The organism is Acinetobacter sp. Res13-Abat-PEC15-P4-01 (assembly GCF_015676285.1).
Classification (GTDB): domain Bacteria; phylum Pseudomonadota; class Gammaproteobacteria; order Pseudomonadales; family Moraxellaceae; genus Acinetobacter; species Acinetobacter nematophilus.
On sequence record NZ_JADAIN010000015.1, the window covers coordinates 1 to 57,671 of the forward strand.

Genomic DNA, 57,671 nt, shown 5'->3' on the forward strand with positions numbered 1-57,671 from the left:
ATGATTTTAAGGGGAGTTTCAATAATAACAAAAATTGTAACAGAGTTTATTTTTAGTCAGTGACATTCATATTTTACAGCATTAAAATAGTCCAAATCTCCGCACAATGGAACATAGGATATGCTCACTGCTCAAGAAGCTTTAGAACGATTAAAACAAGGTAATGAACGTTTTGCACATGGTGAAACCAATCTGACTAAATTTTTGACGCATCAGCAACGATCTGAAATGATGGACAGTCAGGAACCTTTTGCCATTATTCTGGGTTGTTCAGACTCACGTGTTCCAGCCGAAATGGTATTTGACCAAGGATTCGGTGATTTATTTGTGATCCGTGTGGCAGGGAATATTGTTGCACCTTCACAAGTCGGCAGTGTTGAATTTGCCGCAGACAGCTTTGGTTGTCCTTTAGTTGTGGTTTTGGGACATAGTCATTGTGGAGCAATACATTCCACCATTGAGGCGCTCAAAAATCCAAATACGCCGCCATCTGCAAATCTCATGTCGATTGTCAATCGTGTACGCCCTTCCGTTGAGATTCTGATGCAGACAGAATTAAAAGATGATTTAGAAAAATTATCTATGCATGCTGTGAAATCCAATGTATTCGCATCTGTAAATCAATTACGCCATGGTTCAGCAGTTTTAGAGAACTTAATTGCGCAAGGTAAACTCAAAGTTGTCGGTGCTGAATATTCTTTAGAAACAGGTGAAGTTTCGTTTTATGATTTTTAATCATATTACTTTATAGAACACATAAAAAAAATCCCACACTCGGTGGGATTTTTTATGACTATAGATTGATTAGAAGCGATAACCCATTTTTAAACCATAGGCGATTGCATTGTTGTCTTTAAACTCAGCAACGTAATCATTGCTACCTGCTTGAGCACCAGTTTGCGCCTTAGCATCGCCTAACCAGAAATATTTCACACCGCCAGCAATAAATGTTGAAGGAGTCGGGCTATATTGAACACCTAAGCCAAGGTTCCAGTAACCTTCAGTTGGACCTAGAGTTGTAACAGGATTACCTGCACCTGAATCCCAGCCAACGGATACATTTCCAGCCCATTGCTCATTCAGTTTACGACCAATACCTGCAGTGACTGTATATTGATCATCAGAGTATTCTACAAGGTTAAAGCCATTTGGTCGGTTAACTAAATTTCCTACAGCTTCAGAAACTTTACCAAACTTATATGGTTGGATCGAGAAATCCTTCCAGTTAACCCAACGCAAGTTTGCAAACGCGACAGTATTTGCCATGATTCCTGTTTGGAAATCTAAATTTACAGATTGTGGTGTGGTGATTGTTGTTTTACCGTTAGTATCCAAAGCTGCAATTTTATCGGCTGAAACACCTAGCCCAGCAATCACCTTATTGAAATCTTGAAAATCTGTGATCGAAAGATTTTCACGAATATCAGTTTTGTGATCAATTTCTGAACGGTAAGTTACAGATGCTTTTAATGCAATTTCTGGAATTTGATAAGCAGCGCCCGCTAACCAACCTACACCACCAGTTTCTTTAATTGTTGCGTCATAACCATTTAACAGGCTATATGCTTGACCACGTAGACTTACGCTACCTTTAACTGTTTGGTATACACCACCTGCATAAAGGTTAATATTTTTTGTTGGTTGGAAACCAAAAATCATAGAAAGATTTTGAGTATCAACAGAAACTTTGGTATTACCTGTACCTAGATAAGCTTTTGCTGCTTGTAAAGCGTTTTGTGTATTTTGTAAATTAGTTAAACCTTGACCAACGACAGCATTACCGCCTTTGGCAACTTGTTGTAATGCACCTAATATTTCAGTCTGAGTTGGATTTTTAGGATCTCCACCAGTTGCCGTTGTCACTGCGATCAGTGCTGGACCAAAAGCACTACCTGAAGCTTGAACTAATTTGCTAATTGAATCTGAAGCAATTTTTGTAAGAGCCGCTTGACCTAGAATAGAATCAGAACCAGGTTTTGATACAAAAATATTATCACCAGAATAGGCAGCATCAGCGCCAAATGGTTGATCGTAAATTAAACCGAAAGAAAATTTATCTGTTGGCTGTAGCTTGATTGCTGCAGAAGGGAAATAATAATCATCACCCATATCACTGATATGGCGTTGAGTTTCACTTGTTCCTGCTTCTTTTCCGCGAACTGTTGGATCTAAAACGGAAATTCCTGCTTCAAAATAATTATCTGGCTGTAAAAAAGCAGAAATAGATTGACCTGAACGATCTAAGGCTGCGGCAAAAACGCCAGTTGCTGGCAAAGTTGCAACAATCAATGCGACCGATAGATTTTTTAATTTCATTTTAATTTTTCCCTAATATAATAAAATGAATACTTTGAAGTACTTAAGTTTTGAGTGAGAAATAATTTTGATACCTAAATAACAACTCAAAGTTACTCCTAGTTACAAAATAACATATAAAAAATAAGAGTAAATACTCTAAGGCGCTAATTCTCGAAAAAAAAGTGAACTATAAAGTTTAATTTATAATCAATAAAACTGGGTTAAATCAAAAAATATTTATTTTTCAGTTGTATATATAAGTTTTTATCTTAACTTTTGTAAGTTTTTGATATTTTTTATATTGCTTAGTTGTGTGAAATTTAATCACACTTATAAAGTGAGATTTGGTTAAGATTCATTTTATATAAATAGTATTAGACGAGGAAAATGCTCATTTTTGTGTAGATGGTTATACTTTATGAGGTAAACCAAAAGTGCGCCCTGCGGGACTCGAACCCACGTCGGTCGCTTAGGAGGCAACTGCTCTATCCAGTTAAGCTAAGGGCGCAACAAGCGAATAATTTACCGTATATATCTATGAAAAAAAAGCTATTATCGAGATAATAGCTTTGTATTTGTTCTATTTTTCTTCTGGTTTTATTTCATTCGGATTCAAGATATCAAATAAAATTAACATCAACGTGATCCATACCGGAATCATCAATACTGATTCTTTAAAACCTTGATCCCACATGATATATAAAACCACACCAATAAAGATAATCACCACAAAATTGCTGATTGGTGCCCATAAAGCAGGGTATTTACTGGTTTGATTGGTCAAGCGAAGAGCGCGTTTAAATTTCAAATGGGTGAGTGTAATCATCAGCCAGTTGAGTACTAAAGCACCGACAACTACGTACATCAAATGACTTAAAGCATCTTCTGGTAAATAATAATTTAATGGTACACAACCCAAAATTAAAAACGCAGAAAGCAATACCGCTGGAATAGGTACACCATGTTTATTGGTTTTGGTAAAGATTTTAGGTGCATTTCCTTGTTTGGCTAAACCATACAGCATACGGCTATTGGCATACATACCACTGTTATACACAGAAAGTGCAGCGGTCAAGATAATGAAATTTACCAAATGAGCAGCCCATGCGATCCCAATCATACTGAAGACCATCACGAAAGGACTTTTATCTAAACCACCAAAATTTAACTGGTTCCAAGGCACCAAAGATAAGAGAATAATCATTGAACCCACATAAAAAATCAGAATACGTGGTACAACCTGATTGATTGCCTTAGGAATGGTTTTCTCTGGATCTTTTGCTTCAGCCGCAGCCATACCGACTAATTCAATTCCCCCGAATCCAAACATCAGAAAAGCCAACATGAAGAATAAGCCTTCAAATCCATTGGGGAAGAAACCACCATGTGACCATAGATTTGAGAATGCGATCCCTGAAGCTGCATCTGCTGTGAGCACCAGATAAATACCAAAAACAATCATCGCAATAATTGCTGTGACTTTGACAATGGATAGCCAGAATTCTGATTCGCCGTAGAATTTAACATTTCCTAAGTTGATGAGAGTAATCAGAACAAAGAAAAACAGTACCGAAATCCAATTGGGAATTTCAGGCCACCAATAGTTGATATATTTACCAACCGCCGTGAGTTCTGTCATTGCGACCAGAACATAAAGCATCCAGTAATTCCAGCCAGTCAAAAATCCTGGAAATTTTCCCCAGTATTTATTGGCAAAGTGGCTGAAAGAACCCGCAACAGGTTCATGAACAATCATTTCCCCCAGTTGTCGCATAATTAAAAAAACGATCAAACCGCCAATTGCATAACCCAAAATAATGGATGGCCCAGCTTTTTCGATGACATGTGCTGAACCCAAAAACAGTCCTGTTCCAATAGCGCCACCCATGGCAATCAATTGAATATGACGATTTTTAAGTCCACGTTGTAATTGTGTAGACTCGTTGCTCAATGTATACAGCTCTATTCATACGGATTTAAATATTGTAATAGATTGGTTACTTTTAGCCTAGTATCGGATTGATTTATAAAGGAGAACTGCAAAGTCAAAAAACAATATATTTAAGTTTTTGTTTAATTTTCAATGTAATAAGTTGTATTTCAGGCATTCGAATTTATATTTAAATTGGTGGATATTTACTCATTTTTCGTTTTTTTATTTCATACTTAAGTCAATCAATCCGTGTTTTTTTCAAAAAAAAGGGTAATATAAAACTGAACAGTGATTCATTATTTTAGACAACAACGATAATTGAAAGGAATGCGATAAAATGAGTTTTGCACCGCAAATCAAAATCCCTGCAACTTATATGCGTGGGGGGACCAGTAAAGGTGTGTTCTTTAAGTTGGAGGACTTGCCAGAACGCGCGCAAACAGCCGGACAGGCACGTGATCAATTATTACTTCGTGTGATCGGCAGTCCAGATCCTTATGGAAAGCAAATTGATGGGATGGGGGGTGCAACATCGAGTACCAGTAAAACGGTGATTTTGTCAAAGAGTGCTCAACCCGAGCATGATGTGGATTATCTTTTTGGGCAAGTTTCAATCGATAAGGCATTTGTGGATTGGAGTGGTAATTGTGGAAATCTGACGGCAGCAGTGGGTTCGTTTGCAATAAGCAATGGTTTGATTTCAGCGGATCGAATTCCTGAAAATGGAGTATGTACTGTTCGTATATGGCAGGTGAATATTCGCAAAACGATTATTGCACATGTTCCAGTAACTCAAGGTCAAGTTCAGGAAACCGGGGACTTTGAATTAGATGGCGTAACCTTTCCGGCAGCAGAAGTACAAATTGAATTTTTAGATCCTGCTGATGATGGTGAAGATGGCGGAGCAATGTTTCCCACAGGAAATGTGGTTGATACCCTAGATGTTCCAGAAATAGGTACATTCCAAGCCACTTTAATCAACGCTGGAATTCCAACAATTTTCTTGAATGCTGAAGATATTGGTTATACAGGCACTGAATTACAAGATGACATTAATGCTGATGGTGCTGCTTTAGCACGTTTTGAAAAGATACGTGCTTATGGTGCATTAAAAATGGGTTTAATTCAGGACGTTGCTGAAGCTGCAAATCGTCAACATACTCCGAAAGTAGCATTCGTGTCTAAACCTAAAAGTTATACTTCTTCAAGTGGTAAACAAGTGGCTCAATCAGATACAGATTTACTGGTACGTGCGCTATCAATGGGTAAATTGCATCATGCCATGATGGGAACAGCAGCCGTTGCAATTGGTACTGCTGCGGCGATTCCGGAAACTTTGGTCAACTTGGCTGCTGGAGGCGGTGAGCGCGAAGCAGTACGCTTTGGTCATCCGTCAGGAACACTTCGCGTTGGGGCACAAGCTTTAAATGCAAATGGTCAATGGGTCGTAAAAAAAGCCATCATGAGTCGTAGTGCACGAGTGCTTATGGAAGGTTGGGTGCGTATCCCGGAGGATAGTTTCTAATCTTTTTGAAGATTTAAAGTTTTATCCATTGATTCCAGCTATTTCGACAAAAAACCTTGCTTATGCAAGGTTTTGTTATTTTGTGACGTTTGTCGTCAATTGCATTATTTTTGAGTGGTGTATTGCATAATATTAATTATATTATATAGAAACTTATTTTATTGAATGCTTTTTCTACGTATTCAATCTTGTATTTAGAGGTGAATTCAACGCTGATTTCACTTTATTCAAAAATAAATCAGCGCTGAGGTGTGTATGGAACAAGAACTTATAAAACTACAAGCGAGCCTTGAAAGTTTGAAAGTTTTTGAATATTTACAAGATATAGATAAATTGCATTTGGTTTCGTTTATTTCGCAGATTCCTTTACCGATCGCTTTGCTTGACCAAGAAGCACGCTTTTTAGGAGTCAATCAAAAGTTTGCGGATATTTATGAAAGTGATGCACTGTATTTGTTTGATAAATTGTTAAATACATTTTCCACAGTGGTCTTTGCTCATTTTAATGAAGCAATGCGTCATTTTGCAAAAAATCAAAATGATTTTGAGCAGGAATTTTATGTTAAAGGAAAATTCTATCTTTCTTATTTTAAAGCAATTCGTAATCAAGACAATGAAATTGAAAGGGTTGTCGTGGTTTGTTCTGATATTACACGATTAAAACGACGTGAAAATGTTTTATTAAATAATAATCGAAAGTTACACAATCACCTTTATCTGGATTTGGTAACAGGTTTACAAAATGCGTTTGCTTTTGACCACTATTTAAGTGAAAAATGGCAAAAGAATCAGCAAACCACGATTTCGTTCATTAAAATTGATTTAGATGACTTTAAGCGTTTTAACCAGCTCAATAGTTATACCGCTGGAGATGATATTTTAATCCGTTTGGGGGCTGTACTCAGCGACGCGATCAGCCAAACTGAAGCACAGATTTTTCGTCTAAATTCAGCAAGTTTTGTGGTGGTGATTGAAGAGCTCACCGAGTGGGCAGTCATGACACTTGCTGAAAGATTTAGGTTTGCCATTACTGAAGAGAAAATCTTTTTTGGTAAAAATGATGAATATCTGACAGCTTCTATTGGGATTGTGCATTTAGAACCAGATCATCAAACTGCGGAAGTTGATGTTAAAAAAGAGCTCGATTTCGCAGTGCGTTATGCAAAGAAAAAAGGAAAGAATTCGTTATTTTTATTTAAAAATTTAGGTTTGGATTAAATAGTGCTGAGCCCTGTATTTCTTTTGGGTATGCCAATAAATGGGTGAGAATTATAATCACTCATAGTAGAATGTCTCTGACTCATCCAATATATCCATTTCTTTAAAACTTGATTTTTCAGTTTTAAAAATTTGTGCAAAACGAGGCAGATGTGACTTCAATTCCCCATGTAAATGCAGAAATTTTACAACAGGCACAAGTACAAATTCAGCAAGATTTACAAACAGCTTTAGATGCTTTTTCTTTGCCTGAACCATTAAAATCAGCTGTGCATCATACTGTGATGTTAGGGGGGAAACGGGTTAGACCAGCTTTGAGTTATGCAACATCTCAATTAAAAGCAGATAATCCAAATTTTGCTGCGGTACGCCGCGCTGCAGTAGCGATTGAATTTATACATTGTTATTCATTGGCACATGATGACTTACCTTGTATGGATAATGATTTGTTGCGTCGTGGACAACCAACATGTCATGTCGCATACGGTGAAGATACTGCGTTATTGGCAGGTGATATTTTGCAATCGATGGCATTCGAGGTTTTGGGAAGTCGGCTTTTTGATCAGGGACAAGCAGTAGATCAAGCCATTATTCTCAAACAAATGCAGATTTTGGCGACTGCCAGCTCGAAAATGGTGTGTGGACAGGTTTTAGATTTACAGGCTGAAGGACAACATGTTGATCAGGAACATCTGGAAAATATTCACCGTAATAAGACAGGCGCACTCATTCAAGCGGCAATTATGATGGCTGCTGTGACCATTTTTTCAGGAACGGATCAGGCGATCCCGCAGTTGCGCCAGTATGGTCAAGCGATTGGTCTAGCATTTCAAGTGCAAGACGATATCTTAGATGTTATTTCTGATACTGAATCTTTAGGAAAAACTGCGGGTAAAGATGAGCAAGTGGATAAATCCACATATCCTGCTTTAATGGGGTTGGAAAATGCTCAAATTTATGCGCAACAATTACATGATCAAGCATTTAAAGCGCTCGCTTATTTTGGAGATGATGCCCAAGAGCTCAACCAGATCTCGCAATTCCTGTTGGCTCGAAAAAGCTAACAGAATGATTTAAAGAGCAAGATACGTCAATATTACAGTCATGATAATTCAGCACATCTAAAGCTTGTAAATCATTAGACTTCTCTGGATTCCCCCTTCATGAAAAGGGGGCAACGGACTTAAACAGATTCTTTGTAAATTGCATCGGCTTTTTCAAAACGTTCAATCATATCTGATGATGGTGCTTTGCTGATCAAGCTGAATAGAATAATAGTGATAAAAGAACAGATAAAGCCTGGGATAATTTCATAAAGACCTGTTGTTGCAGATACTGGAATATTTTTCCAAAGAATCACGACAACTGCACCCACAATCATACCAGCAAGAGCGCCAGACAACGTCATTCGTTTCCAGAAAACAGAAAGAATAATCAATGGACCAAATGCAGCACCGAAACCAGCCCATGCATAAGCCACTAAGCCTAAAACCTTAGCTTCTGGATTACTTGCCAAGACAATTGCAAGAATTGCGATCAATAACACCATTAAACGACCCACCCAAACCAATTCTTTTTGTGATGCCGTTTTGCGGATGAATGCCTTATAAAAGTCTTCTGTTAAGGTGCTTGAGCAAACCAGTAATTGACAGCTTAGGGTACTCATCACAGCTGCAAAAATGGCCGCCAGAACGATACCTGCAATCCATGGATTAAATAAAATTTTGGTTAATTCCATAAATACCGTTTCAGGATTGGCATTGACCGTTGCCGCTAATTCCGGATGCATTTGAAAATATGCAATTCCAAAGAAGCCAGCCGCGACCGCACCGCCAAGACAAAGGGTCATCCATGTCATACCAATACGGCGGGCATTAGGAATGGATTTTACTGAATCTGCTGCCATAAAACGGACTAAAATATGAGGTTGCCCAAAATAACCTAAGCCCCAAGCCAACAGCGAGATGACTGCAATGCCTGTTAAACCACTCAATAAGCTATATGCTTGAGGACGTGCTGCGTCTAAGGCCGTATTCACTGTACTCATATCACCTAAACTGAGAATGGTGACGATTGGTGTAAGCAATAAAGCAAAAATCATCAGACCTGCTTGAATCGTATCAGTCCAACTGACAGCAAGAAATCCACCAATAAATACGTAGCTAATTGTTGCAATTGCACTGATCCAAAGTGCCGTACTGTAAGACATGTTGAACATGCTTTCGAATAGACGAGCACCTGCGACCATGCCAGAAGCACAGTAAATCGCAAAAAAGATCAGAATAATGACCGCAGATGCAACTCTTAAAATCTTTTTGTGATCATTAAAGCGATTTGAAAAATAATCAGGTAGGGTAAGTGAGTTGTTTTGAATCTCGGTATGGACACGTAAGCGACCTGCAACCAATAACCAGTTTAACCAAGCACCCGTGACTAAACCAATTGCAATCCACATTTCAGATAGACCGGATAAATAAATTGCACCGGGTAAACCCATCAGCAACCAGCCGCTCATATCAGATGCACCTGCAGACAGCGCAGTAACAAAACTGCCTAAACGACGTCCACCCAGAATATAATCATCAAAACTGCTTGTAGCACGGTAAGCGACTAAGCCAATGATGACCATTGCAACTATATAAAATAGAAAGGTAATTAACGTGGGGTTTAGGGAGCTCATACGATATCCATATACGTGGAAAAATTCAGATTCAAGGTGGAATCTAAAATAACGTGAAATTTAACCACAAATTACAAAAAAATGCTGATCATTTCTTAAACGTTAAAACAGTGCCCTAAATTTATCAGTTAAAAAAATAGGTAACCTTGAGTTACCTATTTTGACTTCTTCGGGATGTAAGCTTAATTGTTTCTGCCCATTACACCACGAATGGTATTCATGATGTCGGCTGGTAACACCACAGTTTTGGCATTATTGGATTTCGCCATATCTTGCATTGCTTTAACATATTGCTCGCCAAGTAGATAGGCAACGGGAACTTCTTTGTCTCCAACAGCAGAAGTTACCATTTCAATCGCACGTTGAGATGATTCAGCAAGAACGACTTGTGCTTCTGCATCACGACGAGATGCTTCTAAACGACCATCTGCCTCTAAAATGGCCGCTTGTTTTTCACCATCTGCTTTGGTCACTGTTGCTCGACGTTGACGCTCGGCAGCGGCTTGAGCCTCCATGGCAGCTTGCATGGTATGAGACGGTTGAATATCCTGAATTTCTACAGTTTTGAGAGTAATTCCCCAATCTGAAATATCATCAGAAATCGCTGCTTTTAATTTTGCTTTGATGTGGTCTCGCGAAGACAAAGCATCATCCAAATCCATTTCACCAACGATCGAACGGAGTGAAGTTTGTACTAGATTTTGAATCGCCCATGTATAGTTCTCAATACCATAGACTGCTTTTTCAGGTGTAGTAAGGTTGATATAGGCAACTGCATTCATCACCAAAACAGCATTATCACGTGTGATCACTTCTTGTGACGGGATATCTAAAACGATATCTTTGGTGGTCACTTTATAAGCAACTTCATCAACATAAGGGATGACGAAGTTTAAGCCAGGGCTTAAAGTAGAATGATATTTACCTAAACGTTGTACAATCCATTTGTAACCTTGAGGGACAATACGTACCCCCTTAAAAATGGTTACAGCGACAAATACAAATAAGACTAAAACAACAATAGAACCAAAACCCATTTAATTTTCCTCTTTATTCTTCATTATTGAGATGATGAATGTAGCTGTACGACTAAATCATTACCTAAAATATCTGTCACACGTACGCGGTCACCCACTTGAACAGGTGATAAGGTTCGGCAGTTCCATTCATCAGAACCTAAAACGGGCATCGGAAAGCGAACGCGAATCTGATCATGACTGAGTCCGGTTTGAATGACCATACCAGTTTGTCCGATCGTTGCTTCACGTGGAAGCCCAGCTTTGGTTTTATCTATAGAAAGTGGTTTGACGAATTTAAACCAAGCGACAGTACAGATGATGGATAAGATAATCCAGCACACCACTTGTAAGGCAAAGCTCATACCTGGAAACAGCCAAAACAAAATACTGACCACAACTGCAGCGATACCAAACCACAAGGCAGCAAATGCAGGTAGAATAAGTTCAGATAAGATCAGCAATATGCCAAGTACAAACCAATGCCACGGTTCAAAAATAAAGTCCATAATCTACCCTAGTGATTATCATTGGTATAGATGACGAATCATCTCTACCAATGTAGCAGATCATTTTAATACTGCATATAAAAACGTGTTTATTCTTATATTCAATTAGGGTGAAGTGACGTCGTTCATGATCCTGTTAAAACTTTGCTCGTGGAGCGGGTTTTAAAGCAGCAGGGGATTTTTTAAAGTTTGTGATCGCATTCTGAATCGCAATAATTTTACCTTGCGCAGCTTTTTCACCTTCTAAAATTGCCTGATTACTTGATTTAAGGTCAAGTGTCCCTAAATGCCCGACTTTAGGTTGTATCACAATATTGGCTTGAGCCAGTTCATTATTGATACTTTGTTGTCCCATAATATTGATGGTTTGATCTAATAATCCCCACATATTCATAGGTTGACTGCCACTTGGTCGAGCTGAAATATCAACAGCGATGACAATATCTGCCCCCATATCACGCGCAGTTTGTACCGGAATTGGGCTCACTAAGCCTCCATCAACATATTTGGTGTTTCCAATTGTTGCTGGCACAAATACATTGGGAATACTACAAGAAGCACGGACAGCTTGACCTGCATTACCTTTAATGAATTCTGCTTTCTTACCATTGTCTAAACGTGTTGCAACTGCTGCAAAACGAATCGGAAACTGTTCAATCGATTTATTGGCGACATTCCGATTAACATAATCTTGTAGTTTTTGACCAAGCACGATACCTTGGCTATTTAAAGTTAAATCACGTAGATCGGATTCTTTTAATTGTTGGGCAATTTGTTGCATTTGATAAGGGGTTTTACCACTGGCATAGATGCTACCCACAAAGCTACCTGCGCTGGTGCCTGTCACAATTTTGGGTTTAATTCCATGAGATTCTAAAACCTTGAGAACACCGATGTGGGCAAAACCTTTTGCACCACCGCCACCAAGTGCAATGGCAATCACCGGTTCTCGAGCTTTAATTGCTGTGGTTTGGGTTGGAGTTTTTGCCGTCTTGTCACAGCCAACGAGGGCTAGACCCAATAAGCCTATAAAACCAAGTTGTTTAACACGCATGGGAATTACTTTTGATCAAAAATATATGCTGCACATCTGAACAGATTGCATCTTATTTTTCTAGCCATTTTTCCATAGTTTTTGTAAAGGAAGCGACAATAAATGCGGGCGCTTAGGCGAAAAGTTTCCTTTAAAACGCGCTAAAATATCATCTAAATCTTTTTCATAGTCACCTGTAGGCTGTAGTGTACCTAAACAGTGAATACGTTTTTTTTCATAATCTAATGAAAAGATAGCAATTGGAATATCCGCACCCATGGCGATATGATAAAAACCGCTTTTAATCTTTTCTGCTCTTTTTCGGGTGCCCTCAGGTGCAATTGCAATCCAAATTTTTTCCTGTTGTTGAATCACTTTGATAATTTGTTGTGTCAGTCCATGCGGAGAGTCGCGATGCACGGGAATAACACCAATCCACTCAAAAAGTGATTTCAATGGTGTTTTAAATAGACTGTCTTTGCCGAAAATAGTAACTTTAACTCCAATTCCTAACATCGCAAGAAAGGCATATAAGCCATCATAGTTGGAGGTATGGGGGGCGATAAATACCACAGCTTTAGGTAAGTTCGGAAACTCACCTTCAAATCCCCAGCCTTGAACCAGATAAAGGTTTTTAAATATATTGCGGCTGGTGGTATTGCCACGTTGAGGCACTTGATCGGGTAGATTTGGAAAATTCTGTGACATCGTTTTTTATGTGACTGCTCTTGTAATGGTATTAATTTTTTGCTTAATACAACATAGATATCCATCCATTGGATATCCGCAAAATGTAAATATTACAAAATTTGCAAATTAAAGCAATATATTAAATTTAAAGTATTCAATCATTACAGGTAAATGAATGTTGATTATTCTTGAGTCAAGTTAGCATGCCATATCATTATTTATTGTTATTCTCTTTGTATTGGGCTCAAGGGTTACCTGTGGGATTTATGACCCACGCATTGCCGGTGATCTTACGGGCTCAAGGTGTTTCATTGGCTCATATTGGCGGTTTCGGACTGTTGATGGCACCATGGGCAATTAAAATTTTATGGGCACCCTTGGTGGATCGTTATGGACACCATCACGCAGGGCATTATCGCAGCTGGATTATTCCCACACAGTTTTTAACCATTGTCATTCTGGTTATTTTATCTTTCTTACCGATTCAATCTTTAAATGAACCACGATTTTTATTTCTGTTTTTTATTGCTTTGCTGTGTATGAATGGCATCGGTGCAACTCAAGATATTGCAACTGACGGTTTGGCAGTCAGTATATTGAAAGAAGAACAGCAACATTTCGGCAATATGTTTCAGGTCATTGGTTCCCGTCTAGGATTTATTGTAGGTGGGGGAGCAATTTTATGGGCAATGGATTGGCTCAGCTGGCAGACGACTTTTCTTGTTTTAGCCGCTATTGTTGCTGTCAATACACTTCCCATTTGGTTCTATCAGGAACCTAAACACCCGCGTATTGACCGCAGGCAGACACTCGATCAAGTAAATATAAGCCGCTTTGAATGGTTTAAAAATTATTTAACCTATTTTTTTGAAAATAAGGAATTAAAAGCATGGTTTTTTGTCCTCTGTACAATCAAAATTACAGATGGATTTGCGGGTCCGATCACTAAACCGTTATTGGTTGATTTAAAATTGAGCCTTTCTCAAATTGGTATTTACATTACGATGCTGGGCGCATTTTCTGCCTTATTCGGTGCTGGATTGGCAGGATGGCTATTAAAGAAAATAAAACGTCATCAAGCCTTGTTGTTATTTTCTGTCCTGAAATTAATCAGTTTAGCAGGTTTTGTTTGGTTGGCTGTCTTGTACGAGCAAGCTGTGCCTGTTAAACCGTGGATAATTTATGTGATCAATGCTTTGGAAGACATGTTTGCGGCAATGCTATTGGTGGTGATTTTAACCTTGGTGATGCAGTACAGTCGAAGTGAATATGCGGGAACTGATTTTACTTTTCAAGTTTCAATCATGGCAACCATCAGCGGTGTTTTATATACAATAAGTGGAATGATTGGAGACCAACTGGGCTATCTAAAATTCTTAAGTTTAATTTTACTTGTAGGTATGCTTTGTTTAATTCCCATTATATATTGGATAAGAAATATGTACAAAAAATGAATGTCATTGAGATAAAAAAGGATTATTCGTTATTAATATATTGATTATTTTTTTGAATTTTCTTATTTTGAAACAGGATTTAAATGTTAACTTAGAGAATAGCATTTTATTTATGATTTAAAGGTTATTATTTTACATTACATTTAGATAGGGCAAAAATTACTTTTTTGTCACTTTTTAAAGTATAGGAATTAATTGCTGTATGATTTTTTTATTGGCTCATTCTTTTGACACCGAAGAATGAGCCAATCCGAATTGAATGGGCAGAATTGATTATCTATAGGTTATAAAATAATACGTAACAACCATTATAAATATTTATTCTAGTTTTTATTTCTCAAATAATGAGAAATTTTAAAGGATTAAAATTTGAGATTAATAATACTACTAGGTACTCAAGGAATGCTTTTAAGTTCAATTTAAGCTTCATTTTTTAACTTAGGACCATTGAAGAGAGTATTGCAACAGTAATGTCTAATTTAATACAGCGTATCAAACAACGAGAAGTCTCAATTTCCCTTACTGCCTTTAATTTTATTGTTGCAGTGTGGCTAGGGTTATGTCTGAACCTTGGTTTTCTCAGCAAAGTTCAATCACTTACCCCTTATCAAGGCGTGAAAGCCCAGCTTTTTTTGATTGCTACGGCACTGGTATTGATTGCTTTATACAATCTATTGCTACAGATCTTGGATTGGAAATGGACCGCAAAATTCTTTGCGATCATTCTGGTGTTTATTGGCGGTTTTAGTGCTTATTTTGTCAATTCATTGGGTGTAGTGATTTCACCTGATCAAATTCAAAATGTAGCACAAACTGATCCAGGCGAAATTGCTGATTTACTTTCTTTTCAATTTTTTGCATGGACTTTTGGGTTGGTGATTTTGCCTATTCTTTTGATTTTATGGGTACGTATCAAACCAGAAAAAATAACCAGAGTTGTACTTTTTAAAGGGCTAAATATTGTCGGCTCTTTAGCAGTTATTGGTGGATTATTGTTTGTATTCTATGTGGATTATGCTGCTATTTTTCGTGAGCATCGTGACCTAAAAGGAATGATTTCACCTCAAAATACAGTGGCCTCAACACTTTCATACTTCCATAAAAAAGCACCTAAAAAGAATTTACCTTTAATTCGTTATGGTGAAGATGCACATATCGTCGAGGATGTTGGTTTACAACATAAACCCAAACTGATGGTTTTGGTGGTGGGTGAAACAGCTCGAGCGGAAAGTTTCTCGTTGAATGGTTATGCAAAAAATACCAATCCTGAACTTTCTAAACAGACAGGTATCATCAATTTTTCTCAAGTCAGCTCATGTGGTACTGCAACAGCTGTCTCTGTGCCTTGTATGTTTTCAGGTATGCCACGTTTAAATTATGATGAGCAACTTGCAAGTCACCGAGAAGGATTGCTGGATATTGCTCAACGTGCAGGTTATAAGGTGACTTGGATTGATAACAATTCTGGCTGTAAAGGCACCTGTGATCGTGTTGAAAAGTTTGTTATTCCTCAGGAATTAGAAAAAAAATGGTGTCAAAGTGGTGAGTGCCTAGATGGTATCTTGGTTGATAGTTTAAATGTATATCTCAAACAATTACCCAAAGATGACAAACAGCCCCATTTGATTGTTCTGCATCAAATGGGCAGTCATGGACCAGCTTATTATAAGCGTGCGCCAAATGAGTTTAAGAAATTTAAACCAACCTGTGAAACCAATGCAATTCAAGGCTGTTCTTCAACTGAATTAATTAATACATATGACAATTCGATTGTCTATACCGACCATATTTTGAATCAAGTGATTGAAAGCTTAAAGCAGCAAAACAACTATCGGACTGGTTTCTGGTATTTGTCTGATCATGGTGAGTCCACAGGTGAGCGTGGCATGTATTTACATGGTGCACCATATGCCATTGCGCCTACTCAACAGACCCATGTCCCTATGCTGATGTGGTTTTCAGAGAGTTGGAAAACTGGATCTGCAAAACAAATTGATTGTTTAACTCAACAAAAGGCAGCAAAATTGAGTCAAGATAATTTATTTCCGAGTCTTTTGAGTTTATTGAATATTCAAACTCAGGTGATTGATCAAAAGAACAATATGTTGCACCAATGTGCAGTGAACAGTTGATTGAAAGGACATAGAGCATGACCAAAATTTTAATGATAGAAGATGATTTTATGATTGCAGAATCATCGAAAACATTGTTGAAATACCAAGGCTTTGATGTTGAATGGGTCAATAATGGCTTGGACGGTTTAAAACTCATCTCAGAAAATCAATTTGATTTGGTTTTACTTGATTTAGGCTTGCCAATGATGGATGGAATGCAGGTTTTAAAGCAAATCCGCCAACGTTCAGGTTTACCTGTACTGATTATCTCAGCACGCGATCAATTGCAAAACCGGGTTGATGGTTTAAACCAGGGTGCAGATGATTACTTGATTAAACCATATGAATTTGATGAACTTGTAGCCCGTATACATGCATTATTACGCCGTTCCGGAGATGCTGCAAAAGAAGTGATGGGGCAATCATCAAATCTGTTAAAGAATGGTGAGATTGTTTTAGATGTTGAGCAACACATTGCAACATTGAAAGGCGAGCCGGTTGAGTTGTCTAATCGAGAATGGGCAATTTTGATTCCATTGATGACTCATCCCAACAAGATATTTTCTAAAGCAAATTTAGAAGATAAATTGTATGCTTTTGACAGTGAAATCAACAGCAATACAATTGAAGTTTATGTCCATCATATCCGTTCAAAATTAGGAAAGGATATTATTCGTACGATTCGTGGTTTAGGCTATCGTTTGGGGCAAGCACATAAAGCAGAATAATATGGGAACTGCATTTTCTTTAAGAAAGCGTTTAATTCGTTATACGTCTATCTTTAGTATTTTATTGGGCTGTGTGTTGGTTTTTTCGGCCTATAAGATTTCTTTAGAAGAAATTAATGAAATTCTAGATGCGCAAATGGTTTATTTGGCAGAGCGGGTTGAACTTAACCCTCGACCTATTCAAAGCCATTTTGACGAACATAAACGCTATCATGAAGAGGATCTATTTATTGATGTTTGGTCTTATACAAATCCTCAACAGGTCCCAAACACTCCTCATCATGTGATTATCCAACCTAAGCATAAAGCTGGATTTTATCGTCAAGATACCGCAAACGGGACATGGATTACCTATATTTTACCGACAGCAGACTTCCAGATTCAAATTAGCCAACAGGAAAAAGTCAGAGAGCATTTGGCCTTGGAACTTGCAGGGAGCATGTTTCTACCTTATTTGTTGATTATTCCATTTGCTTTATTGGGTTTGGTCTATATTATTCGCCGCAGCTTAAAGCCCCTAGAGGACTTTAAATCTGAATTGGCAAAGCGTGATTCTAACTCTTTGGTGGCGATTCAAAATGCGCATTACCCAGAAGAATTATTGCCCACAATTCAGGAAATGAACCATTTATTTGAGCGAATTTCTGAAGCACAGCAAGAGCAGCGACAATTCGTCGCAGATGCTGCACATGAACTCCGAACACCCATAACAGCATTGAATTTACAAACTAAAATTTTAATGAGTCAGTTTCCTGAAGAGGAAAATCTAAAAAATCTCAGTAAAGGTTTGGCGCGTATGCAGCATTTGGTGACGCAGTTGCTGGCTTTGGCAAAACAGGATGCTTCGCTGAATCATGAAGTGCAGGTCACGCAATTTAAACTTAATGATGTTGCACTCAATTGCGTCGAGCAACTGATGAATCTTGCCATGGAGAAAGATATTGATTTGGGTTTTGTACGTAATGAAACCGTTATTTTAAAAAGCGTCGAACACAGTCTTCACTCGATTATTTTTAATTTAATTGATAATGCAATTAAATATACGCCTGTTTCAGGAATGATCAATATTTCAGTTTTTGCAGATATTCACAATTTTGCGTATGTTTTAATAGAAGACAGTGGTCCAGGTATAGACACGGATATGTACGATAAAGTGTTAAAACGTTTTTATCGTGTACACCATCATCTGGAGGTGGGGAGTGGTTTAGGTTTATCTATCGTAGATAAAGCCATACAACATTTAGGTGGTGAATTATCACTATCACGTAGTGAAGAATTAGGTGGTTTAAGCGTTCTGGTTAAAGTGCCTGTTGAGCTCAATATCAAATCCATTGAATAAACTCAAATTACCCAAAGAATGAACCCTGTCCTTTTAAATCAAAGGCAGTGGTTCATTCTTTTTCATATATTGGAAAAATGTCAGACATTTATGCATTCTTCGCCCATCACTTCCCAATTTTTCTAAACTGAAATTTGCAACCCAGTTGAGTTTGTTTCCAATTCGGCAGATTTCATTGTATTTTGATTTATTTGGATAAATCTCTGCAATAAAAATCTCACATGCCTGTGCTATTTCATCATCATTGAAACGGAATGCTGTTGAAAAAATAAAACATAACCAATCGCGGATTTGGCAAGTTTCTAGATCCAACATTTCACCAGGATCAGTTTCAAAGTCGATAAATGTAAACTCTTTATGGCGATTGACTAAAATATTGCGTGCAAAAGCTTCGCTTAGATAGCTTCCTTTTTGATGGACTGATTGAATTGCCGCAATTGCTTCGCGAAAAAATTCTAATTTTTTTGCTGTATGGCCTTCCATTCGGATCAGTGCTTGGTCAAGTTGCATGACTTGATCACCAGCGTCTTCAATCAAGAGGCCTTGCGAGCAATTTGCTAAAATCTGCGGAGTTGGAATACCCAATGACTGTAATTCAGTTAGACGATGAACCTCACAGTAAATTGACTTACTTCCACCATAGTTAGGAATTGGAGTCAAAGCTTCAATATTAAGAATGCGTGCAACCCATTTTAATGGCATATAAATCCATGCAGAATGTCGCTCTGAAGCTTTTTTAAGCCACACTTTGCTGTCATCTAGCTGATAAGGCTGGATATTTGAATCTTGAGCTTTAAGAGTATTGCGGAGGAATTTAGAAAAATTACTCATATTTACACGCATAACATTACTAAATTGTTTTGAGTATAATCAAAATATAGAAAATTGTAAAAATTAAGATTACTTTAATAATTTAATATTCAAATTTTCTTCATTTTTTACAATATGTATTTCATAGACCTGAAATGAATCTATTTTTATAAATTAAACTTAAGTGTTTAGATAAAGAAATGGATGAAAGCTTTATTTATGATCATTTCATTGATTTTCTGATTCGATTTTTAAGGGGAAATGGGGGGGAGCGTCAAGCTGTTGGAAAAATCATACAGCAAAATATAATTTCACTTAATTAATAAAATCAATGCGATGAATTTATTGTTGGATAGTCGAGTACTTTGATTGCCATGCCTTATATCCAAAGTTTGAATAGATTTGCATAAGTGAAGTCTTACTCAATTTTCTGTTCATCAGGTTTGTGCGCTGCAAATAAAATTGTACTGCGTTTTTGCTCTTATCGCTCTTTTCAACATGGCTGTATCCATTCAGTTCACGATATACAGACCAAGGATGATTGAAAAGTGCAGAATATATGAATCACCGATAAACTTCCAAAAGTTTTCTATAAAAAACATAAAGTTCATAGGATATGAATGATTAAAGGCAAATCACTTTTATGAATAATCAGGCGGTTTAAGTATAGATTTCTTTTAAAAGTCGAGATGGGGAGTCTCATTCAACCCAAAAAATGCCCTTATATCAGGCTCCTCAAAGAAAGTAGACGTTTCACTAACAATACGACTTGGGCATATCTGAGCACCCATCAGAATTTTTTGAAGCATTGATCTCCAATACATAAAGATTCTGACTGATGATGATTTAATGCAGTCAAAGTGTTACCTTGCCATCTAGCCCCTCTGATGAGCTGCCCCTATTGAATAGCGGTTTTAAATTTATTAGAGAAAATACGATAGACTATTAAATTAAAAGTATAAATAATCCAACCTGTCCAAAGATTATGACTCAGGAAATGTGCTCCTCGCATCATTTGTCCCCAACCTGTAATAAAACCAAGAATAAGCCCTAAACATAGGAAAAAATAGGCGATTTTAGGATTCGATTTTCTAAAAACAAAGAATCCTGTGACCAGTGAAAAACCTGTACTGGCATGACCACCTGGAAAACAATGACCTTTGGTTGCAGAAAAGTCCCAGACATAACCTAAAGCTGTAGATTCGGTCATTGACCATGGACAAGCATGTGCTGAATGTGATTTTAATAGTCCAATCACAACAGTAGATAAAACACTGACCCAGAATAAATAACCTAACTGCCATCTATACGTTTTTAAATTTTCCAGTTTAAACGATAGAATCCACGTAACAAGTACCGTTACATAAAATACGATAACCAGATTTTTTAATAGTTTGTGATTGATTTCTACCAGAAACCAGTTGTTTTTTAAAGGAAAATTTCCGGTAGAATCTATCCAGGGGTGAATCAGTTGCATATCAATAGTGCCACCAATCGGGAACACAAACAATAATATTAAAAATAGTATTCCTAGTAATAAGCTGTTTTTTAAAAAGAATTTATTAGCTTCTGAAAAAGGCATGAAAAGGATCACTCAATTGAATCATTTTAATCGTTTGCTATTTAAAAAAAATAAACTTAAACCAGACTTAACTAATTAAATCATTCAATGAGCTGATGAGGGTAATTTCTAGTCCTAATAACAAATGATTCATCTTGACGCATTTATCATTTTATTTATTATTCCAGTAAAAAAAGTGTTTTAAAATAACAACTCATGATAATCAAATATTGATGATAAATCATGTACGGCACGATTAATTTATTGTCATTTTAAGAAAATATAGAAAAGCGGCTGTTAAAGCCGCTCAAAATGAAAGGCAAAATATGATTTTAACTATTAAAACATTGCATCCTCAGAGTTTGCAGAAATTTTATGTATTGATAAATCTGCCCCACGAAATTCATCTTCTTGGGATAGGCGAATACCCATAGTGACTTTGAGCATACCATACACAGCAAATCCGCCTGCCAGTGCAAGCAAAATGGCAAGCAGTGTACCAATGATTTGAGAGATCATAGATACTCCGCCCATTCCGCCCAGCCACTGTTGTCCAAATAAACCCACGGCGATACCGCCAAATGCACCGCATACACCATGCAAAGGCCATACACCTAACACATCATCTACTTTGAGTTTGTTTTGCGTATAAGTGAACAGTTTAACAAAGATAAAACCTGCACAAATACCAATGAATAAAGCACCGATTGGATGAACCACATCTGAACCGGCGCAGATTGCAACCAAGCCAGCCAGTGGACCATTATGTAAAAAGCCAGGATCTTCTTTGCCAAAAAAATTTGCAGAAAGTGTGCCGCCGACCATAGCCATGAGTGAATTAATCGCAACTAAACCTGAAATGGCATCAACACGTTGAGCACTCATCACGTTAAAGCCAAACCAACCAACAATTAAGATCCAAGAACCCAATGCAAGAAAAGGAATTGAAGAGGGTGGATGCGCACTGACACGCCCATCTTTTTTATAACGCCCATTGCGTGCACCGAGGAGTAAAATTGCTGCCAATGCAATCCATCCTCCCATTGCATGGACAACGACAGATCCTGCAAAATCATGGAATCCAGCACCAAATGTATCGGCTAACCATTTTTGTAATCCAAGGTTGCCATTCCAAGCAATGCCTTCAAAAAAAGGATAAACCAAAGCGACAATAAACAGCGTTGCAAGGGCTTGAGAACGCATTTTTGCACGCTCAGCAATACCCCCTGAAACAATTGCAGGAATTGCAGCTGCAAAGGTCAACAAGAAAAAACATCGCATCAAATTGTAGCCATGTTCAGCAGACAAAGTGGTACTTGTATGAAAAAAATGCTGTCCATAAGCAATATAATAGCCAATAAAAAAATAGGCGATTGCTGAGATTGAAAAGTCAGTAATGATTTTACTGAGTGCATTGACTTGGTTCTTATGACGAACTGTTCCCAATTCTAAAAAAGCAAATCCCGCATGCATAGCGAGTACAAGCACTGCGCCAAGCAGAAGAAAGAGAAGATCAACGTTTTGCATATACGATTCTTTTTGGTGCTATATGTCACAAATTGGTTCAAGTATAACCAACCAAATCTATTCGTGAAGCATCTGACCGTATGAAAAAATAGATCAAAAAATTCAAAATATTATGAAGACTCGATATAAAGCAAAAGCATGCACTAAATTGGAATTTTTGCACTAAGTTGATGCAATAAAATAATATGTCTTATTTTTAAGTTATTGATATTTAATTAAATAAAATTTTGTTTTAATATTGAATATCAAAAATCAATTTCTCCCTTAAAAAATAATCCGATCAGTTGTGGAAAGAACATTTAAAAAATGAGTATTATTTTCGCAATGTTGGACTAGCACATGTTTTGTTTCTGTATTCCTGGCGATCTTTTTCAAATTTTTGCCCATTCCATTTATAAACATTAAAACATTGCGATCCATCATTGATGGCAATATCTGGCCAACCATGTCTTCCTAGAGTTGAAAGAAATTCAGGTTGACCTTGACTATTAAAAATTCGAACCCATTTTTGATCGCTTTGTTGGGTCACCACATAAAATCCAATTCCTGTCTTTGCATAGCACCCAACACCGCCATCCACAACAATTGCATCAGGGCGACCATCTTTATTCAGATCACCATAATATGAAATATTGCCCAAGCTACAGCGACTTTCCCAGCCAAGATTGGTTTTTTTAAACTTTGCACTTTTAAAAATTTCAACTTGGATCTTCTCGGGTATTTGGGGAAGTTTGGCATGACTCATATGAGTCAACAATAAGCACAGAATTGCTGAAATAAAAATTATGATATTTTTCATCATTTTACCTAATTATATTGTGATTTGGTTATCATTATTTTTAAAGTATGTATTTTAATCAAGCTTTAATTATGTGATTGCACGCCTAAAAAAATCTCAACACTCAATTATTTTTTTATCATTAACAATTTCATGCATTTAGATGAGTTGTTTGATATTTTTAAGAGTTGTAAGTAAATATTTGATATAGAATTGAAAAGAGTCAATGATCGATATAAGAAGTATGATTTCTCATTTCTCCACTCGTTTTTTTAAAGTCATGATCTGTGTTTTTGTATCCAGCTCTTTGTCTGATTCACTATTAGCCCATACTATTGAATACAGGACTTATCGTTCTCAAGTGCTGAACTGTGGTGAAGCCACAATGCAAGTTGTTTCACAATGTGTTGCCTCAACCGATGGAGCAGAATCAGGGAGTGCAGGGCAGATACGGGACTCTTGTTCATCCAGTCAATTGCTGATGAATTGGAAAGGGCAACAGAAAGTTTTGAATTTTCCAATCGCCATGCCAGAACAGAAAAAATTATTGGAAAATCAAGGTTATCATTTAAAAGCGACTCTTCAATTCGGCGATTGGGCGCCACAGAGTTTGGCATGTGGTCAAGCACAGGGCATCACAGGTCATTTTGTGATTGTGAATCAAGCCACGACAAACGATATCAATCAAGAGTATCGAGGCAAAGGTTCATTGAGTGAAGCCCCTATTGTATTAAACCTGAATGGAAGCTTCACCAGTGATTCAATCAAACAAAAAATTTATATGTTGAGTGAACAAAATAAACTTAAAATTTCTAAAGTAGTTGGTGCAAATGCAATTTTTGCAGATGAAGAATAAAGTTAGCACAAATAAATTCGCTTGATTTTATTGTTGTCTAAGAAGAACACTGATGCCCCACAGGTTTCTTCAAGGACATTTACTTTTACACCATCACCTTTAAATTTTAGATAGTGTTGGGGATCAATTTGCTCATCAGCGATGATGTCTCCGTTTTCACCGAAGCGATATTTTTCATCAATATAGATACCTGTTTTTGGCGCAATTTCAAAGCGCCCAAAAATATCAAGATCTTCACCTTCTTCTTCACTTTTATAGAAATAAACCTTGTCGCTGTCGGAGATCCGAAATTCAAAAAGATATTTCATGCCTTTTTGATTTGGATTTTTTAAGACTTGGAAGCTATCTAGTTTCCCATCTCCATTAAGGTCAACTAATAATGGCTGTTTTAAATAAGTCGTGTCTACATGATAGCCTTGTGGCGATGCTACAGGATTATTGACCGGTCGCTGGGTGTGAGATTGCGGTGGCAATGATTGACCAGTATTCACAACAGCTTTAGCTTGCTGTGAATTTTTTTGTACTGCCGCTTGGGCAGTTGCTTTATCTTCTATTGACGTGGCAGGCTTTTCATGACAGCCAACAAGAAAAATGAGTAAAGTTCCAAGAAAAAAATGATGATTCATATAATTTAAGCGATTTATTTATTTTCGATGCCTCAGATTCTATCTTAAAAATTGCTTTTGTCAGGTCAAATGTCCTAAATTGAACATAGGTTGTATGATTGTAGATTCACATTTACTTAGCTTGATTGAACAGGTCGGTGGAGAATATCTTGAGTGTTTCAAATTCTGATCAAATTTTATCTGTTGTGATTACGGGTGGAACACGCGGAATTGGTTTAGGTTTAGCCGAGGCTTTCTTAAAGCTAGGTTGGTCCGTTATGATTTCAGCACGGAACAGTACACAACTCAATCAAGTGGTTGCTGATTTAGGGGCACGTTATTCAGCTCAACGAATTTATGGCATATGTTGTGATGTAGCTCAGTATGAAGACCTGCAAAAGTTATGGAATGAAACAATTTTAAAATTTGGTCAGGTCAATGTCTGGATCAATAATGCAGGAACCAGCAATGCAGCAAGGGGCTTTACGGACATCACTCATACCGATATAGAAAATGTGGTTAAAACCAATGTACTTGGTACGATGCTAGGTTCACAAGTGGCGTTAAAAGGCATGACTCAACAGGGTTTTGGACAGATTTTTAACATGGAAGGATGGGGCAGTCGTGGAGAATGGAGTGCAGGGATGACGCCTTATGCAACCAGTAAGCGAGCAGTTGCCTATCTAAATCATGCATTAAATAAAGAAGTCAGGCAAAGCAATATTCTGATCGGTACATTAAGCCCCGGAATGGTGGCAACAGATCTGTTGATTTCTTCTTGGCAGCAGGGTGATGTTAAAAACTGGCATAAAATGAAATGGTTATTTATGTTTGTGATTGACCCACCTGAGCAAGTGTGTGGTTATTTGGTAAAACGTATCAGTCAGAATCACAAGCGCAATGCCCGCATTGTCTGGATGACACCGTGGCGTTTGTTGCTTCGTTTTTTTCAACCTTATTACTGGAAAAGAAATCCTGTGCAGGGGACGGCTTTGGATCAACTGAAAGAGTAGTGTTTTGATTTAAATTTGAGGTTTATTAAAAAAATAACTTTGCAAAAGCTTCATTCAGTAAGCGATATTTTGTCGCGCTCTAGGATGTCACTATAATCAAACTATTGAAAACTCTTACAGTAAATATAATTTCCAGATCAATAAAATCAGGGTGATATAGATTGTTTAATGATCCAAAGCTTATACTGCTACGCTTTACATCTAAAGTTTAAATCAATTGACGTGGGTGATGCTTCTCTTTTCAGAGATGAAAAGATACAAATAAATCATGATTAAGGTGAACTCACTATAAAAACAGTACCAAAAAAAAAAGAAGACCGAAGACCACCTTTGTATTTCGTATGACCAATGTCATAGTTCAGCAATCATCATTTTTTAGTCAGCAATGAAGTGCTTTTTTAGAATTGAAAACAATGAGTAGCAAATAGAGTTGTTTGTAGCTGATATTAAAAAAAGACTTGAATTAGAATGATAATATTTCTTATTATCTAATAAGACTTGTTGGTAAAACTTAAAAAAATTACTTACCAAAGTCGTGTCAAGCTCTGTAGCTGAATTACTTTTCCTATCACTAGAGCATTTGTAAATAAAGCGTCTTACGCTAAAAATATTCGAATAATTAAGGGGTTTTTATGTTTTTAAAATATAGTTTTACAATAATGGGTTTATTTGTTTCAACAATACTGTGGGCTGGAGCAGATTGGGATTATAACAATTCCAGAGATTGGGCGAATACCAATCAAAAATATCAAGCATGTGCAGGCGTAAATCAATCTCCAATTGATATACGAGATACAGTAAGTGCTCATCTGCCACCATTGAAACTGAATTATCATACAACAGCGAAGTCCGTCCAAAATACGGGTCATACGATGCAGATTGACTTTAACAAAGGTGCTAGTCTGGAGTTAGATGGGCAGAATTTTTATCTGGAACAATTCCATATACATAGTCCGAGTGAAAACAATATTAATGGTCAAAGCTATCCGATGGAACTGCACTTAGTGCATGCTTCAGAGCAAGGTGAGTTGGCGGTTATTGCATTAATGTTTCAACAAGGATTAGAAAATGAAAAACTCAATCATATTTGGAGTGTATTGCCTACAAAGTTGGGTGAAAGTAATCAGCTTTATTCCAAAAACAATGCTGACAGTTATTTACCTCAAAAGTTAGATTATTATCGTTTTAATGGTTCTTTAACGACACCACCATGTACAGAAGGTGTCAGATGGGTGGTGCTTAAAGAAATTCAGCAAGCATCAAGTGACCAGATCGGGGCATTTACGCAATTAATGGGGCATCCGAATAATCGACCAATACAATCCATTGGTGCACGACTGATTTTAGAATAGTTTTAGGATAAAAAGTAGATTATAGGATCTACTTTTTAATTCTTGTAGTGATCTGTATTCAGAATACTGACTCTATATAAATCAAGAAATTATTCAATTCAGTTTTTATCGTTATGACAGGTGATCGCAATCATTTGTCATAATCATTGTGATAAACTCATTCAAAACAATGACAAACTTTATCGTGTATATTACAGATTTCATAATTGCCTAATTCATTGCCATATTCATCTAGTTTGACGGCATATGCAGTGATCCAAAGTAAGAATTCTGAAAATACAAAAACAATTTGCATAAGCAAATTTTTTAATGCCTTTTAATTCTTTTACAGGTCTACATTCAGCGAAAGAAAGAACGACCTTCATCACCGAAATTGGCTTACCTGTATCATTCAATAAAATATCGTTTAAAAATTTATGGAAGTTTAACCCCATATTTTTGTTCGAATTTTAATATTTCTAACAGTGTCGTCGGATGATTGAAAGATAAATTTTGATTGATGAAATTTTGTTTAGATTGGGGAATAAGCATAATTATTCTAATCAAAAAAGAAGGAAGCTTGATTAAGCTTCCTTCTTTGAATGGAAAATTACAAGCTCAAATTAAAGCGCTGCAATCTGTTCCATATTGGCTTTAATCTTCGCCAACTGATCAGCAAACTCAGCAAGCTTGGCTTTTTCACCTTCAACCACCGCAGCTGGTGCCTTTGCCACAAAACCTTCATTGGCAAGTTTAGTCGCAATCTGATCATGTTGCTTTTGCACTTTGTCCAAGTCTTTTTGCAAACGCCCCAGTTCAGCTTTAGGATCAATCAAGCCTTTCATTGGAACAAATACAGAAATACGACCCACAACAGAGGATGATGACAATGGCGGTTGCTCAGCATCGGTTAGGAACGTAATGCTTTCAACTTTAGCCAGTGCTTTAAACAACGGTTCAATACGTGCAATCTGCGCCTTTTCAGCATCTGTTGTGTTTTGCAGCAATACGGGTAACAGACGTGCATTACCTAAGCCCATTTCACCACGGATATTACGTACCGCACCAATCAAACCTTGCAAGCCAAGCATGTCTGCTTCAGCCTGTTCGTTGATACGTTCAGGGTTTGGCACAGGGTATTGCGCCAACATGATGGTTTCACCTTGAATACCAATCATTGGTGCAAGGGTTTGCCAAATTTCTTCAGTCAAAAATGGCATGATTGGATGCGCAAGACGTAAAGATGCTTCCATCACAGAAAGAAGAACACGGCGAACTTCTGCTTTACGTTCATTCGATACGTTTTCATCATTGAGTACAGGCTTGGTCAGTTCTACATACCAGTCACAGTATTCATTCCAGATGAACTCATAGATTGCCTGCGCAGCCAAATCCAAACGATAAGTCGCAAATGCCTGTTGGACAGCAGCTTCCGCTTTTTGTAAACGACTGACAATCCACTGTTCAGGAAGCTCCCACAGATCCTGACGGATTTCTTGACCAATTGGCTGTTGTTCACAGTTCATCATCACGAAACGAGTTGCATTCCAGATTTTGTTGGCAAAGTTACGGTAGCCTTCAACACGCTTCATGTCGAACTTGATGTCGCGACCGGTATTGGCTAAGGCGCAGAAAGTGAAACGGACTGCATCTGTACCATAGGCTTGAATACCTTCCGGGAATTCTTTACGTGTTGATTTCTCGATCTTGGCAGCTTGTTTAGGATTCATCAAACCTGTGGTACGTTTTTGTACTAAAGTTTCAAGATCTACACCATCGATCAAATCTAACGGATCAAGCACGTTCCCTTTAGATTTAGACATTTTTTGACCTTCACCGTCACGTACCAAACCATGAACATACACAGTTTTAAATGGAACTTGCGGTGTACCATCTTCATTTTTCATGAAGTGCATGGTCATCATGATCATTCGGGCAACCCAGAAGAAAATGATGTCAAAACCAGTGACCAAAACATCAGTAGGGTGGAAAGTATTTAAGAAATAGTTTTCTTTATCTTTTGCTTCATCGCCTGTCCAACCCAACGTTGAGAATGTCCAAAGACCTGAAGAGAACCATGTATCAAGTACATCTTCATCTTGGTTTAATTCAACATCAGCAGCGATATTGTTTTTCGTACGAACTTCTTCTTCTGAACGACCAACATAAATATTGCCTTCAGCATCATACCAAGCCGGAATACGGTGTCCCCACCAGAGCTGACGTGAAATACACCAATCTTGAATGTTGTTCATCCAAGCCATATACATGTTGCTGTATTGCTCTGGAACGAATTTGATTTCGCCATCTTTGACTGCTTGGATTGCAGGTTCGGCAAGCGGCGCAATTTTGACATACCATTGATCTGTCAGTAACGGTTCAATAATGACGCCAGAACGGTCACCACGAGGTGGCTTCAAGGTATAGGGTTGAATTTGTTCTAACCAACCTTCTGCTTCAGCTTGCTCAACTAACTTTTTACGCGCAGCAAAACGTTCTAAACCAACATAGTCTACTGGTGCAGGAATTGTTTTGGAAATCGCTTCACCGGCTTTGGCAATGTATTCAAACTCAGCCAGAATTTCGGCATTTTTGTTGAAAATATTGATGATTGCGAGTTCGCAACGCTTGCCTACTTCATAGTCATTAAAGTCATGAGCAGGGGTGATTTTTACACAGCCTGTACCGAATTCTTTATCTACATATTCATCTTTGACAATCGCAACCGCACGACCTGTGATTGGCAAAATGATATTTTTACCCACGAGATGTGCATAACGTTCATCATCTGGTGCAACAGCAACAGCAGTATCGCCAAGTAAAGTTTCTGGACGTGTTGTTGCAACGACGATATAGTTTTTACCGTCGTGAGTGCGTAATGATTGATCTTCAAAGAAATATTTGAAGTGCCACAATGAACCCTGTTCTTCTTTATCAGACTCAACTTCTAAATCAGAAAGCGCGGTTTGTAGTTTTGGATCCCAGTTAACAAGACGTTTCCCACGATAAATCAAGCCTTGCTCATGCAGTTTTACAAAGACTTCTTTAACTGCATTGGATAAACCCTCATCCATGGTAAAGCGTTCACGTGACCAGTCTACAGATGAACCAAGACGGCGAATTTGACGGGTAATCGTGCCGCCAGACTGTTCTTTCCATTCCCAGATTTTATCAATGAATTTCTCACGACCAAGGTCATGACGGCTGATGTCTTGCGCAGCCAGTTGACGTTCAACCACCATCTGCGTCGCAATGCCAGCATGGTCTGTACCTGGCTGCCACAAGGTATTTTTACCAGACATGCGGTTATAGCGTGTCAACGCATCCATGATGGCATTGTTAAAACCATGACCCATGTGCAAGCTACCTGTGACGTTAGGTGGCGGAATCATGATACAGAATGAATCGCCTTTACGAGAAGGCTGAAAATAACCTTTCTCTTCCCAAGTCTTGTACCATTTTTTTTCGATCTCGGTAGGATCGTAGGTCGTAGCAATGTTTTGCGCTGAATCAGTCATAGTAAAACAGATCAAAAGTAAGTAAAAAATTGCATTCATTGTAGCAAATATTCTTCAGGAATGTTGAATCCTGTTGTGGAGTATTTACGTGGAATAAATGAAATATGAATAATCTCAATTTTGACTGTATTTTTTGCTAGAAAATATGACAAATGTTGGAAAATAAAAGCTGTAACTCAGTCACATTTACAAATTGTTTTTTTAGCCATTTGATTTATTGGTATTATTTTATTGATTTATGACATTGCTGGCAGTAATTAAAGACAATGCAAGATTTTTGTGGTTTTGTTAAGATCAGATTTAGTCGGATAAAACAACAACAGGACATCGCGCAATGCAATATAAAATTGATTTATTGATCAAACAACACACTTATCAAGAGTTGAAGACTATTACTCAAAATTTAAATAATGGGGAAAAACGGGATTTGGCAAAACAATTGGGCAATGTATTTACGGATATGTCTTGCCAAGTATTAGATCAGGTTTTTGGCGCTTTACTCGAAGAGCAGCGTAATAACCCAACTTTAGATGCAACGGGTCAAAAAAAGCTGAAAGAGGCTGAACAGATTTTTTCTCAAATCGAAGGGGCTTTTAAAAAATATATGCCTTGGTCGATTTCATTTTTTAGTAATGATCGTTTAAAACCAGTTGCAAATCATATTCTTAAGAAGTTTGAGGATTCAGAGGCAAGTGAAGTGGTGATGTATTACCAATTGGATCGCCATCTTGGTGAAGAAGCAACGAGTAATATTCAGAAAGTGATTGCTGGTGACACGCATGCTTTACCTGCAACCTTAAAAAATCTAGTCAAAATCATTGATCTGGGCGTCTCTGAATTTATTCGAGATCCTAAAACATTGCTAAAATTTAATTTTGTCGTTGATAAGACCTTAAATGGTGTCATCAATATGATTACCAGTACGGGTTATAAACGTTTAGAAAAAGTAGGTGAGGAATATAATCCAAGCAACCCTGAAAAAGCTCAACATTATGCGAAGCATTTTAGTAAGTTTTTGGTTGAGGCTTAAAGGCGAAACAAAGATGTCTGATTGATTTGACCTGCCTCGTGGTCTAATATTTATTCATCATATTCAAGAGCATGATTACATGGAAAGTTTAGATGGAAAGGTGGTTTGGATTACAGGTGCATCATCAGGCATTGGTAAAGCTTTAGCTGCTGAATGTGCTTTACAGGGTGCGCAAGTGATTTTAAGCGCAAGACGTCCAGAAGAGCTGGAAAAAGTTCGTGTAAGTCTGCTTCATCCAGATCATCATATTTCAATAGCCATGGATATTACCGATGAAGCACAAGTTCGTCATGCTTATGAACAGGTTCTTGACCGAAAAGGGCGTATAGATTTGTTGATTAATAATGCGGGTTTAAGTCAAAGAGCATTGATTACAGAAACCAGTATGCAAACTGAACGTGCTATCATGGAAATAGATTATTTTTCCCAAGTGTTTTTGACCAAACTGGCATTGCCTACATTTATTGCTCAGAAATCGGGACGAATTGCCTATATCTCAAGTGTTGCAGGGCTGTTGGGGACACAATATCGTGCTACATACTCTGCAGCAAAGGCGGCTATCCATATGTGGGCAAACAGTCTACGAGCAGAAGTAGCACAGGATGGTGTAAAAGTGTCGGTGATTTTCCCTGGTTTTGTCAAAACCAATGTTTCTTTTAATGCTTTAAATGGGGCAGGTAAGCCACAAGCACATCAAGATCAAGCAATTGAAAATGGTTTGGAGGCTGATGATTTTGCAAAGCAAACTGTTGCAGCGCTTTTAAATGGTGAAGAGTATATCGTGGTTGGTGGAGCCAAAGAAAAGTTGGGGGTATGGGTATCACGCTTATCTCCTGCAACCTTATATAAAATGATCCGTAAGATGAAAGTGAAGTAGATCAATTCACTTTATTTGCATGGATGGGCTTGATGTTTGAGATTGTATCTTTTTGCAGGATGATAAACGAAGCTCCGCAAGGGTAAGCATTTTGAGCAGTAAAGCGCTGTTCATCACAGCACTCAATCATTTCCTTCAAAATATTCTAGTTATTGCAGATATTTTATAAATTAGAAGTCATCCTCCCTCTGACAAATATGGATGACATTTTCTTATATCTTGAGATACGATATGATTTTAGATTTGCTGCCTAACATCAGTGAGTAAAACATGCAAAAAACCATAAAAATTATATTTAAAACAAGTGGCTTATTTTTTGTTTTCAGTGGCGCTACTTATGCTGGTCTGTGTGATGATCATCAAGTCGTTACAAACATCTTGAAACAAGTCAAAATCACCAAGGTTGAACAGTCATTGATTGACTGTAAACTAGATCCTGTTGATGATTCAGTGATGATGATGGCTTATGCCCCATGGATCTCGGTGAAAGATCGTCCAGAAGAAGGTCAATATTCTTTAGATTTAATCAAGTTTAAGCCTCAAAATTTAAAGGTTGTTTATCATTACCCAGTTGCGGAACCCATGGTTTCTGATGCAATCAGTTTAGATTCAATCGCACTGGATACAGCGAATTATAAAGTCACTGAATCAAACCGTGCCTTAGGGTTAAGATTAAATTATTCAGGACATTCACAACCCAATCCATTTTCTATGCAACTTTTAAATTTGTACGATTTGAAAAATAAGAAACAAATTTTGGACAGTTTGATTGTGACCCGTGATCGTGCAGAAACAGATATGCATTGCAATGCAGACGCAGAAGAGCGTGCTTCTACACTCGTAATACAAAAAAATCAAACCAAAAAATATATGGATATTCTCGTCAACAGTAAAATTAAACGTTACCAGACGCAAGTGATCGCAGAGGAGTGCCAAGAGGTGAATCAGCGATTCAGCCAACAACATTTCACTTTAAAATTTGATGGCAATCAATATCAAATTCCTAAAAGTTTTAAAGATGAATATCAATATTAATACCGATTAATATTGTTTACTTAATATATACTCAAACTGTCTAATGATTCATACAAGTACTTTGATATCCAGTGAAATTTATGCTTTTTATAGGGTTTTGATGACTCATTTATTTTACACTTTTGAATCATAGATGGTTTAGCTATCGTGAGGTGACATGGATGTCGCCAAGTTGAGCGGGGATATATGAGCAAAAACAAAGCATTGCTTTGTTTGTAGCGCAAGAAACCTGTTAAACGAAAGATTTTTGTCACTTTTCATCTCTGAAAAGTGAGCCATTGCCTGCGCAAACCGATTTAAAGTTTAGATTTAAAGCGTGGCAGTGCAAGCTAAAAATCATTAAACAATACATTGATTACATTTACTTTAGTGATCAAGAGAAATGATATTTTACTATATGAGTGTTTCAACAGATTCACTATATATTATCTAAGTTTTCTTGAATGGCATAATAACCCAGTAGATCTTGGTTTATTGTCAGCAGTTTTGGCTATCCGTTAAGGTATTTTGTTTAAATATTGAGATAGCAATTCAGCATTTTTACCTCTTAACTGCCATGACATACAGCGAATGCCACCGCCCATATGGCAGACTTGTGCAGACTGAACAGGAATAACGGTACGTTTGGTCAGCTGACGGAGCTGTTGCAATGCAACAGCATCTTGCTTGATCCCGAATTGTGGAAAATAAATGCGTTCAGGGGTCACAAGCATATTGGTATATAAGCCACATGCTGAACCAAACTTTTCATCATAAATTTGGCTTCCATCATAAGGCGTTACAATTTCATGAATCTTGATCTTTGGTATCCCTCGTTTCAAATCAGCCTTGAGTTGTTTTGAATATTCTGGATCTTCTGGATAAGAATTGATGACAACCGTGTCTTTTTCAATAAAGCAGACTACTCCGTCAGCATGTTCTAAGCCGCCTTGTTCATCTGCTTCAATAAATGCAATATGTTTTGCGCCCGTCAGTTGCAATAGCTTTTTCCGTGCAGCAGTTTCGGATAACTGATTATCAGATAAAAATTTAGTACTGATCACCACATTACCATGACCATCTTCAACCCAATTACCGCCATCATTCAGTAAAGGCGTTTGGATAAATTGAAGTCCTGCTTTTTGACTATATGCTTTAAACTCAGACTGCACAGTATCGGAAATGGCTTTAGCTTTATTACCGCCCCCTTGACCTGCTGCTGTATAGCGGAAAAGAACTGGTTGAGCGGGATTGGCACTACTGAAATCACGCATCCAAATATCGTGCATCGGTGCAATCGCAACATGCTGTTTTCCCAAAGCTTTGACATAGTCTGCATAAAGTTGTTGATCGGTTAAAATCAAGACATGATCACCATGTTGAATAATTTTTTTCGCATATTCGACGTGAAAATCAAAAATATCATTGATGACTTTTGCATAATATTTATCATTGCTTTTTGGTGAGGCAAGTACAATGAATTCTGCTTGAATGCTCAATGGAAGCATGGTGATCAATCCTATGCTGATTTGGAATGCAAGATTTTTCATACAGCCAAGCCTATGTGAATCATCAAGAAATTATTATTTTAAAGTCCCATTTTGGATATCACAGCTGAATCAAGTATAGGATAATCATGATGTGGCTGGATGAAGAAAATCAAGATCATTCAGTTCATTACAGACTAAAATGAATGACTCTTGATTGGTTTCATACTGTATTTATGTTGCCGTACCATAAGCAAATACTTCAACCATGCCGCCTTGCATGCCAAGTTCGGTCGTGCTTAGGCGTAAACCCATGATATGTGTTGATCCGATATTTTCAGCTTCTTGTTTTAAACGCACAATGGCTTCACGCCGTGCACGGTCAACTACAGTTTCGTAGGTGGTTAAACGTCCACCAAAAAAATTCTGAATCTGTGCAATGATATATTTAAAATAATCATGAGAAATGACCACATTACTGCTGATCAACTGTCCATAACGTTCAGATGTTTGAAACTTGTTGGTGTCGATACGTATATGTGCAAGGCGCTGTTCTTTTTCAGCCAATTCTTTGAGATGCTTTTGTTCAATGAATCGACCGAAGCCCCATCCTATAAAAAACAGAACCAGCGTTAATCCGATTTTAAAAATTAAACCATCCATGTACGTTGCCTAATTTGAAAATGGGTCTGGAAGTTGTGCCTGGATCGGTTCCACTATTACCGCTGTACCATAGACAAAAAGTTCTGACGCCCCTTGTGCAATATTTGACGTTGAAAAGCGAATTCCCACAATCGCATTGGCACCCAGTGCTTGTGCTTTTTCAATCATTCGATTCATGGCTTCCTGGCGCGATTCTTCCAATAGCTCGGTATAGCCTTTCAGTTCACCACCTACAATATTCTTTAAGCCGGCCATCAAATCACGCCCGACATGTTTACTTCGAACAGTGCTCCCGTAAACCACATCAAGTTGTTGCTTAATACTGTGGGCAGGGACGGTTTCCAAGTTGCTTAATTTCATTTTTTTCAATATTCAACAAAGATGATCTGTTTCCAACATAGGAAATTCTGCTTCAAAATGCAATAAAAAAAGCCCACCGCAGTGAGCTTTTATGATCAATTTGATTTGACCTACTTTTTGTCGTTAGGATGATATTTCAATTCAGACGAAGAAGCAGGTTGTGCAATTTGATCTGAGGTATTGGCTTTCAGACCACCACCTAAGGTTTTATACACTTCAATTTGATTGTTTAAATTGGCTTGTTCTAAAAGCAATAAACCTTGTTCAGCAGAGTATGAAGTACGTTGTGCATCTAATACCGATAAGAAACTGTCAATACCTGCGCGGAAGCGGGCATTTGAAAGTTTGTAAGTAGTATTGGTTGCATCCACTAGACGTTTCTGCGCAGAGAGACGATCACCAATATTCTGACGTGTTGCTAAAGCATCATTCACTTCACGGAAAGCAGATTGAATTGATTTTTCATAGTCAGATAACGCAATTTGTTGATCTGTTTCTGAAATCTTAATGTTCGCTTTACGTGTACCCCAATCCCACAATGGAATATCAAGGCTAGGACCTAAAGACCAAACGAATGAGCCTGATTTAAACAAATCACTTAAATCCGTCGACGCATAACCCGCAGAACCCGTCAAGCTAATGGTGGGGAATAAACGTGCTTTAGCAGCACCAATATTCGCACCCGCAGCTGAGAGTTTATATTCAGCTGCTTTAACATCAGGACGGTTGTTCAACAAGTCGCTTGGCAAGCCAGCAGCAAATGCTGAATTTGTGGTAATACGTGTTACACGCTGTTTAGGCAGCAAATTGTCAGGAACAGTTTGTCCAACAAGTAAGTTCAACAAGTTTTGAGCTTGAGCAATTTGTGTCTTATAGTTCGCAACATCATTTCGAGCAGTTTCAACAGAGATCTGTGCCTGACGAACTGGAACTTCACTGTCGATACCCACATCAAAACGTTTTTTGTTGAGATTGTAAGAATCGAGTTGAGCTTTGAGTGTTTGGTCAGCCAGTTTAAGTTGTGCTGTCGCAAAAGAATAATTTAACCAAGCCTGTGCGACTTGACCTATTAAGCTGATTTGCGTTGCATCACGTGCACTTGCAGTCGATAGATAAGTATCTAGTGCATTGTCTTTTAAACTTTTTACACGACCCCAAAAGTCCAACTCATAAGAAGTTACACCTAGACCAACGTTATAACGTGTCTGAGCACCCATGCCTTGGTCTTGACGTAAAACACCGCCACTTGCACCAATCGTAGGTAACTGATTGTTTTCAGTGATTTGATAAGCTTGTTGTGCACGTTGAATATTCAATGTTGCTGTACGTAAATCACGGTTGTTGGCTAAAGCAAGATCGAGCACTTGAAGCAAGCGTTGATCTGCAAAAAACTCTTTATAGCCTTGTGAAGCAATGGACGTACCCGTGCCATTATCAATATAACTCGTAGGTATGTTCGCTTGAGCTACCGGTTCTGGGCCACGCATGCTTTGACAAGCTGTCAAAGCAAGCGCAAGTGCAGATACCGCAATGCTACGACCTGAAATAGACCATACGTTTTGCATCACGATTTATGCTCCTGAATATTTTGATTTTTAGGTTTGTACTTAAAGATACTACGAATCCATACGAAGAATACAGGAATAAAGAAGATACCTAAAAGTGTTGAACTAATCACACCACCCAATACACCATATCCGACTGAGTGTTGGCTACCAGCGCCTGCACCTGTTGACAGAGCAAGAGGGAGTACACCGAAACCAAACGCCAAAGTTGTCATAATGATTGGACGTAAACGCATTTTTGCAGCATGCAATGTAGCTTCAAACAGTTCTTCGCCTTTTTCTTGCAACTCCTTCGCAAATTCTACAATCAAAATCGCATTCTTCGCAGACAAACCGATGACTGCAATGAGTGCCACTTGGAAGTAAATGTTATTGGAAAGATTTGGATCACCTTTAATGATCATACCGAAATAAGTCAATAACACCGCACCCAATACACCTAATGGAACTACAAGTAATACTGAGAATGGAATCGACCAGCTTTCATAGAGTGCTGCAAGACACAAGAATACAATCAATAAAGAAAGCGCATATAAGAATGGTGCTTGAGCGCCAGACTCACGTTCTTCTAATGATAAACCTGTCCATTCATAGTCATAACCAGCTAAGCCCATAGATGGTAATTTGGCAATGATTTCTTCCATTGCTGCCATCGCATCACCCGAGCTGACACCAGGAGCAGGCGTACCTTGAATGTTGACTGAAGCAACACCATTGTAACGTTCTAGACGAGGTGAACCATAGGTCCATTTACCTGTTGCAAAAGCAGAGAATGGAACCATTTCACCTTTGCTGTTACGCACATACCATTTGTTTAAGTCCTCAGGCATCATACGAGCGTTCGCATCACCTTGAACATAAACTTTCTTGACACGGCCGCGATCAACGAAGTCATTGATATAAGAACCGCCCCAAGCCATGCTCATGGTTGAGTTGATGTCAGCAATGCTTACACCCATCGCACCTGCTTGCGCTTGGTCAATCGTGATTTGATACTGAGGCGTGTCTTCTTGACCATTTGGTCGTACACCGACAAGACGTTTGTCTTGTGACGCCATGCCTAAGATCGCATTACGTGCAGCAATCAGTTTGTCATGACCTTGACCACTTGGATCTTTTAACTGCAAGTTAAAACCAGCAGTCACACCCAATTCAGGCATTGCAGGCAATTGAAGCGGCATCACATATGACGCATCTTTGATGATCATGTTGAGTGCCATGCCACGTTGAATCACTGAACCGATCTGTTGTTCAGGTGTGGTACGTTCTTCCCAATCCTTCAAACGAATGAAGGCAAGACCCGCATTTTGACCGACCCCTGTGAAGGAGAAACCAGCCACACTAAAGACAGATTTAACCGAATCTTTTTCTTTATTTAAGAAATAGTTGGTCATGGTGTCAATGGTTTTACCAGTACGATCTAAGGTTGCATTTGGAGGTAATTGTACCAAGGTCATTACAATACCCTGATCTTCCTCAGGTAAGAATGAAGATGGCATCTTGATAAATACAGTGACCAATACACCGACAACAACAGCATAAATAATTCCTGAGAATATTTTATGATGCGTCATACGGTTGACACCATTTTGGTACTTTTCAGCAGTACGATCAAATGCGTTGTTAAACCAACGGAAGAAACGCGCAAAGATGTTGTTGCTTTGTTCTTTGTTTGGATCATGCTGTTTCAGAATGGTCGCACACAGTGCCGGCGTAAATGTTAGAGCAACAATTAATGAAAGCACCATCGCAGTTACGAGTGTGATCGAGAATTGTCGATAAATTACACCTGTAGTACCACCAAAGAACGCCATTGGCACGAATACAGCAGTTAATACTGAGGTAATACCAACCAAGGCACCAGAAATCTGTTTCATTGAAAGTTCTGTCGCGGTGACCGGATCTAAATGATCTTCCTGCATGACCCGTTCAACGTTTTCGACTACAACGATGGCATCATCCACCAAGAGACCAATCGCCAGAACCATCGCAAACATGGTCAGTGTATTGATTGAGAATCCAAATAGATTGATGATGGCAAAGGTACCCAATACAACCACTGGAACAGCCATTGTTGGAATAATCGTTGCGCGCCAGTTCTGCAAGAACAAGAACATGACAAAGAATACAAGAATAACGGCTTCGATTAGGGTATGAACCACACTTTCAATTGAAAGTTGAATAAATGGCGTTGTATCAAATGCCAATTCATCTTTCATGCCAGCAGGGTAGTTCTTACGCAAATCAACCAAGCGTGCCTCAACGGCTTTGGCCGTATCCAAGGCATTCGCACCAGTTGCAAGTTTAATCGCAACACCGCCAGCAGGTTTACCATTGTACTTGGAGTCAAACTGATAGTTGTCTGCACCTAATTCAACGCGGGCAACATCACCTAAACGGACTTGAGCACCATCACTGGTATTTTTCAGGAAGATGTTTTTAAACTGTTCAGGTGTGGTCAACATGCTTTGCGCATTGACCGTTGCGTTCAGTACTTGTCCATCAACCGATGGTGCACCACCTAACTGACCTACAGCAACCTGTGAGTTTTGTGCACGAATTGCCGCAGCCACATCACTTGGTGTAAGCCCTAAACTGGTTAATTTTGCAGGATCGAGCCAGATACGCATCGCATATGAACCACCAAACACTTGCACTTCACCCACACCAGCCACACGGCTTAATGGTTCTGAAATGTTCGAGTTTACATAGTCCTTAATGTCATTTGCAGAAAGGCTGTCTTCTGTGGAATAGAATGCAAGTACCTGTAAGAAACTTGCGCCAGACTTGGTCACTTTTACCCCTTGACGTTGTACATCTTCAGGTAAAAGAGCAGTTGCTGACTGTAATTTATTTTGTACTTGAACTTGGGCGATATCGGGATCGACACCTTGTTCAAAGTTTATTTGGATTGATGCCTGACCGTTCCCCGCACTGTTAGACGAGATGTAGCGTAAGCCATCCAAGCCATTCATTTGTTGTTCGATAATCTGTGTAACTGTATTTTCAACAGTTTCAGCAGATGCACCTGGATATGTCGCAGAAATTGTGACAGTCGGTGGTGCAATCGTCGGATATTGTGCAATGGGCATTTTTGTCAGCGTGAGTACACCCGCTAACATAATGACGAGTGCGATTACCCATGCAAAAATCGGACGATGAATAAAGAATTGAGCCATTCAGTCTACCCCTTAAGCATGTGAAGTAGATTTTTGTTCACTGTTTTTTTCTTGCTGTGCCGCAGGTTGAGCAGCTGTTGCTGGTTTAGGCGCAGCTTGTCCAGGTTGAGCTTCAGCTTGTGGTTGGTACGGTTTAGCAACCACTTCCTGTTCAGGTTTTACTTTAGCAATACCATCTACAATGACTTTATCACCTGTATTTAAACCTTGAGTGACAATCCAATCTTTTCCATGAACACCAGCAGTTGTGATTGGACGGCTTTCAACAGCACCCTTTGCATTGACAATCATTGCAATGGCTTGACCTGTTGGCGTACGTGTAATCGCTGCTTGTGGAACCAAGTAAGCATTTGGAATGACACCCTGTACGATTTGCGCATTGGCAAACATACCCGGCAATAACAAGTGGTTCGGATTAGAGAACACAGCACGTAATGTCACAGAACCTGTTTCAGGGTTTACACTGGCATCAGAAAATGCCAGATTTCCTTCAACTGGGTAATAACTACCATCTTCAAGTTTTAAGCGTACTTTCGTATTGTTACTGCGATCAATGCTGCCTTGACTCAATTGTTGACGTAGACGTAACAACTCAGCACTTGATTGGCTGATGTCTACGTAAATTGGATCAAGCTGTTGAATCGTCACTAAAGCATTCGCCTGATTTGCTGTGACTAAAGCACCGGCAGTAACAGATGAACGACCGGATTGACCAGAAATAGGCGAACGAACAGTTGAGTAGCCTAGGTCAATTTGTGCATTTTTAACAGTCGCATTTGAAGCAGCAATATCTGCTTCAGCAAGTTTTATTTGAGCAAGTAAGTCATCATATTCTTGTTTAGACACTGCGTTAATGCCAACAAGTTGACGATAACGATTTGCTTTAACTTGTAATGAATTTAAATTCGCTTGCTGACGTACTAAAGCTGCTTTTGCATTGTCTAAGTTTGCACGGTTAACTCGCGAATCAATCTCATAAAGAGGTTGACCCTCACGAACAAAACTACCTTCTGTAAACAAACGCTTTAAAATCACACCATTTGTTTGCGGGCGAACTTCAGAGATTTGATAGGCTGAAGTACGACCAGAAAGTTCTACAGTCTGTTCAACGCTTTGTGGTTGAGCAACAATGACACCAACTTCAGTCGGCGGCATTTTTTGGGCAGCACCACCAGCTTCTTGTGCTGATTTAGGATCTTTGCTGCAACCTACAAGTGCAATACTTGTTGCGAGAGCACAAGCAGTAAGGGCAGGAGCCCAAAGCTTTGCCGACATCATTATTCCACCTCGTTTAGATTCTTATCTAAAAATAATTTGTTCTGACTTAACGTTTCTGGCATCAATATGAGCCATAAAATAGCAGCCCATATGAAACCTATACCCCATCCAGTGAGTACATCAGTTGGGAAATGTGCTCCCAGATAAATTCTAGAGACCCCCATGCTTAGAAACCATAAAAAGCCCCCCAAGCCAATCCATTTAACGTGGTGATGCTTTTGAAATATAAACATAATCGAACAACATACAATAGCAGCATAAATACTGTGAGCACTGGGAAATGAAGCACCGTAGGTTTGCACCATTTGGTAGATTTCATCAGGTCGTGGGCGATTGACCAGATATTTAATTATCCAACCAATCGCTGAAGCACCAAGTAACCCAATACTGATCATCAGTAAGTTTGCATACTGTTTCAGGCGTATGAAATATATATTGCATAGCCCTGCAATCACGATCATTGACGGTAAGCCGCCTAGGTAGGATAGGCCAAGTGCAATACCATTTAAAAAATCTAAACGGTGTGAACTCATCCATACAACACTTGATAAATCAAAGAGTTGTATTTGGTTAATGGTTAAACCAATACTCCCAATAAGTAAACTTATACAGCCAATAAGGAGCAATACATAAGGCATAAAATGACCTAGAGTATAAAAACATGTACGTTAAGTTTATTTAATGCACTGAAGTGTACTCGCCAGTACACTTTTTTTCAAGTGAGTAAAATTAGGTAATTTATACTAATTTCTTTTTGTAAAATATTTGACATTTTGCACAAAAAATAACAAAAAGTTTAGTGATTTAGTTTGTTTTGTGGAGTTGTTTCGTCTTCAAGTTGTAAAGGTTGTTTAGGGGGCCAGAAAAAATCAATGGGGCGTGTTGAAAAATGGGTAAATATCAGTTTTGCCAAAGGTTTCCATTGGGAAAAACGTACCTGTCTTGCTCTCAGTGCAACGATAATGGTTAAGGTAAAACTCACAAACAAGTTAGTTAAACCAATACATAATACACCGAGAAAAGATATGATAATTAACCCGATATCTGGAGCACCATTAATTGTCATCAGCCCTTGAATAAAGTTTGCAGATGCAAAAGCAATATGACGAATATCCAGAGGTAAACCCAAGATAAAACCAATGGTTCCCATACTTCCAAGCATGATTCCAAAGAGGAAATTACCTGCCAGTGCACCTAAATTGCGTTCAACGTAATCCGCGAATTTATTGAGACGTTCTTGTCCTAAAAGTTTCTTCCATTTGGTGTGGGCTTTTAGGCGTGGTCCGACCTTGCGATAAACCGACATATTATCGAAATATCCTGCAATTAATCCTGATAAAAATAAACAAACACCAGCGATTGCTGCATGTGGAATGGCAAGCGAGGTAAACGGATTTAAGCTATGCAGTAAGGTCGTGGCTTTTGCATGTGTGAGCAAAGGTTCGTCCATTACCCATTGCCATAGATAGGTGATGAATGCAGCGGTGGGTATTGCAATCGAAATATTGCCTAAAATCGCAATAAACTGAGTACGAATAATATTAATAATCAGACCTGCAAGTTCAGCAATTTGTGCAGTTTTAGATCCTTTTTGATGCTGTACGGTCGATGCAAGTGCGGCAGCTGTCATTGCGGGTTGTTTGGTCGCAACCGTAAAATGCAAAACATGAATCAGAATAAAACCCAGTGAATAATTCATGCTATAGAGAAAAGCATGCATGAAGGGGGCGAGCACTAAACGTGCAGAAAGGATTTTAAGCGTTGCCATTGTAGCAATAATCGCCCCTGCACCTGCAGCGGCCTTGTACATGCCCAAGAAACCTTTTTTATCGGTACTTACATAATGCTCACCCGTTTTACTGGCATTTTCTGTAACTTGTAGGGCAATCAATTCACTATTGGTTTTGAGCAGGTCGCGCACACTGGTTTCGCTATAATGTGCATCAACCAAGTCAGTAAGGAGTTCTCCGCACAATGGATAACGAATCTGATCATCTTCGACCAAGAGATTCAATAACAATTCAATACGATCCAAACATTGTTCAAGGAGCGACAGTAAATAGGTCAAACTCAGGCTGACACCAATCCGCTTAATTGCTCGACGGACCTTGAACACAACATCACGGCACTGTTCAATCATCACCAACGCTTGGTCTGCATCTGGTGGAACAGTGACCGCATATTGATCCAGATCACGGTGTTGTTTTTTATAAGCCTCTATAAATTCAACGATTTCACGGTTCTGAACCAAAAATGGAGATTCATATTCCTGTAATTCAGGATAAGCATTGATAAACTCAGGATATAAGCCAATGCCACTAATACGGTAGGAGAGTACCGTAATCGCTTTAATAATATCGCGTTTGATGCCTAGTTTATCATTGCTATAGCGGTGTCCTTGATTGAGAAGTCGAAATAACTGTTTCCAATTCTCTGAATCGATATTTTCAAGCCAATATTTATCACTGCGTTGATAAAAAACCTTGCCGACTAAATCTTTCAGTTCGGTTTCATCAGGTAATAAAGGAAGAAAATGCGCACCAATACGTTGCCCAAGCTGATTCCAGAAACCATCTAAGGATAATATGCCGCTGTCTGCATATAGTCCTGCTTGTTTGTAATGATTGACTAACTTCAGTAAGTAGCCTTGAAGTGCTGAAGACGCATTGGGGGTAATGAGTAAAGATTGAATTAAAGCATTGAATTTGTTTTTAATTTCTTCCAGATTTCTGGTGTCATTAGGTCTGATCCGTTTGACTAACTCAATTAAAATATCTGGATTCGGAACAACCTTGGGATCATCAAGTTGTTCCTGCATAAGGAGGAAAAGATCATTAAAATGTATATGCATAAGCCTTGTAAATTCTATTGAATGCGATGTAAGGCAAGTTGCGCCAAGTTATACAATGCTTGACGGTATTCAGATTCAGGTAAATGACTCAGTGCTTGGATCGCAGCTTGTGTTTCTTCATTTGCACGGCGACTGCAATAATCTAAAGCACCAGACGTTTGCACGATTTCAATCACGCGTTCTAAATCTGCTGTCCCGCCAGTTGCAATACTCTTACGAATAATTTCGTGTTGTTCGCCCTGTGTATTCGCTAAAGCAGAGATTAAAGGTAAAGTCGGTTTTCCTTCCATCAAATCATCACCAATATTTTTACCTAATGTTTCAGCATCAGAGGTATAGTCTAAAATATCATCAATGATTTGAAAGGCATTGCCAAAATGCCCGGCAAAAAGACGGAGAGGTTCGCGATATTGTGCTTGACCGGCAAGAATGGCTGCACCTTCTGTTGCCAACTCAAATAGACGTGAAGTTTTACCGTGAATAATGTCTAAATAAGTTTGTTCTGTGGTTTCAGGTTGATGTTGTGCTTGAAGTTGTAAAACTTCACCCTCGGCAATTTCACAGGTTCCTGTCGAAAAATCTTTTAACAACACCATATTGTCCAGATCAACCAACAAGTCAAATGCACGTGAAATCAGGAAGTCGCCCACCAAGACAGCTGTTTGGTTATTCCATGTTGCATTGGCAGTCGGACGACCACGACGCAAACCAGACTCATCAACGACATCATCGTGAACCAATGTTGCCGTGTGTAACATTTCAATAATGGCAGCCAGCTTACGATAGGGTTCCATTTGCACATCGGTTGCACCGCAAGCTTTTGCTGCAAGTAGACACATAATGGGGCGCATGCGTTTGCCACCTGCTTCAACTACATGTTTACTGACTGCCATCACCAAAGCAACTTTTGAGGTAATCCCTTCATTAATAAACTTGTCCATCGCAGCAAAGTCTGTTGCAACAGGAGCGAGAATATCTTGCTTAAAGTCGATGGTCATCGGGTGGGAGCCTCATACAAATGCGTTTTAAGTCGTTAGTGTAACAATGAATATGTCGGAATGTTGCTTTTGGAAGCAGACATCGTGCCTGAATCTTAATGATTTGTTGTTTATTTGTCCAAAAAACCATAAAACATTAAATATTCTGCACATTGTTGTTTTGAGCTACATAGTAGCCGATTTGTTTTAAAAATCTATTTCAATTTAATAAAAAAATTCACATATTCAAGGGCTAAACCTTAAAAAAAAGAGATTATTGCGATTAATTTGTAGACAGTGCTAATATTTGATGAAAATGACTTGTTGTTTAATTCATTATCACTTAAAATCTTTGCCCTTGTATAACCCCCAGTGGCGTTCGTTTTAAGATCGATATATTCCTTTATCGGCACGACGACACGGGCAAGTTGGAGTACGTTATGTACGCAGTAATCCAAAGCGGTGGTAAACAGCACCGTGTTGTTGAGGGTGAAACCCTTAAAGTTGAATTGTTGAAAGCTGAAACAGGCGCAACGATTACATTTGATGATGTATTAATGGTTGTGAATGGCGAAAGCATTCAAATCGGTGCTCCAGTTGTCGCTGGCGCAAAAGTAACTGCAGAAGTGGTTGGTCACGGTCGTCATGACAAAATCCGTATTGTTAAAATGCGTCGTCGTAAGCACTACCGTAAACAACAAGGTCACCGTCAATGGTTTACCGAGTTGAAAATTACTGCGATCGCAGGTTAATCACTAGGAGTATAGAGACATGGCAACTAAAAAAGCCGGTGGTTCGACTAAAAACGGTCGTGATTCGAACCCTAAAATGTTGGGTGTTAAAATGTACGGTGGTCAAGCTGTGACTGCTGGTAACATTATCGTTCGTCAACGTGGTACAGAATTCCACGCTGGTGCAAACGTAGGTATGGGTCGTGACCATACTTTATTTGCTACTGCTGATGGCGTAATCAAATTTGAAGTGAAAGGTCAGTTTGGCCGTCGCTATGTATCTGTTGAAGTGTAAGCTTTAATGGTTCGAAAAAGCCCGCTTTATTGCGGGCTTTTTTTATGTTCAAGAGTGTATTTACATTAAATTTACTCTCCATGATGATGAATAATTTTCTACATATTGAACTAATAACAATACAAAACTTCTTATTTTCTCAATTATTACTGAGATGATTTAGTTTAAGATAGGTCATCTAAATAACATTCTGCATGTGGTTTTATATGCAGACATAGCAAAGGTGAACATATGAATATGCTTCGTAAAACGATGGGTGCAGTAACCTTGGGTGCAGCACTGCTTGCACCAGTCATGAGCACAACAGTTTTTGCAGCGACTGCTGCGTCGGAGCAACAAGCGACAGCCAATCTTGTCAAACAGCTCAGTGGCGTAAAAAGCTTTACTGCAAATTTTGAACAGACCACCAAGGCAACACAAGCGGGTAAAGCTGCACAGAAAAAAGGCTTAACTGCCCAGCATATGAACCAGACCTTTAAAGGGGTGATGAAAGTAGAGCGCCCAGGAAAGTTCTATTGGGAAACGACAACGCCTGCAAAGCAGACGATCGTGACTGCTGGACGTACTGTATGGATTTATGATCCCGATCTACAACAAGCGGTTAGACAGAGCTTAGATGAGCAAGTGGCAAATACGCCTGCATTGCTATTGAGCGGTAATACCCAGCAGATTCAAAAAGCCTATCGAATCACTCAGCCAGATTCAGGTAAAACCTATTATACGCTTTATCCGAAGCAAAAAGATGGTGCTTTCCAAAGCTTGACGATTAGTTTTGGGGCTAAAAATGCTCCGACACTGATGATCTTGCAAGATTCATTGGGACAAACCACTACTGTACGTTTTAACAATGTCAATGTGAATGCGGCTATTCCTGCTTCAACTTTTAATTTTGTACCCCCTAAAGGTACAGATATTATTGATCAATAAGTAATTTTTCCAATAAAAAGCAATCAAATGGTTGCTTTTTATTTCTTCCTGCATGAACAAAGTCAAAATAAATTGAGTAGTGAAGACGCTGATAGATTGGACGTTAAAAACAGTCTGATTTTTCTCCAATCTGGATATGGATATAAAAATAAACGGTTTCGTCCAATAAAATATTAGTCATTAACAATTATGAATATTAATTTGAAATTTCTGGTTTTATGATAAAAGAAATCTTTAATTATGCTTTATGACATGGTAACGCAAGTGAATTTAAAAACAGGATTGGTCGTTTCAGCACTATTTTCAGTCTTACTGATCGCTACAGGTTGTCAAGAAAAGCCTGCACCTCAGGCAGAACAGACTGGGACAAGCAATGCAAAATCGACGCAAATTCCCTTGATCCAAGCAAAGGTTCAACGTGTTGATGGTATTAAAAAGCAGTTTTGTGATGAAGAGGGCTGTACTCAATATGATTTACAGAGCATAAAAAGCAATGTCCCCTGGATTGATGAATATTTTCTCAATCGAATAAAAAAAGATGTGCCTGGTGCTTTTGAAAAAGATTCAGCGCATATTTCTGCTGAAGGCGAGACCCAGACATCTCCAAAAGGTCTCAATCAAAATTCGATTTATGTCCGTTTTATATCACAGCAAAATAATTTAGCCACTTTTGTGATTCAAACCTATACCTATGCCGCAGGTGCTGCACATGGAATGTATCATAATGAATACGTAACTTTTGATTTAAGCACGCAAAAACGTTTGGCACTGACTGATATTTTAAAACCGAATGTAGAAGCCAAAGTGGCAGAACAACTTTACGATGCAAACTCTAATTGGTTGATTCAAAAAGATATTACACGCGATAAATTGCAACTGAGCGATAACTATTACTATGGCGTAAACGGTATTGTCTTTGTTTATCCATTATATGAGTTGACCTCGTATGCGGAAGGTATGCCAGAGTTAAAACTCCCATATCAAACGGCCAGAGAATTAATAAAACCCGAGTATCTACCAAGTTTACCTCAGGTTGAGCCTGTAGCAGAGCAAGCCGCAAAACCATAAATATGTTGCCAAATCATACAATTCGCAGTTGTGTAATACGCTGTCACTGTATTTTTTGCAGTGAAGCGCTTACACTATAGACAGTTTTTTTTCTCACTTTAGATTGACTATGATCGACCCAAAATTAATCCGAAATAATATCGAGGCAGTTAATTTAGCCTTGGCAAAACGTGGTGTGCAACTGAATGTTGACGAATGGGCATCACTAGAAGCTCGCCGTAAAGAAATTCAGTCTAGAACTGAAAACTTACAGGCGGAACGTAATTCGGGTGCGAAACAAGTTGGTCAAATCAAAAAATCCGGTGGTGATGCTTCTGAAATCATGGCACGCATGGGTGCAATTGGTGATGAAATCAAAGCAGCTGAAGTGGAGTTGAATGAACTTCAGACTGAACTTGAAGCAAAATTGATGTCTATTCCGAATTTACCCCATGAGTCTGTGCCGGAAGGCAAAGATGAAAGTGATAATGTGGAAATCCTGAAATGGGGCACACCACGTCAATTTGATTTCGAAATTAAAGATCATACTGATCTTGGCGAAATGATGGGCGGTTTAGAGTTTGAAACAGCTACTAAACTGACAGGTACACGTTTTAGTGTGCTCAAAGGTCCTTTGGCGCGTTTACAACGTGCGTTAACCCAATTTATGCTGGATACCCATACACTTAAAAATGGTTATACCGAAGCTTATGTGCCTTATCTTGTAAACGCTGATTCACTTCGTGGAACAGGGCAATTACCTAAATTTGAAGAAGACTTATTCAAATTACAAGGTGAAAAAGAATATTATCTGATTCCGACGGCTGAAGTTCCGGTAACCAACTTTGTTCGTAATGAAATCATTGATGCTGATCGTTTACCCCTGAAGTACGCAGCGCATACGCCATGCTTCCGCAGTGAAGCAGGTTCATATGGCCGTGATACACGTGGTTTGATTCGTCAACACCAATTTGACAAAGTTGAAATGGTTCAAATTGTTAAGCCCGAAGACTCAATGGATGCTTTGGAAGCGTTGACTGGACATGCTGAAGGCATTTTACAGGCTTTAGGCTTACCGTATCGTAAAATCGTTTTATGTGGTGGCGATATGGGCTTTGGTGCATGCAAAACCTATGATTTAGAAGTTTGGGTACCTAGTCAAAATACTTACCGTGAGATCTCGTCTTGTTCAAATATGTGGGATTTCCAAGCACGTCGTATGATGGCTCGTTATCGTACTGACCAAAAGAAAACTGAGTTGGTTCATACCTTGAATGGTTCTGGTTTAGCGGTTGGTCGTACGTTGTTGGCGGTGATGGAAAATTATCAACGTGCTGACGGCTCTATTGAAGTGCCAGAAGTTTTACGTCCATACATGGCTGGTGCAACGTTCATCAATTAATGAATGTTTGTTCAATTAATTAGATCGTTTGTTCATAAATATTGCTTGCTACAATCAGACCTGAACTTTTGAGGAACACTGTGGAAATTTTTCCAATTTCATTAAAATTACAAGGGCAACCTTGTCTGATTGTAGGCGGTGGACATATTGCCTACCGCAAAGCAGTATTATTGGCTAAATCGGGTGCTGTTATTCATGTGGTTGCACCTGATATAGCGGCAGAGCTTTTAGAGATTGTTCATTCTACACATGGGCAGTATCATCCCGAAAAATTTGATTCACGAAATAGCCTAAGTCATTATCGCTTGGTCATCGCTGCAACCAATGATAATGCCGTCAATCAAGCTGTCTTTGAAACATGTGAAGATCTCAATGTTTTGGTTAACAGTGTAGATGATCCTCCACACTGTCGTTTCATGGTGCCTGCCATTATTGATCGTTCCCCACTGGTGGTTTCGATTGCGACCAATGGTGCTTCTCCTGTTCTTTCCAGACAAATTCGTACTCAACTTGAAGCTGCGATTCCGCATGGTATGGGGAAACTTGCTGATTTTTCTGGGAAATGGCGCAAAGTGGTGAAAGAACACATTAGCAATCCGGATGAGCGTCGCATTTTTTGGGAAGATTTATATGCCAGTCCTTTAAAAGAACAGGTATTCAATGACAACTTGATCGAGGCAGATCGTCTGATTGAACAAGCCTTAGACAAATGGCAAAAGCCGAAAGGCGAAGTGTATTTGGTGGGGGCGGGTCCGGGTGATCCCGAGCTTTTAACGTTAAAAGCCTTGAGACTGATGCAGCAAGCGGATGTGGTGATTTATGACCGTTTGGTTTCACCACCAATATTGGAATTATGCCGACGTGATGCAGAAAAAATATACGTCGGTAAGGCGCGATCCAATCATTCTGTACCTCAAGATGGAATCAACGCTTTATTGGTCAGATACGCCACTGAAGGTAAGCGTGTATGTCGGTTGAAAGGTGGTGATCCGTTTATTTTTGGACGGGGTGGTGAGGAAATCCAAGAGCTTTTCACTGCAAATATTGCCTTTCAAGTTGTGCCTGGTGTAACAGCTGCTTCAGGTTGTTCTGCATATGCAGGGATTCCACTCACACACCGAGATTATGCACAGAGTGTACGGTTTTTGACGGGGCATTTAAAAGAAGGTTCGCCTGAGCTGCCATGGCGTGAGTTGGTTTATGAAAACCAAACACTGGTTTTATATATGGGCTTGGTCGGCTTGGAAAAAATTTGTGAAAATCTGATTGCGCATGGTCAACGACCAAATATGCCAGTGGCTTTAATTTCCAAAGGTACAACACCTGATCAAAAGGTTGTGGTGGGGACTTTGGCTGACATCGCCTCTAAAGTTGAAGAAAACCATATTCAAGCACCTACTTTAACCATTATTGGTGAAGTGGTGAGTTTGCGCGAACAATTACAGTGGCAATAAAATCTTTCTAATCCTTTATTGATGAGAGAGACATTCTCTTTTTTAAGTATTTGGGTTGGATTCTGAAAAGTAGAGATCTTCCGTGATTCATGTTGTTTTATACGAGCCTGAAATTCCTGCAAATACAGGGAATATCATTCGTTTATGTGCCAATACCGGTGCACAATTGCATCTTGTCAAACCTTTGGGTTTTGAGTTGGATGATAAGAAGTTGCGCCGTGCTGGGCTGGATTATCATGAATGGGCACATATGAAAGTTTGGGAAAACTTTGCAGAATGTTTGGTACATTTAAAGGGTCAAGGGATTGACCTTGATGCGATTTATCCTTTGACCACCAAAGGTACTGAGACACCGCATACCTCGGATTTAAATCGTCCTGTTGCTTTGCTAATGGGACCAGAAACACGGGGTTTACCTGAAGATGTTAGAATGATGTTTCCTCAGCAACATTGGATTCGCTTACCTATGGCACCGAATTCACGCAGTTTGAATTTATCCAATGCGACTGCGGTGATTCTTTATGAAGCATGGCGCCAGCAAGATTTTAAAGAGTTAGTTGATTAGTAAGGCTTCAAAAAAGTAGGTTTCAGCTTTTAGCCATGATATAAAAGTAAGTAGTTACTTACTTTTATATGTGTGAATTTAAGTGGAAAATAAAAAAATTACTATTGCTTTTATATGCTGTATTTTACCATTGCAAATTTATGCTTATCCTGATGAAATTCGGATAAAAATGGATCAAATAACGACATCTTTTGAGAAAAAATTTATGTTTTTTCTCTATCTAAAACAAAATAGCAAAACTCCTGAAATCTATAATCAAGCTTTATGTAAAGTTGTTAAAGATCATACAAGTGAAATGAACTCAATTTTAGAAGAGAATCAACAGTATTTAGATGAAGATGAGCGTATGGAAGTTAAATCTGGAACTTTCTTAAGAAAGACAACTGAGCAAGCAAAAAAAACTTTAGCGGAAAATGAAATTTATTGTTTAGATAATTAACTTAATTTTGCAAAGCAGAATACTTTTATATTTAGTGATTAGACCATTTATTTACAGGCTTTAATTTTTCCATTTCTTCACAATATACCCAATATAGTCAAACCACCTAATTATTCATGCAATTGATTTTGATATCAATCATTGATATCCAATGAACCTCACACTTTTTAGAAGATTTTGATCATTCTTTTTTTTGCATTTTTTAATCATGAATGGTCGTGCTATCGTGAGGCGACATGGATGTCGCCATGTTGAGTGGAGGGATGGGATGTACCCTTTGCTTAGTGAAAATTTTTTGTTATCTTTTTATCTGAGCAAAAACAAGGCACTGCTTTGTTTGCAGCGCAAGAGTGAAGCATCGCCTAAGCAGATCTGTATAAACTTTTGATATAAAGTGTGGCAATGAAAGCTTTTAATGATTCAACAATATATTCATTGTATTGATCAAGAGAAATTATTTTTTACTGTATGAGTTTTAAAGCAGGTTGCCTATACATAATTGATTTAAAATAAATGTCTTAGCTTTTACATAATTTTGATGAACGGCATGCATGTATTGTTTTGATATATCGCTTCAGTTATTTATTTATTTCTAAATAGGTGATAGTTTCAGATTTAGGCATTCCTTGGTCATCTGTGATTAAGATATTCAGTTTAATTTTCTCTCCCTTTTTAAGTTCTGAGCGATTTGGATAATTTGCTAAATTCTCTTCTATAACTTGACCAATATAGTGTTGGCAGCCATGATCCGCACGCCCAGCTGCTTGTGCTTTTTTGACAACACCTCTGATGTGCATTGATGTTTCCTCAATCTCACCAAGTCCATCTTTATTGATGTAAAGTGTACGAGTTGAAGTATTTTCTAAAAGTTTAACAATAAGATCACATGAGTTTTCATAAGATGCAAAAGTGAGATTGCTGATCGTGATCAAGATAGAGAAAAATATAATCTTCATTGTTGTTATTCCATTCAGTCTGTAATGTTGGAATTCTATTTAGGTCATATGTTCCCGCGATGATACAGTTTAGGGACATATTGGTGGTATTTAAGTGCATCATATCTGTTTTTGCACTACAGGTGATTTATATTATCGCTGGCTCAGTTTTTGCTTGAACTAAATCAAATTGCCTCTGCGCACGTATCACATGTTGCATATTTCCTTCAGCCCAGATTTTAAATGATAGCGCAGTTTGGGCAAATTCATGTCCCAGTGTTGTTAAAGCATATTCAACTCGAATGACATTGTTTTCATGAATGGTGCGAGAAATAAAGCCATCTCTTTCAAGAATTTTTAATTTTTGAGAAAGCACTTTGGGAGAGATACCCATCAAGTTTTTTTTGAGTTCGTTGAAGTGCTGGGAGTGTTGGTCGAGTTGATAAATGATCAATAAAATCCATTTATCTGCAAATTTTTCAAAAAAAGATCGTGCCGGGCAATCAGGATGAAAAATATTAAAATTGAATGCATTAGTCATAAAATCAACCTCTGTGTAGGCATTTTAGAACAAAAAATTGACCAGTTACCGAGTAGTAACTAATTGATACTAGATTTCAAAAGTATATCATAAATTTATAGCGTTGAAACAGCCTGTGACTTAGTCAGTTGTTTTGACTGACCATAGGATATGAATGGGTATTGTTGCAATGAAAATTACAGATGCAGTCATTTTTATAACAGGTGCAAATCGGGGGTTAGGTTTAGCATTGGCGCAAGAAGCCTTACGACGTGGTGCCCAAAAAGTATATGCAGGAATGCGTAATATTGTTGATTTTAATGAACAGGGCATGATTCCAGTTGTTGTGGATGTAACAGATCCTATTTCCATTCAAAATGCAGTAGCGCGATGTGGTGACGTTAATATTTTGGTGAACAATGCGGGTATTGCCCGTCTTAATCAAAGCCCGGTTGAAAGCAATATTGTGGCAACAACACAAACTGTTTTAGAAACCAACTTATATGGGGTAATGAATACAACTCAATATTTTTGCCCCATTCTTGAAAGTCAGTCTGAAAGTTATATCGTCAATATTCTTTCTGATGTGTCTTGGGAGCCAAGTACACTTTTGGCCAGTTATGCAGTGTCTAAAGCTGCGGCGTGGTCGTTTACCAATTCAACTCGTCAATGGTTATCGCAGTTTAATGTTCATGTGATGGGCGTACATGTGGGGTTTATTGATACAGACTTAACCCATACACTCGATATTCCTAAAATTTCTCCATCTACTGTGGCAAAACAGGTATTTGAGGGAATTGAAGACAATGCATTTGAAGTATTGGTGGGAGCATCCACACAGGCATTGAAAAAAGATTTAACCGCAACATTACCCAGCTATATCAAATATTCAATTCAAAAGTGACATATACACGAGGACTTATCATGTCAAAAATTGCTGTCGTTTATTATTCAGGTTATGGTCATACTCAAGTGGTTGCAGAAACTTTCGCAGCTGAAATTAATGCAACATTGATCCAAATTGATCAGGAAGGAAACATTCAAGATCAAGATTGGGACACTTTAGATGCTGCTGATGCAATTGTATTCGGTGCACCTACTTATATGGCAAATGCGCCATGGCAGTTCAAAAAATTTGCTGATGCATCTTCAAAGCGTTGGTTTACACGTGCTTGGAGTGACAAAATCTTTGGTGGTTTTACCAACAGTGCAAGTTTAAATGGTGATAAGCAAGTGACCTTAATTTCATTGCAAACGCTTGCATCTCAACATGGGGGGATTTGGGTGAGTCTAGGATTGTTGCCAGCCAATACAAAAGATGCAACACGTCAGGATGTGAATAATTTAGGTGGTTCTGTGGGCTTATTGGTTCAATCGCCATCTGATGCCAGTGTTGACGAAATTCCAAGTGGTGATTTGGAAACTGCAAAAGCCTATGCAAAACGTATTCAAGCCATTACGGATAAATTTATTGCATAATTCATGGTTTTATTTCTGGAACCCATCCAAAAAACAAAGGCGCATTAAGCGCCTTTGTTTTTAGAACTTTAGAAATATTTGATTATTCATGCTCATTATGTTGCGGAGCAGGATAGCGGAAACCACGAGTTTTATATGCTAAATAGGCAACACCCAGTACAGCCCAAGCTAATCCAAGCTTTAATGCCATTTCATCAATTTCTAGCCACATTAAAAATACGCTGGCAAAACCAAGTGAAGGAATGACAACATAATTAATGATTTCTTTCAGTGATTTGGTTCTGCCATCGCGTAGTGCGTAGCGCGAAATCACTGAGAAATTCACAAAGCTAAATGCGGTCAAAGCACCAAAACTAATCAAGTTAACGATATGCTCAAGGTCTAGGAAACCCGCAGAGAGTGCAACTACACCGACAATCAAAATATTATAGGTCGGGGTATGTAGTTTCGGGCTGATATGACCAAATACTTTTTTGTTGATTACCCCATCACGTCCCATCACATACATCAAGCGAGATACACCAGCATGTGCCGAAATTCCTGATGCAAGAACCGCAATGACAGCGAAATAAAGCACCAGCTTTTTAAATGCGATACCAGTGATTGCCGTGAGAAGTGTGGTATTGCCCAACGCTTCCAACATCACAGGTTGAGACTCATCCAATGGATTAAAGTAAATCGTTGCATTGCTCGGGAAAAATAACTGGATAAAGTAAGTGCTCACAATGAAGATGATACCTGCAATTAAAGCAGTTGAAAAAATTGCTTTTGGCAAAGTTTTCTCGGCATCTTTGGTTTCTTCAGCCAGTGATGAAAGTGCATCAAATCCGGTGAACGAGAAGCACAGAATCGTTGCGCCTCCAATTAATGCACCAATGGTTGTCATTTCACTCCAAAAAGGAGCAAGTGACCATAATGCAGCTTTATCTGGATTTAATGTGCCATCAGCATAAACGCCTTGCGTGAGCAAGACATACACTTCATAGACAAAATAGAAGATGATGCCCAGCTGAACAACGACAATGGTGCTGTTAAATCGTGCGACAAAACGTGAACCAAATAAGTTAATCACTGTCATAATGGCAGTCAACGCAATAACCCATATCCAGTTATTAACGTCTGGGAATAAAGCCCTTAAGTAGATATCCGCCAAAATAATATTGACGAGTGGAGATAATAAATAATCTAACCAAGATGACCAGCCGACCATAAAGCCGACATTGGGATGGATTGATTTTTGTGCATAGGTATAAGCAGAACCTGAAGAAGGGTAACGCTTAATCATGTGACCATAGCTGATAGAGGTTAAAAGAATGGCAACAAGCGCAAAAATATATGAAGTTGGAACGTGTCCGTGACTTCCATCTGATACTAAACCGAATGTATCAAATAAGGTAAGTGGCTGAATATACGCTAGACCAATAATGATGATATGCCACAGCACAAGATTTTTTTTCAGTTTGGCTGCGGATTGGGTCCCAGTGATATCTGTCAACGGCGTTATCCTCTTAATCGTTGATCAAGGATCAGTCATATTTATAAGGATCGTTTGAGACGAACGATCCCCCCTAAAGAATAAAACAAAAGTGCGCCAATCTACTCTAAAAAGGCAGCCTTTGTCAGTAACTTTGTTTGCTTTTTTAGCAGAAAACATGCCATCTTGATTAAAAAATAGCTGACTGACCATTCTGCAAGATAAAAGCCCGATGTTTAGATAAACATCAGGCCAATTCATATGCGTATATTGTCTTAATTTTAAACAATTACCAAGCTTTTTCTAAGATAGATTTCAAATCTTTCAGGGTTGCTTCTTTAGGGTTGAAAATAATTGATCCATCATTGAGTGCTTTATCTGCAATTTCTTCAAATTGTGATTGAGTGACTTTACCCGTCTCACTGAGTGTACGTGGCAATTTGGTCAGGCTGTTAATGCGATCACGCATTGTTTTCAACATCTCTATGGCTTTATCGGCGCGTTGGTTGGCAGGTGTTTGTGCATAAATATCAGCACCAGCAAGTGGTAATAACAGATCAGCGATTTTGTCACCATTCACTTCTTT

At 38.5% G+C, this 57,671-nt stretch carries 50 protein-coding genes and 1 tRNA gene (1 of these 51 running past the window's edge); 24 read left to right on the forward strand and 27 right to left on the reverse strand.

Annotation, left to right across the window (positions count from 1 at the left end):
* The first annotated feature begins 120 nt into the window (after positions 1–120).
* Positions 121–735: a carbonic anhydrase gene (locus tag IMO47_RS05035; protein WP_196075438.1), complete on the forward strand. Its 615-nt coding sequence runs from the start codon at positions 121–123 to the stop codon at positions 733–735.
* 69 nt (positions 736–804) lie between these two features.
* Here IMO47_RS05035 and IMO47_RS05040 read toward each other — a convergent pair whose 3' ends face one another.
* From IMO47_RS05040 to IMO47_RS05050, 3 genes are all read right to left on the reverse strand, one after another.
* On the reverse strand, positions 805–2,316 hold the full coding sequence (locus tag IMO47_RS05040; RefSeq protein WP_196075439.1) for a long-chain fatty acid transporter: 1,512 nt from the start codon (positions 2,314–2,316) through the stop codon (positions 805–807).
* A gap of 417 nt (positions 2,317–2,733) precedes the next feature.
* A tRNA-Arg gene (locus tag IMO47_RS05045) sits at positions 2,734–2,806 on the reverse strand.
* A gap of 72 nt (positions 2,807–2,878) precedes the next feature.
* Positions 2,879–4,249 (reverse strand): amino acid permease, encoded by a 1,371-nt coding sequence (locus IMO47_RS05050; RefSeq protein ID WP_196074385.1) that lies wholly within the window; start codon positions 4,247–4,249, stop codon positions 2,879–2,881.
* Positions 4,250–4,568: 319 nt separating this feature from the next.
* Between IMO47_RS05050 and prpF the strand changes: the two genes are divergently transcribed.
* The 3 genes from prpF to IMO47_RS05065 all read left to right on the forward strand — a co-directional run bounded on the left by prpF (position 4,569) and on the right by IMO47_RS05065 (position 8,038).
* On the forward strand, positions 4,569–5,756 hold the full coding sequence (gene prpF / locus IMO47_RS05055; protein ID WP_196074384.1) for a 2-methylaconitate cis-trans isomerase PrpF: 1,188 nt from the start codon (positions 4,569–4,571) through the stop codon (positions 5,754–5,756).
* A 255-nt stretch (positions 5,757–6,011) separates the two neighbouring features.
* Positions 6,012–6,974 (forward strand): diguanylate cyclase, encoded by a 963-nt coding sequence (locus IMO47_RS05060; protein ID WP_196074383.1) that lies wholly within the window; start codon positions 6,012–6,014, stop codon positions 6,972–6,974.
* 152 nt (positions 6,975–7,126) lie between these two features.
* Positions 7,127–8,038: a farnesyl diphosphate synthase gene (locus IMO47_RS05065; RefSeq protein WP_196074382.1), complete on the forward strand. Its 912-nt coding sequence runs from the start codon at positions 7,127–7,129 to the stop codon at positions 8,036–8,038.
* Between the two features lie 119 nt (positions 8,039–8,157).
* On the opposite strand, the gene putP is transcribed toward IMO47_RS05065, so the two are convergent.
* From putP to IMO47_RS05090, 5 genes are all read right to left on the reverse strand, one after another.
* Positions 8,158–9,654, reverse strand: coding sequence for a sodium/proline symporter PutP (gene putP, locus IMO47_RS05070; RefSeq protein WP_196074381.1), 1,497 nt, complete (start codon positions 9,652–9,654; stop codon positions 8,158–8,160).
* A 182-nt stretch (positions 9,655–9,836) separates the two neighbouring features.
* On the reverse strand, positions 9,837–10,691 hold the full coding sequence (locus IMO47_RS05075; RefSeq protein ID WP_004828156.1) for a stomatin-like protein: 855 nt from the start codon (positions 10,689–10,691) through the stop codon (positions 9,837–9,839).
* 23 nt (positions 10,692–10,714) lie between these two features.
* Positions 10,715–11,179: an NfeD family protein gene (locus IMO47_RS05080; protein ID WP_196074380.1), complete on the reverse strand. Its 465-nt coding sequence runs from the start codon at positions 11,177–11,179 to the stop codon at positions 10,715–10,717.
* Between the two features lie 136 nt (positions 11,180–11,315).
* A complete protein-coding gene (locus IMO47_RS05085) occupies positions 11,316–12,233 on the reverse strand; it encodes a patatin-like phospholipase family protein (RefSeq protein WP_196074379.1) in 918 nt (305 codons plus the stop codon).
* 60 nt (positions 12,234–12,293) lie between these two features.
* The gene (locus IMO47_RS05090; protein ID WP_196074378.1) at positions 12,294–12,920 is read right to left on the reverse strand and encodes a 1-acyl-sn-glycerol-3-phosphate acyltransferase; all 627 of its coding nucleotides are present in this window, start codon (positions 12,918–12,920) and stop codon (positions 12,294–12,296) included.
* 185 nt (positions 12,921–13,105) lie between these two features.
* Between IMO47_RS05090 and IMO47_RS05095 the strand changes: the two genes are divergently transcribed.
* From IMO47_RS05095 to IMO47_RS05110, 4 genes are all read left to right on the forward strand, one after another.
* Positions 13,106–14,356 (forward strand): MFS transporter, encoded by a 1,251-nt coding sequence (locus IMO47_RS05095; RefSeq protein WP_196077849.1) that lies wholly within the window; start codon positions 13,106–13,108, stop codon positions 14,354–14,356.
* Positions 14,357–14,826: 470 nt separating this feature from the next.
* Positions 14,827–16,488: a phosphoethanolamine--lipid A transferase gene (locus IMO47_RS05100; RefSeq protein WP_196076670.1), complete on the forward strand. Its 1,662-nt coding sequence runs from the start codon at positions 14,827–14,829 to the stop codon at positions 16,486–16,488.
* Positions 16,489–16,505: 17 nt separating this feature from the next.
* Positions 16,506–17,198 (forward strand): response regulator transcription factor, encoded by a 693-nt coding sequence (locus IMO47_RS05105; protein WP_196076671.1) that lies wholly within the window; start codon positions 16,506–16,508, stop codon positions 17,196–17,198.
* A 1-nt stretch (position 17,199) separates the two neighbouring features.
* A complete protein-coding gene (locus IMO47_RS05110) occupies positions 17,200–18,537 on the forward strand; it encodes an ATP-binding protein (RefSeq protein ID WP_196076672.1) in 1,338 nt (445 codons plus the stop codon).
* Positions 18,538–18,570: 33 nt separating this feature from the next.
* Here IMO47_RS05110 and IMO47_RS05115 read toward each other — a convergent pair whose 3' ends face one another.
* From IMO47_RS05115 to IMO47_RS05130, 4 genes are all read right to left on the reverse strand, one after another.
* Entirely contained in the window at positions 18,571–19,368 is a 798-nt protein-coding gene (locus tag IMO47_RS05115) for a serine/threonine protein kinase (RefSeq protein ID WP_196076673.1), read from the reverse strand.
* A gap of 877 nt (positions 19,369–20,245) precedes the next feature.
* On the reverse strand, positions 20,246–20,929 hold the full coding sequence (locus tag IMO47_RS05120) for a phosphatase PAP2 family protein (protein WP_196077840.1): 684 nt from the start codon (positions 20,927–20,929) through the stop codon (positions 20,246–20,248).
* Between the two features lie 318 nt (positions 20,930–21,247).
* Positions 21,248–22,435, reverse strand: coding sequence for an ammonium transporter (locus IMO47_RS05125; protein WP_196075768.1), 1,188 nt, complete (start codon positions 22,433–22,435; stop codon positions 21,248–21,250).
* A 313-nt stretch (positions 22,436–22,748) separates the two neighbouring features.
* A complete protein-coding gene (locus IMO47_RS05130) occupies positions 22,749–23,234 on the reverse strand; it encodes a hypothetical protein (protein ID WP_196074729.1) in 486 nt (161 codons plus the stop codon).
* Between the two features lie 259 nt (positions 23,235–23,493).
* Here IMO47_RS05130 and IMO47_RS05135 point away from each other — a divergent pair, with 259 nt between their 5' ends.
* Positions 23,494–24,069 carry a hypothetical protein gene (locus IMO47_RS05135; RefSeq protein WP_227552230.1) on the forward strand — a complete coding sequence of 192 codons (576 nt, stop codon included), beginning with the start codon at positions 23,494–23,496 and terminating at the stop codon, positions 24,067–24,069.
* Between the two features lie 2 nt (positions 24,070–24,071).
* Here IMO47_RS05135 and IMO47_RS05140 read toward each other — a convergent pair whose 3' ends face one another.
* On the reverse strand, positions 24,072–24,695 hold the full coding sequence (locus IMO47_RS05140; RefSeq protein WP_196076057.1) for a hypothetical protein: 624 nt from the start codon (positions 24,693–24,695) through the stop codon (positions 24,072–24,074).
* 149 nt (positions 24,696–24,844) lie between these two features.
* Here IMO47_RS05140 and IMO47_RS05145 point away from each other — a divergent pair, with 149 nt between their 5' ends.
* Positions 24,845–25,687 (forward strand): SDR family oxidoreductase, encoded by an 843-nt coding sequence (locus tag IMO47_RS05145; RefSeq protein WP_196076058.1) that lies wholly within the window; start codon positions 24,845–24,847, stop codon positions 25,685–25,687.
* Positions 25,688–26,319: 632 nt separating this feature from the next.
* Positions 26,320–27,039: a carbonic anhydrase family protein gene (locus IMO47_RS05150; RefSeq protein WP_196076059.1), complete on the forward strand. Its 720-nt coding sequence runs from the start codon at positions 26,320–26,322 to the stop codon at positions 27,037–27,039.
* 602 nt (positions 27,040–27,641) lie between these two features.
* Here the strand turns inward: IMO47_RS05150 and IMO47_RS05155 are convergent.
* Positions 27,642–30,536 (reverse strand): valine--tRNA ligase, encoded by a 2,895-nt coding sequence (locus IMO47_RS05155; RefSeq protein WP_196076060.1) that lies wholly within the window; start codon positions 30,534–30,536, stop codon positions 27,642–27,644.
* A gap of 334 nt (positions 30,537–30,870) precedes the next feature.
* On the opposite strand from IMO47_RS05155, the gene IMO47_RS05160 reads away from it, so the two are divergent.
* The 3 genes from IMO47_RS05160 to IMO47_RS05170 all read left to right on the forward strand — a co-directional run bounded on the left by IMO47_RS05160 (position 30,871) and on the right by IMO47_RS05170 (position 33,478).
* Complete coding sequence (locus IMO47_RS05160) at positions 30,871–31,566, forward strand: hypothetical protein (protein ID WP_196076061.1); 696 nt, start codon at positions 30,871–30,873, stop codon at positions 31,564–31,566.
* A gap of 79 nt (positions 31,567–31,645) precedes the next feature.
* The gene (locus IMO47_RS05165) at positions 31,646–32,443 is read left to right on the forward strand and encodes an SDR family oxidoreductase (protein ID WP_196076062.1); all 798 of its coding nucleotides are present in this window, start codon (positions 31,646–31,648) and stop codon (positions 32,441–32,443) included.
* Between the two features lie 270 nt (positions 32,444–32,713).
* Positions 32,714–33,478 (forward strand): hypothetical protein, encoded by a 765-nt coding sequence (locus IMO47_RS05170; RefSeq protein ID WP_196076063.1) that lies wholly within the window; start codon positions 32,714–32,716, stop codon positions 33,476–33,478.
* A 497-nt stretch (positions 33,479–33,975) separates the two neighbouring features.
* Here IMO47_RS05170 and IMO47_RS05175 read toward each other — a convergent pair whose 3' ends face one another.
* The 9 genes from IMO47_RS05175 to sdsA all read right to left on the reverse strand — a co-directional run bounded on the left by IMO47_RS05175 (position 33,976) and on the right by sdsA (position 45,838).
* Positions 33,976–35,007, reverse strand: coding sequence for an agmatine deiminase family protein (locus IMO47_RS05175; protein ID WP_196076064.1), 1,032 nt, complete (start codon positions 35,005–35,007; stop codon positions 33,976–33,978).
* 171 nt (positions 35,008–35,178) lie between these two features.
* Positions 35,179–35,607 carry a heavy metal-binding domain-containing protein gene (locus IMO47_RS05180; RefSeq protein WP_196076065.1) on the reverse strand — a complete coding sequence of 143 codons (429 nt, stop codon included), beginning with the start codon at positions 35,605–35,607 and terminating at the stop codon, positions 35,179–35,181.
* 9 nt (positions 35,608–35,616) lie between these two features.
* Positions 35,617–35,967: a YbjQ family protein gene (locus IMO47_RS05185; RefSeq protein ID WP_196076066.1), complete on the reverse strand. Its 351-nt coding sequence runs from the start codon at positions 35,965–35,967 to the stop codon at positions 35,617–35,619.
* A 110-nt stretch (positions 35,968–36,077) separates the two neighbouring features.
* Positions 36,078–37,532, reverse strand: a complete 1,455-nt coding sequence (gene adeK, locus IMO47_RS05190; RefSeq protein ID WP_196076115.1) for a multidrug efflux RND transporter AdeIJK outer membrane channel subunit AdeK — start codon at positions 37,530–37,532, stop codon at positions 36,078–36,080.
* Positions 37,532–40,711 carry a multidrug efflux RND transporter permease subunit AdeJ gene (gene adeJ / locus IMO47_RS05195; protein WP_196076067.1) on the reverse strand — a complete coding sequence of 1,060 codons (3,180 nt, stop codon included), beginning with the start codon at positions 40,709–40,711 and terminating at the stop codon, positions 37,532–37,534. The genes adeK and adeJ overlap by 1 nt, the downstream gene beginning before the upstream one ends.
* Before the next feature lie 12 nt (positions 40,712–40,723).
* Positions 40,724–41,989: an efflux RND transporter periplasmic adaptor subunit gene (locus IMO47_RS05200; protein WP_151751203.1), complete on the reverse strand. Its 1,266-nt coding sequence runs from the start codon at positions 41,987–41,989 to the stop codon at positions 40,724–40,726.
* Positions 41,989–42,627: a phosphatase PAP2 family protein gene (locus tag IMO47_RS05205; RefSeq protein WP_196076068.1), complete on the reverse strand. Its 639-nt coding sequence runs from the start codon at positions 42,625–42,627 to the stop codon at positions 41,989–41,991. Before IMO47_RS05205 ends, IMO47_RS05200 begins: the two co-directional genes overlap by 1 nt.
* A gap of 158 nt (positions 42,628–42,785) precedes the next feature.
* On the reverse strand, positions 42,786–44,840 hold the full coding sequence (locus IMO47_RS05210; protein ID WP_196076069.1) for a site-specific recombinase: 2,055 nt from the start codon (positions 44,838–44,840) through the stop codon (positions 42,786–42,788).
* A 14-nt stretch (positions 44,841–44,854) separates the two neighbouring features.
* Positions 44,855–45,838, reverse strand: a complete 984-nt coding sequence (gene sdsA / locus IMO47_RS05215; RefSeq protein ID WP_196076070.1) for an All-trans-nonaprenyl-diphosphate synthase — start codon at positions 45,836–45,838, stop codon at positions 44,855–44,857.
* A gap of 419 nt (positions 45,839–46,257) precedes the next feature.
* Here sdsA and rplU point away from each other — a divergent pair, with 419 nt between their 5' ends.
* The 8 genes from rplU to IMO47_RS05255 all read left to right on the forward strand — a co-directional run bounded on the left by rplU (position 46,258) and on the right by IMO47_RS05255 (position 52,677).
* Positions 46,258–46,569 carry a 50S ribosomal protein L21 gene (gene rplU, locus IMO47_RS05220; RefSeq protein WP_010113102.1) on the forward strand — a complete coding sequence of 104 codons (312 nt, stop codon included), beginning with the start codon at positions 46,258–46,260 and terminating at the stop codon, positions 46,567–46,569.
* A gap of 19 nt (positions 46,570–46,588) precedes the next feature.
* Complete coding sequence (gene rpmA / locus IMO47_RS05225) at positions 46,589–46,843, forward strand: 50S ribosomal protein L27 (protein ID WP_004828213.1); 255 nt, start codon at positions 46,589–46,591, stop codon at positions 46,841–46,843.
* Positions 46,844–47,074: 231 nt separating this feature from the next.
* Positions 47,075–47,770: an outer membrane lipoprotein chaperone LolA gene (gene lolA / locus IMO47_RS05230; RefSeq protein ID WP_196076071.1), complete on the forward strand. Its 696-nt coding sequence runs from the start codon at positions 47,075–47,077 to the stop codon at positions 47,768–47,770.
* Between the two features lie 240 nt (positions 47,771–48,010).
* A complete protein-coding gene (locus tag IMO47_RS05235; RefSeq protein WP_196076072.1) occupies positions 48,011–48,838 on the forward strand; it encodes an RsiV family protein in 828 nt (275 codons plus the stop codon).
* 109 nt (positions 48,839–48,947) lie between these two features.
* Positions 48,948–50,219 carry a serine--tRNA ligase gene (gene serS, locus IMO47_RS05240; protein ID WP_196076073.1) on the forward strand — a complete coding sequence of 424 codons (1,272 nt, stop codon included), beginning with the start codon at positions 48,948–48,950 and terminating at the stop codon, positions 50,217–50,219.
* An 80-nt stretch (positions 50,220–50,299) separates the two neighbouring features.
* Complete coding sequence (gene cysG / locus IMO47_RS05245; protein WP_196076074.1) at positions 50,300–51,673, forward strand: siroheme synthase CysG; 1,374 nt, start codon at positions 50,300–50,302, stop codon at positions 51,671–51,673.
* A gap of 82 nt (positions 51,674–51,755) precedes the next feature.
* Positions 51,756–52,238 carry a tRNA (cytidine(34)-2'-O)-methyltransferase gene (locus IMO47_RS05250; protein ID WP_196076075.1) on the forward strand — a complete coding sequence of 161 codons (483 nt, stop codon included), beginning with the start codon at positions 51,756–51,758 and terminating at the stop codon, positions 52,236–52,238.
* 82 nt (positions 52,239–52,320) lie between these two features.
* Entirely contained in the window at positions 52,321–52,677 is a 357-nt protein-coding gene (locus IMO47_RS05255) for a hypothetical protein (RefSeq protein ID WP_196076076.1), read from the forward strand.
* A gap of 578 nt (positions 52,678–53,255) precedes the next feature.
* On the opposite strand, the gene IMO47_RS05260 is transcribed toward IMO47_RS05255, so the two are convergent.
* Both IMO47_RS05260 and IMO47_RS05265 read right to left on the reverse strand, forming a co-directional pair.
* The gene (locus tag IMO47_RS05260) at positions 53,256–53,633 is read right to left on the reverse strand and encodes a hypothetical protein (RefSeq protein ID WP_196076077.1); all 378 of its coding nucleotides are present in this window, start codon (positions 53,631–53,633) and stop codon (positions 53,256–53,258) included.
* Positions 53,634–53,760: 127 nt separating this feature from the next.
* A complete protein-coding gene (locus tag IMO47_RS05265) occupies positions 53,761–54,153 on the reverse strand; it encodes a helix-turn-helix domain-containing protein (RefSeq protein ID WP_004828230.1) in 393 nt (130 codons plus the stop codon).
* Positions 54,154–54,307: 154 nt separating this feature from the next.
* On the opposite strand from IMO47_RS05265, the gene IMO47_RS05270 reads away from it, so the two are divergent.
* The gene (locus IMO47_RS05270; RefSeq protein ID WP_196076078.1) at positions 54,308–55,036 is read left to right on the forward strand and encodes an SDR family NAD(P)-dependent oxidoreductase; all 729 of its coding nucleotides are present in this window, start codon (positions 54,308–54,310) and stop codon (positions 55,034–55,036) included.
* Between the two features lie 20 nt (positions 55,037–55,056).
* On the forward strand, positions 55,057–55,611 hold the full coding sequence (locus IMO47_RS05275; RefSeq protein ID WP_196076079.1) for a flavodoxin family protein: 555 nt from the start codon (positions 55,057–55,059) through the stop codon (positions 55,609–55,611).
* 82 nt (positions 55,612–55,693) lie between these two features.
* Here IMO47_RS05275 and IMO47_RS05280 read toward each other — a convergent pair whose 3' ends face one another.
* Together IMO47_RS05280 and IMO47_RS05285 are read right to left on the reverse strand one after the other, a co-directional pair.
* Positions 55,694–57,106 carry an APC family permease gene (locus tag IMO47_RS05280; protein WP_196076080.1) on the reverse strand — a complete coding sequence of 471 codons (1,413 nt, stop codon included), beginning with the start codon at positions 57,104–57,106 and terminating at the stop codon, positions 55,694–55,696.
* A 268-nt stretch (positions 57,107–57,374) separates the two neighbouring features.
* On the reverse strand, positions 57,375–57,671 hold the end of the coding sequence (locus tag IMO47_RS05285; RefSeq protein WP_196076081.1) for an iron-containing alcohol dehydrogenase. Its footprint extends 888 nt past the window's final position; only the last 297 of its 1,185 coding nucleotides appear in the window; the start codon falls outside the window, past its right edge — the gene reads right to left on this strand; the stop codon is at positions 57,375–57,377.

What these genes read in the sequence shown, in the direction of transcription:
- IMO47_RS05035 (WP_196075438.1), top strand. Translation starts at nt 121, where the DNA reads ATGCTCACTGCTCAAGAAGCTTTAGAACGATTAAAACAAGGTAATGAA.
- IMO47_RS05040 (WP_196075439.1), bottom strand. Translation starts at nt 2,316, where the DNA reads ATGAAATTAAAAAATCTATCGGTCGCATTGATTGTTGCAACTTTGCCA.
- prpF (WP_196074384.1), top strand. Translation starts at nt 4,569, where the DNA reads ATGAGTTTTGCACCGCAAATCAAAATCCCTGCAACTTATATGCGTGGG.
- IMO47_RS05060 (WP_196074383.1), top strand. Translation starts at nt 6,012, where the DNA reads ATGGAACAAGAACTTATAAAACTACAAGCGAGCCTTGAAAGTTTGAAA.
- putP (WP_196074381.1), bottom strand. Translation starts at nt 9,654, where the DNA reads ATGAGCTCCCTAAACCCCACGTTAATTACCTTTCTATTTTATATAGTT.
- IMO47_RS05075 (WP_004828156.1), bottom strand. Translation starts at nt 10,691, where the DNA reads ATGGGTTTTGGTTCTATTGTTGTTTTAGTCTTATTTGTATTTGTCGCT.
- IMO47_RS05080 (WP_196074380.1), bottom strand. Translation starts at nt 11,179, where the DNA reads ATGGACTTTATTTTTGAACCGTGGCATTGGTTTGTACTTGGCATATTG.
- IMO47_RS05085 (WP_196074379.1), bottom strand. Translation starts at nt 12,233, where the DNA reads ATGCGTGTTAAACAACTTGGTTTTATAGGCTTATTGGGTCTAGCCCTC.
- IMO47_RS05090 (WP_196074378.1), bottom strand. Translation starts at nt 12,920, where the DNA reads ATGTCACAGAATTTTCCAAATCTACCCGATCAAGTGCCTCAACGTGGC.
- IMO47_RS05095 (WP_196077849.1), top strand. Translation starts at nt 13,106, where the DNA reads ATGCCATATCATTATTTATTGTTATTCTCTTTGTATTGGGCTCAAGGG.
- IMO47_RS05100 (WP_196076670.1), top strand. Translation starts at nt 14,827, where the DNA reads ATGTCTAATTTAATACAGCGTATCAAACAACGAGAAGTCTCAATTTCC.
- IMO47_RS05105 (WP_196076671.1), top strand. Translation starts at nt 16,506, where the DNA reads ATGACCAAAATTTTAATGATAGAAGATGATTTTATGATTGCAGAATCA.
- IMO47_RS05110 (WP_196076672.1), top strand. Translation starts at nt 17,200, where the DNA reads ATGGGAACTGCATTTTCTTTAAGAAAGCGTTTAATTCGTTATACGTCT.
- IMO47_RS05115 (WP_196076673.1), bottom strand. Translation starts at nt 19,368, where the DNA reads ATGAGTAATTTTTCTAAATTCCTCCGCAATACTCTTAAAGCTCAAGAT.
- IMO47_RS05120 (WP_196077840.1), bottom strand. Translation starts at nt 20,929, where the DNA reads ATGCCTTTTTCAGAAGCTAATAAATTCTTTTTAAAAAACAGCTTATTA.
- IMO47_RS05125 (WP_196075768.1), bottom strand. Translation starts at nt 22,435, where the DNA reads ATGCAAAACGTTGATCTTCTCTTTCTTCTGCTTGGCGCAGTGCTTGTA.
- IMO47_RS05130 (WP_196074729.1), bottom strand. Translation starts at nt 23,234, where the DNA reads ATGAAAAATATCATAATTTTTATTTCAGCAATTCTGTGCTTATTGTTG.
- IMO47_RS05135 (WP_227552230.1), top strand. Translation starts at nt 23,494, where the DNA reads ATGATCTGTGTTTTTGTATCCAGCTCTTTGTCTGATTCACTATTAGCC.
- IMO47_RS05140 (WP_196076057.1), bottom strand. Translation starts at nt 24,695, where the DNA reads ATGAATCATCATTTTTTTCTTGGAACTTTACTCATTTTTCTTGTTGGC.
- IMO47_RS05150 (WP_196076059.1), top strand. Translation starts at nt 26,320, where the DNA reads ATGTTTTTAAAATATAGTTTTACAATAATGGGTTTATTTGTTTCAACA.
- IMO47_RS05155 (WP_196076060.1), bottom strand. Translation starts at nt 30,536, where the DNA reads ATGACTGATTCAGCGCAAAACATTGCTACGACCTACGATCCTACCGAG.
- IMO47_RS05160 (WP_196076061.1), top strand. Translation starts at nt 30,871, where the DNA reads ATGCAATATAAAATTGATTTATTGATCAAACAACACACTTATCAAGAG.
- IMO47_RS05165 (WP_196076062.1), top strand. Translation starts at nt 31,646, where the DNA reads ATGGAAAGTTTAGATGGAAAGGTGGTTTGGATTACAGGTGCATCATCA.
- IMO47_RS05170 (WP_196076063.1), top strand. Translation starts at nt 32,714, where the DNA reads ATGCAAAAAACCATAAAAATTATATTTAAAACAAGTGGCTTATTTTTT.
- IMO47_RS05175 (WP_196076064.1), bottom strand. Translation starts at nt 35,007, where the DNA reads ATGAAAAATCTTGCATTCCAAATCAGCATAGGATTGATCACCATGCTT.
- IMO47_RS05180 (WP_196076065.1), bottom strand. Translation starts at nt 35,607, where the DNA reads ATGGATGGTTTAATTTTTAAAATCGGATTAACGCTGGTTCTGTTTTTT.
- IMO47_RS05185 (WP_196076066.1), bottom strand. Translation starts at nt 35,967, where the DNA reads ATGAAATTAAGCAACTTGGAAACCGTCCCTGCCCACAGTATTAAGCAA.
- adeK (WP_196076115.1), bottom strand. Translation starts at nt 37,532, where the DNA reads ATGCAAAACGTATGGTCTATTTCAGGTCGTAGCATTGCGGTATCTGCA.
- adeJ (WP_196076067.1), bottom strand. Translation starts at nt 40,711, where the DNA reads ATGGCTCAATTCTTTATTCATCGTCCGATTTTTGCATGGGTAATCGCA.
- IMO47_RS05200 (WP_151751203.1), bottom strand. Translation starts at nt 41,989, where the DNA reads ATGATGTCGGCAAAGCTTTGGGCTCCTGCCCTTACTGCTTGTGCTCTC.
- IMO47_RS05205 (WP_196076068.1), bottom strand. Translation starts at nt 42,627, where the DNA reads ATGCCTTATGTATTGCTCCTTATTGGCTGTATAAGTTTACTTATTGGG.
- IMO47_RS05210 (WP_196076069.1), bottom strand. Translation starts at nt 44,840, where the DNA reads ATGCATATACATTTTAATGATCTTTTCCTCCTTATGCAGGAACAACTT.
- sdsA (WP_196076070.1), bottom strand. Translation starts at nt 45,838, where the DNA reads ATGACCATCGACTTTAAGCAAGATATTCTCGCTCCTGTTGCAACAGAC.
- rplU (WP_010113102.1), top strand. Translation starts at nt 46,258, where the DNA reads ATGTACGCAGTAATCCAAAGCGGTGGTAAACAGCACCGTGTTGTTGAG.
- rpmA (WP_004828213.1), top strand. Translation starts at nt 46,589, where the DNA reads ATGGCAACTAAAAAAGCCGGTGGTTCGACTAAAAACGGTCGTGATTCG.
- lolA (WP_196076071.1), top strand. Translation starts at nt 47,075, where the DNA reads ATGAATATGCTTCGTAAAACGATGGGTGCAGTAACCTTGGGTGCAGCA.
- IMO47_RS05235 (WP_196076072.1), top strand. Translation starts at nt 48,011, where the DNA reads ATGCTTTATGACATGGTAACGCAAGTGAATTTAAAAACAGGATTGGTC.
- serS (WP_196076073.1), top strand. Translation starts at nt 48,948, where the DNA reads ATGATCGACCCAAAATTAATCCGAAATAATATCGAGGCAGTTAATTTA.
- IMO47_RS05260 (WP_196076077.1), bottom strand. Translation starts at nt 53,633, where the DNA reads ATGAAGATTATATTTTTCTCTATCTTGATCACGATCAGCAATCTCACT.
- IMO47_RS05265 (WP_004828230.1), bottom strand. Translation starts at nt 54,153, where the DNA reads ATGACTAATGCATTCAATTTTAATATTTTTCATCCTGATTGCCCGGCA.
- IMO47_RS05270 (WP_196076078.1), top strand. Translation starts at nt 54,308, where the DNA reads ATGGGTATTGTTGCAATGAAAATTACAGATGCAGTCATTTTTATAACA.
- IMO47_RS05275 (WP_196076079.1), top strand. Translation starts at nt 55,057, where the DNA reads ATGTCAAAAATTGCTGTCGTTTATTATTCAGGTTATGGTCATACTCAA.